Genomic DNA, 57,671 nt, shown 5'->3' with positions numbered 1-57,671 from the left:
TCCATGTCGCGCTGGAACGACCGGGTCCAGGCCTGGCTGTTCAGCGGGCAGAAACTGGCGCCGACCTTCAGCAAGGACAAGATCCGCAACCCGTTCCCGTTCAACGCCTATTACGCCGAGGACGACATCCCCGACCTGGACGTGGCGGACTGGAAGCTCGGCGTGTCAGGGCTGGTGCGCGACAAGGCGCCATGGACCCTCGATGGCCTGCGCAAACTGCCACAGCGCACCGACATCACGCGGCTGATCTGCGTCGAAGGCTGGAGCGCGATAGGGCAGTGGGGCGGGGTGCCGTTGCGCACCTTCCTTGAGCATGTCGGGGCGGACACCACGGCGAAATTCGTCGGCTTCAAATGTGCCGATCGCTACTACTCAAGCCTGGACATGCCCACCGCGCTGCACCCGCAGACGCTGCTGGCACTGGATTTCGGCGAAGTGGCGCTGCCACCGTCCTACGGCTATCCGCTGCGCATTCGCGTGCCGACCAAGCTGGGCTTCAAGAACCCCAAGCACATCGTCGAGATCTTCGTGACCAATGATTACCCGGGCGGGTATTGGGAGGATCAAGGGTATAACTGGTTTAGCGGGATTTAAGCCGCTGGAGGGAGATGTTGATGATCGTTCCCACGCTCCGCGTGGTAACGCCGCCCGGGACGCTCTGCGTCTCTTGCCGGGATGACGCAGAGCGTCATGGGAGACATGCCCACGCAGAGCGTGGGCACGATCAATATCACAAACGCGGCAGGACTCAGTTCAGACCGAGTTTGCCACGCATCTGCGACAGGTCTTCAGCCAGGGTGTTGACCGGGCCGGCCAAGGCCTTGCGGTCGGCTTCCTTGACCTTGTCGTAGGTCTCGTAGCCGCCGTCCTTGGTCTTGTACTTGGCCAGGATCTTGTCCACGGTGGCGAAGTTCTTGTCGACCTTGGCGACGAACGCAGCGTCAGACTTCTGCAGTTGTGGCTTGAACAGGTCGACGATTTTCTTCGAGCCGTCAACGTTGCCCTGGAAGTCATACAGGTCAGTGTGGCTGTAACGGTCTTCTTCACCGGACAGCTTGGTGGCAGCGACTTCTTCCATCAGCGCGGCAGCACCGCCCACCACTTTCTCAGGCGGGAAGGTCATGTCGGCGATGCGCGATTGCAGCTCTTTGACGTCAGCCAGCAGCTTGTCGGCGAACACAGCCTGATCCTTGGTGGTGTTCTGCGAGAACAGGGCGTGCTCCAGACGGTGGAAACCGGTGAAGTCGTCAGCCTTCACACCGTTTTCGTGGTCGTCTTCGCGGGAGTCGATCGAGGCGTCCAGGTCACTGAACAGCTCGGCGATCGGCTCGATGGACTCGTAGGAAACGCGAGTGGTCGGGAACAGCTTCTTGGCCGTTGCCAGATCGCCGTTCTTCACGGCGTCGGTGAATTTCTGGGTCTCTGCCACCAGTGTGTCGACGTGCTCCGACACGTAGATCTTGTAGTCCGAAACCGGCGTTACCAGATCCAGTGGCGCGGTAGCCGCGAACACCGATGGGGTCTGCAACAAGCCAAGGGTAACCAACAGCGCGAGAGGCGACTTTTTCATGGAGCTCTTCCTGTGAGGTAAGGGTTGTCAGGCAGTTTTTGTTTTTACAGCGGCGGCAGCGGCCAGCAATGACCGGCCAATGAAATCGTTGTTGTCCACGACGCCCGGCAGGGTGAAGAAATAACCGCCGCCGGTGGGCTTGAGGTATTCCTCCAGCGGCTCGCCGTTCAGCCGGGTCTGGACCGTGATGAAGCCTTTTTCCAGGTCCTGCTGGTAGCAGATGAACAACAGCCCCATGTCCAGCTGGCCGTTCTTGTTGACGCCGTTGGAATAGTTGAACGGACGACGCAGGATCAGGTTCTTCTGGGTGTCCGCGGTGCGCGGGTTGGCCAGGCGGATGTGCGAATCCAGACGGGTGATCTTGCCTTCCGGGTCCTTCTTGTAATCCGGGACGTCGGTTTCGCTCTTGCCATCCATCGGCGCGCCGGCGGCCTTGGTGCGGCCGAAGATCGACTCCTGCTCCTGCAGTGGCGTACGGTCCCAGCGCTCGACGAAGTTGCGAATGATCCGCACCGCCTGATAGCTGCCGTTGACCGCCCAGGCCGGCTCGTCGCTGCCCGGCTGAACCCAGACCAGTTCGTTCATGGTCTTCTGGTTGTTGGAGTCCGGGTTGGCCGAGCCATCACGGAAACCCAGGAAGTTGCGCGCGCTTTCCGGCTGCTGACCCGGCTTGAGCGGGGCCTGGGCCGGCACGGTGCCTTCCTGTTTCCAGCGCACCATGAGCAGGTCCGGCAGGTTCTTCACGATGTCGCGCAGGGCGTGGATGTTGCTGTCCGGCGCGTTGGAGCAGAACTGGATGCTAAGGTCGCCGTGGCAGCAGGCGGCTTCCAGTGCATCGTTGGGGAAGCCGACCATGCGTTGCAGGCGCTTGGGTTTGACCTGTTCCAGGCCGAAGCGCTCGTCGAACAGCGAGTCGCCTACCGACACGGTGATGGTCAGGTTGTCAGGCGTCACCACTGGGCCGAGGATGCCGGAATCCAGCGGCGGCAGCTTCGGATCGACCTGAGGCACCGGGCCGCCGGTCATCAGGAAGGCGATGCGGTCGTTGAGGGTGCGGAACATGCGCTCCAGGTCTTCGCGATCCTGGGCCAGCACGTCGAAGGAGACCATCATCCCGGCCACCGGGCGCGGGGTGACGATGCCGCTCTGGTGCACCCCGTGGAAATCGTTATGGTCCTGGGTCTTCTCGCTTTTCGGCGCTTCAGTCACTTGCGCAGGGGCAGGCTGTCCCGAGGTACTGCCGGCTAGTGCGTTGCCGCTCAGGCTGGCACCGGCAATGGCAGCGCCAGCAGCGCCCAGACCGAGCAGGACACGACGGCGTTCAGCGGAAATCGGCGCGTTGGATGAATCAAAATCTTTCATGTTGGAGGCTTACTTCGCTCTGGTTTCAGGGCCGGGCGGATGCGTCGAACACCCGCCCGGGGGCGCTTACAGGCCGGTGAGGCCCAGGGCCGGATCGATTCCATCGAGTGCATCGGCCAGTGCCTTGGCCTTGTCCGAAATCTGTTTCTTCTGCTCGCTGCTGACTTGGTCGTACGGCTTGTAGCCGTCGTCGGTCTTGAGCATGACCAGTTGATCGTCGAGGGCGGTGGTCGCGTCGTCGATCTTCTTGAGTACGTCGCCCGAGGTCTTGCTCAGCAGAGGGCGCAGCAGGTCGACGACCTTGCGCGTGCCTTCAAGGTTGGCGGCGAAACCTGTGACATCGACGTGGCTGTAGCGCTCTTCCTCGCCGTTGCTGCGGATCTCGGCCAGGCTTCTGATGTTGCGCACCACCATGCTCGCCAGTTGCTCGGGGGCGATGCTCTGGGCCAGCAGTTGTTCTTTCAGGGACGCGATGTCGCTTTGCAGTTTCTGCACGACAGGCGCCAGGCCATCGACCGACTTCTGCGAGAACAGGCCGAATTCGATGCGGTGGAAGCCGCCGAAGCCTGGGTCCTGCTCGCGTTTTTCGAAGTAGTCGGCGCGGGCGTTGATGGCGTTGTCCAGTTCGGCCAGACGCTGGGCAGCCGGGGCAATGCGCTGATAGGCAGCGCGGGCCGGGGCGTACGCCTGCTGGGCCTTGGTCAGGTCGCCGCTTTCGATGGCTTGCTGCAGGTCGGTCACGGCGCGGATCAGCGCGCTGCTGCGGGTGCTCAGGTAGACGCGGTATTCGGACAGCGGCCCGATGAACGCCACCATCGAAGGCCGGGCCTTGGCGGCCGCTTCGGATTCTGCGGTCGGGGTCACGTGCAGGGTGCCGCGCGGGTTGCTCAACAGGCCGCAGGTGATGGCGTAGTCACCCGGTTGCAGGTTGGCGTTGATGATCTGGCTCAGGCCCGGAACGATGTTCTCACGCTCCTCGACCACCAGCACGCCGTCGAGGATTTCCCATTCCACGGCACGCTCGGAGGCGTTGACGATACGGAACGCATTCTTGCCTGCCGGTACGGTGATTTCGTTCGGCTCGCAGTTCTTGGCGTGGATGGTGACCACGGTTTCGTTGCCGCTGTTGGCCACGCGCTTTTTGTGCGCGGCCTGGGATGCGAAATAGAACATGGCGCCTGCCGCGATCATCAGCAGTACCGAGCCTGCGACGGCGAACTGCAGGGCGCGAGGTGGCTTGGCTTTCTTGGGCGGAAGGCCGTTGGGACTGGAGGTCATGGTTGCCCTTATTTGTTCGAAACTGAAGTGGAGTGGCCGTGTTCATGGGCAGGCCGGGTGGGCAGACTCACCACCTTGGCCTGCGGCTTGAAGAACAGGACCAGTGCGAAGACCAGATAGGCCAGGTAGGCCACCAGCACGCTGACGCTTGGCGCATCCTGATAACCGAACATGCCGGCCAGTACCGAGCCGGTCGGGCCGTCCATCGGCAGGATCGGGCTGATGTCGAAGACCACTTCCTGGAAGTAGTTCCAGATCCCGGCTTCATGCAGCGAGCGCACCGAGTTGGCGAGGATGCCCGCCGCCACGATGAGGATGAACAGGCCGGTGTAGCGGAAGAACATGCTCAGGTTCAGGCGCATGCTGCCTTTGTAGATGGCGATGCCGATGGCCACGGCAATGATCAGGCCCAGCAACGCGCCCAGCGGGCCGGATGCGCCTTCGCTCTGCTGGAACACGGCCAGCAGGAAGAACACGGTTTCAAGGCTTTCGCGGGCCACGGCGAAGAACACCATGGCGATCAGGGCGTAGGTCTGGTTCCTGGAGCCGGCGAGGGCGGCGTCCAGGGACTGATGCAGGTCATGCTTGACCGACCGCGCGACCTTGCGCATCCATACAACCATGGAGCTGAGGATGACCACGGCAATCAGGCCGACCACACCTTCGAACAGTTCCTGTTGCTTCTGCGGGAATTCGGCGCTGACCATTTCCAGGCCGCCGCCGACGAACAGCGCCAGCGCTGCCGCGAGGAAGACCCCGATCCACACGGCCGGCATCCACTCGCCACGGCCGGTCTGTTTCAGGTAGCTGGCGATGATGCCAACGATAAGCGCGGCCTCAATCCCCTCGCGCAACATGATCAAGAATGGAACAAGCATTTATCACCGAAGTAAATCTGATAGGGTGTGCAGCGTGAACGCGTACTGGAGCCATTCGCATTCAGCCAATGTGTAACATAATGATACTCATTATTGAATGAGCATACTTGTTTTTTTGCTTTTTTCAGGATTTGTGCAGGTGTTCAGGTGGCGTTCAGCCAGGGGGCAGCTGCAAGCTTAAAGCCGCAAGCTTCAAGAGGGATTTGCGGTGTGGTCGCGCCTGTGGCTGATCGATGTTCTTGAGTAAACACCCGTAGCAGCACGGCTTGCCGGCGGGAGCGGTGGAACAGTTGAACAATTCTTGGCTGACACACCGCTCCCGCCGGCAAGCGGAGCGCCGCCCGGCCGGGCTGCTACGTAATTACCGCTGGCAGGGATTTCTTCAGCAGGTCGGCGAATCGTGTCGCTGCGGGACTCAGGCTGAAGCCGGTGCGGGTTATCAAGCCAATCTCCCGGTTCACCCCCGCATGCTCGATGCGCACCTGCACCAGGTCACCCCGGCCTTCGTCGGCGGATTCCGGGAGCAGCGTCATACCCAGCCCCTGTCGCACCAGGGCCATGACCGTGGACATGTAGTTCGCTTCCAGCCCCGGCGTCAGAATCAATCCCTCGTCGGCAAAGAGTTGTTCCACCCGTTCACGCACGCTGCTGTCGCGGCCGGTGAGGATGATCGGTTGCCCGGCCAGTTCAGCCAGAGCAATCGAACCGCGCTCGGCCAACGGATGGTCCAGCGGCACGAACAGGCTCAGCCGGTCCATCATCACCACCTCGAACTCCAGCCCGTGGCTCAGCCGGGCCCGCACCCCCAGGCCGAAATCCACTTCGCCTTCACGCACCAGCGCGTCGATGCGCTGGGCCACCACGTCCCGCAGTCGCACTTCGACGCCCGGAAACTGCTCGCGGAAGGTTTTGAGGATCGGCGGCAGAGCGCCTGAACACATCGAGGGCAGGGCGGCGATGGTCACCACGCCCCGGCGCAGGGCGGCCAGATCCCTTGAGCCGCTGACGATGTTGTCCAGATCAAGCAGTAGCTTCTCCATCGGCCCGCGATTGTTCTGCCCGGCAGCGGTCAGGCTGACATGGCGCGGGCTGCGTTCGAGCAGGGTGACGCCGAGCCAGTCTTCCAGTTGCTGGATCTGCACGGTCAGCGCCGAGGGCGAGAGGTTCAGCTCCACCGCCGCCTTGGCAAAGCTGCCGCTGTTGGCCACGGCCAGGAAGGCGCGGATGTGTTGGATGGAATTCTTCATAGTTTCAGTCTCTCGCCGCAGTTCGTAGCTGCACGGCTTGCCGGCGGGGGCGGTGGGTCAGTTGAAAAATTCTTGGCTGACACACCGCTCCCGCCGGCAAGCCGTGCTGCTACGGGTTGGTCTTATCGTTCTGAATTTACGAATGTGCGCCTGCGAACATTTCAATTTACAAATCTTACCCCCGTTTTGATACTCGATGAAAACAACAACAGCTCATTCCATGCACTGCGCAGAGGAATGACCAAGGATCCGTCCATGCCCGCCACGCTCGGTGTCATTACTATTCTTTGCTTGCTCGCCGCCGTCATGAGCAAGCGCCTCTCGCCCCTGGTTGCACTGATCGCCTTGCCGATCATTGCCGCATTGATCGGCGGTTTCGGCCTGCAAACCAGCGCCTTCATCATCACCGGTATCAAGAACGTCGCGCCCGTGGTCGGCATGTTCGTGTTCGCCATCCTGTTCTTCGGGGTGATGACCGACGCCGGGATGCTGGACCCGATCATCGACCGCATCCTGCGCACAGTCGGCACCCGGCCTACTCGCATTGTGGTGGGGACCGCGCTGCTGGCGTTGCTGGTGCACCTGGATGGCTCTGGTGCCGTGACCTTTCTAGTGACGATCCCGGCCATGCTGCCGCTGTACACCCGACTGGGCATCGACCGCAGGATTCTCGCCTGTGTCGCGGCGATGGCCGCAGGGGTGAACTTCCTGCCCTGGACCGGCCCGGTGCTGCGTTCCTCGGCGGCCCTGCATGTGCCGGTGGCGGACTTGTTCCAGCCGCTGATTCCGGTGCAGATTGTCGGCCTTGCCTTCGTATTTATCAGTGCCTGGCTGCTGGGCCGCCGTGAAGAAAAGCGCCTGGGCCTGGGCAAGGACGTGAACGTCGATGTCGTGCCCCAGCGCGTGCTGACCGAGCAGGAAGAAGTGCTGCGCCGTCCGCGTCTGTTCTGGCTCAACCTGCTGCTGACCATCGTGGTCATGGCAGTGATGATTGCCGGCTGGGTCGATCCGGTGGTGATGTTCATGGTCGGCACCGTGCTTGCGCTGTGCATCAACTACCCCAACGTCGACGCCCAGCGGGCGCGTATCGATGCCCATGCCAAGACCGCCCTGACCATGGCCAGCATTCTTCTGGCGGCGGGGGTGTTCACCGGCATCATGCAGGGCACCGGGATGCTCAAGGCCATGGCCGAGGTGGCGGTGGCGCAGATTCCGGCCGGGCACGGCAAGTTGATTCCGATGGTGGTGGGCTTCCTCTCCATGCCGCTGAGCCTGTTGTTCGATCCCGATTCGTTCTATTTCGGCGTGATGCCAGTGATTGCCGAGGTGGGCCGCACCCTGGGCATCGACCCGCTGCAAGTGGCCCAGGCGTCGCTGCTGGGCGTGCACACCACGGGCTTCCCGGTCAGCCCCCTGACGCCTGCGACCTTCCTGCTGGTGGGCCTGTGCAAGATCGAACTGGCGGACCATCAGCGTTTCACCATCCCGTTCCTGTTTGGCGCCTCGGTGCTGATGACCCTGACCGCACTGCTGCTGGGAGTGTTTTGAATGAAGACCCTACGTATTGGCTCCGGCGCCGGCTACTCGGGTGACCGCATCGAACCTGCGGTGGAGCTGGCCGAAAAGGGCGAGCTGGATTATCTGGTGTTCGAATGCCTGGCCGAACGCACCATCGCGCTGGCGCAACAGGCGCGGCTGGCGGACCCCGAGGCCGGTTTCGATCCGCTGTTGTCCGAGCGCATGCGCAGGGTACTGCCGTTCGTGGCCCGTGGGCGTGAAGCGGGGCAGCGCCGCTTGCGGGTCATCAGCAACATGGGCGCGGCCAACCCGCTGTCGGCCGCGCGTGAAGTGCGGCGCATTGCAGCCGAGTTGGGGCTGCACGGCCTGACCGTGGCCGCGCTGACCGGCGATGACGTGCTCGCGCAACTGCCTCCCGAACAGTTGCTCGACAACGGCGCCACGGTCGGTTCACTGGGCGAGCGGCTGATTTCCGCCAACGCTTATCTGGGCGCCGAGGGCATCGTCGAAGCGCTCAAGGCCGACGCCGATGTGGTGATCACAGGGCGCGTGGCGGACCCTTCATTGTTTCTCGCGCCACAGCTGTTCGAATTCGGCTGGGCTCATGACGACTGGACGCGGCTGGGGCGCGGCACCCTGATCGGACATCTGCTCGAATGCGCGGGGCAGATCACCGGCGGCTATTTTGCCGATCCGGGGGTGAAGGACGTGCCCGATCTGGCGCGGCTGGGCTTCCCGCTGGCGGAAGTGGACGCCGAGGGCAGGGCGGTCATCAGCAAGGTCGCAGGCTCTGGCGGGCGCATCGATACGGCGACCTGCACCGAGCAGATGATCTATGAGGTGCATGATCCCGAGGCGTACCTGACGCCTGATGTGACGGCTGATTTCTCCGGTGTGGCGTTCAGCGTCATCGCCGCCAATCAGGTGAGGGCGGACGGCGCCGATGGTCGGGCCCGCCCGCAGACGCTGAAGGTGTCGGTGGGTTACCTGGATGGCTGGATTGGCGAGGGGCAGATCTCCTATGGCGGCCCCGGCGCCTTGGCCCGCGCGCAGCTCGCCCGTGAGGTGGTGCTGGAACGTTTGAAGCTCACCGGTGTGGTGTGTGATGAAGTGCGCGCCGACCTGATGGGCGTCGATTCGCTGCACGGCGCCGAGTTGGGTGCACGCGCAGGTGGCGAGCCGTGGGAAGTGCGCTTGCGGGTGGCCGGTCGCTGCGCCGACAAGGCCCAGGCGGTGCGGATTGGCAACGAAGTGGAAACCCTCTACACCAACGGCCCCTATGGCGGCGGCGGGGCGACCAAAGGGGTGCGGCAGGTGGTGGCGGTGGCGTCGCTGCTGCTGCCCCGTGATGCGGTCACGCCGCAGGTTCATCTGGAGGATGCATCGTGAGTTCAGTCAAATTGCGCGAGCTGGCCCATTCCCGTACCGGTGACAAGGGCGATACCTCGAATATTTCGGTGGTTGCGTTCAGGGCCGAGGATTATCCACGGCTGGTCGAGCAACTGACCGCTGAGCGTGTGGCTGCACACTTTGCCCAGTTGCTGAATCCAGAGGCCGGGACGGTGCGTCGTTATGAACTGCCCAATGTGCAAGCGCTGAATTTCGTGCTGCCGGGGATTCTCAAGGGCGGGGTGACAAGATCCCTGGCGCTGGATGCCCATGGCAAGGCGCTGGGGGCTGCGTTGCTGGATATCGAGATCGAAGTCTGACCGAGATCAATCGGCATGACGCAGATCCATCGTGATGACACAGATCCACTGTAGGAGCGCGCTTGCCCGCGACGGCGGCGTGTCAGATATATCACCGGCCCAGGCACGCCCCTGTCGCGGGCAAGCGCGCTCCTACAGTGGTGATGCGTCAGTTGATGAAGGTGGAGCCGATGGACCGCCGTCGCGGGCGAGCGCCCCCGCAGGGTTCAGTGTCAGTCTCGGGATTGGCGATTCTGCAAAAACACCACATACCCCCGAAACCACGGGCTGCTCTGCAAATACTCCGGCGCCTGCCATTCCCCGCCCTGGATCAACCCGACCTTGAACGGCAGCCCCAGGCGGCTCATGCGGGGCAAGTAGGCGGCGTAGTCGGGGATGCTATGGCGGCCCTGATACGTCTGCACCACCACCTCGTCCACCACGCCCTGCAACTGGCCGATGGCCTGCGGGTCGGCGTTGCTGCTCCAGTCCATCAGCCCGGTGATGCTCAGCTTGTAGCGGGCGGGCAGGCGCTGGCGCAGGTCCTTGAGGAAGGTCACGTACTCTTGCAGGTAGCGAGTGCGGGCGTCGAAATCGATCTGCACGCCGGTCACCGCGTTGCCTGCCTGCTGCCAACGCGATACCTGCCCCAGCAACTGGCTGTAGACCGCCTCCGGCCAGCGCAGGGTGTGAGCGCGGTAGACGATCCACAGGTCTTGTTGCGGCAGGCGGCGCACGCCCATGCCCTGGGCGATGAATTCGACCCGCTGGCGGTCACGACGGGGCGCGAAGATCTGGCCCTGCAACACATACAGCGTGCGCGCCTGATCCAGCACCGGCTGCGAGGCGACGCCGCTCCACAGCCAGAACGCATCGTGGTCCCGCGCATCCACTGCCGCCCAGGCCGGGCTGCTGGCGAGCGTTGCCAGCAGCAGTGCGATCAGCCGCCTCTTCATTACCAGTAGTACTGCAGCGACTTGCTCCACGACGTGGCGGCGTAGGTGCTCTTCAACTGCTTGAACCAGCCTTTGCGCACCGACTGCGCCACGTCCTTGCCGCCGCAGCTGTTATAGCCCGAAGGCGCGTAGCAATTGATGGCGCGGTACAGCGCGTAGGCCTTGTCGTCGCGGGCCGCGGCGCTGTTGGCGATCACCGCCTGATAGCCGTCCAGACGCGAGAACACCGGTCCCTTGAACCCCGGCTCGCTGCTGGCCAGTTGCGGCGCGGCAGGGCGTTGGTCCAGCGGCATGCTGTCCAGGCCGTTGCGCAGGATGAATTCGCCCAGGCAGTTCAGGCCCTTGGGGTCCTTGCCGTTGGCCTGCAAGGCGGCAGCGGTTTCGCCGATGCTCGGGCAGGCGTAGCTGGACTCGGACTTGTCGCCGTTCCAGCGGAACAATTGCAGGCTCTGCCCGTCGCCGTAGACGTAGCCCAGGCTGGTGCCGAGCTTTTCTTCGGAAGCCTTGGCCGGCAACGCCTTGAGTGCTTCGGCGAAAGCTGCGTACTGGCCGTACAGCAGATTCTTGTACAGCAGCACGAACTGCGCGGTGGCTTTCTCGGTGGGGCTGATGCCTTGGGTAATCTGCCGGTGCAGCAGCTCGTTGCCGGCAACCTTGCCCAGCAGGATCAGACGCATTTGCGCCGACTGGATCGGCGAGTCGGCGGCGAAAACTTTGTCCAGTTGGCCGCTACGTTCGTAGTTCATCGCCAGGGCCAGTTCCAGTTGGTCACGTTGCAATGGCTGTTTGGCCTGCGGCAACAACTTCAGCCACAGGGCCTGGGCCGCCGGCAGTTCGTTGCTCGCTTCCAGCGCCAGGCCGCGCAGGGTCTGCTGGCTGAAGGCGAAGTAATCGAGGTTGTCGGGAATGTCCTTGGGCAACAGTTTCAGCGCTTCGGCCGGGTTCTTCTCGATATAGAACGCGAACACCGCCTGCAAGTAATCGAACATCGCTGGTTGCTCGGCAAACACAGCCCTGTGCGCCTGCAATTGTTCGCGGGTCATTTTCGAGGCGCCGTCCGGACGCATGAGCATCAGGTCGTGGGTCGCGGTCAGCAGCGGACTGTCGAGCTTGTCGGGCGCGGACATCAGCAGCTTGTTGTCCGCCTCCTGAATCAGCGCGTCCATCGAAGCGTTGCGCTGCTGGTCTTCGGCCTTGGTCAGTTGCCAGTCGTAGTCCCCGGCAAGTTTTTCGCTCTCGCCGGCCAGCCAGTGCACACGCCGCAGCAGGCCCTTGGCCGAAATCGCGTAGGTGCCTTTCGGGTACGCGGTCAGATATTGTTCGAAGGCTTGTGCGACCTTGGCGTAAGGCGCCGGGTCGATATCATCCTTGCGGGTGCCGTACTCGTCGAACGCATCCTGCTGGGCATCGTTCAGGCGGGTGCGGGCGATCATGTACAGCGCGGTTTCCTTGAGCCACGGCTGGGCGCTGTCGGCGAGGCTCGCGAAGCCGTTTTCGGCGTCGGCAAAATGACCGCTGTAGAAGTCCGAGGCGGCTTTGAGGTAGGTGAGAAACCCCAGGCCCTCGGCCGACTGGATGCCGGTGGGCAGCAGTGCTGCCAGTTTCTCGCCTTCCCAGGTGCAGGCGTCCAGCAGTTGCACCCGGCTGCGGGCCAGGCTCTGGCGTTCGGCGTCGGGCAGGGCGGCGCTGGCCTGCAACTGGCCGATGAACTGCGCGGCGCTGTCATCGCGGTTGCTGCGGCAGCGGCTGCCTTCGCCTTGCAGGAAGGCCTGGCCTGCGCTGTCGGTGGAGTCGCGCTTGATGCCGAGTTTCTCCAGCAGCTCGCCCAGCGCGGCTTTGCCTGACTCTTCGCTTTCGTCACCCTCGATCTGTGCGATGTCCAGCCGCGCCACGGCGAATGGCACCGGGCCGAAACCCTCGGCCAGCTCGTCTTCGCCCAAGGCATTGGGCTTGATCTCCAGCGCCTTGCGGTCGGCGAGCAGTAGTCGCAGGTTGACCCGGCTGTCGTTGCCGGGCGTGAGGAATGCCAGGTTGTTGCAGACATCCAGCGAGTCGCGCAGCAGCGACCAGTTGGGGTAGCAGGAGTCGTCACCGCTGGCCTGAGCCTGGCCGCAGAGGGTCGCACCGATGAGCAATGCAAGAGGAGTCAGGGAGCGGGTACGCATGAACAATCCTTGATTTCGCTACGCAGGAGGAGGGTGGAGCGGGGCGAATGATACAGCTTGTTTTCGAAAGCGGGATTGATGGCACTTTGATGGTGGCCAAGCTGTAGGAGCGCGCTTGCCCGCGACGACGGTGTGTCAGGCTCATCGGCGGTGACAGGCATACCGCCGTCGCGGGCAAGCGCGCTCCTACAGGTGTCAAAGTGTGCTGGGATTTTTTTTCACAAAACAGGTGAGGTAAATCCGCCTGGCATCCGTGTAGTGAGAATCAGATTCGTTTCCAGCGAACGCCATCACTACTCGACACCCAGGGTTTTCCGTTCATGACAGCCTCATCCGTTTCTCCCGCTTTTCGTCCCGCCTCCCTGTTGGGAGTCTGTTCGGCCACGGCGCTGCTGTGCTCGCTGGGCATGAGTTCCGTTGCGCAGGCTGCGGAAATGCAGCTGGACGCCGTCAACATCGACGCCAGTTCCCAGCGTGAAATCAGCGAGACCGAGCACAGCCGCACCAGTTATCAGGCGCGCAAGGCGTCGGTTGCCACCCGCACCGAAACGCCGCTGGTCGAAGTGCCGCAGACGGTGAACGTGGTCACCAACCGGGTCATCGAGGACCGCCAGCCCAACAGTCTGGACGAGGCGATCAACGCGGTCAGCGGGGTCAAGCAGGGTAACACCCTGGGCGGCACCCAGGATGCGATTCAGAAACGCGGCTTCGGCACCAACCGCGACAACTCGATCATGCGCGATGGCATGCAGTCGGTGCAGGCGCGCAACTTCACCCCGACCACCGAGCGCATCGAAGTGCTCAAGGGGCCGGCGTCGATGCTCTACGGCGTGCAGGACCCGGGTGGGGTCATCAATGTGGTGACCAAGAAGCCGCAACTGGAGGCCGCCCATTCCATCTCCGCGTTCGGCACCAGCTTCGGTGGCGGCGGCGAGCAGATCGACCTCACGGGCCCCGTCGGCACCAATGGCCTGGCCTATCGCGTCATCGCCGACAAGCAGAACTACGACTACTGGCGCAATTTCGGCAGCATCGACCAGTCGGTGATCGCACCGTCCCTGGCCTGGTACGGCGACGACACCACGGTCTCGGTGGCCTATGAGCACATGGAATATTCGGTGCCCTTCGACCGTGGCACGCAGATCAATACCAGGACCGGCAAGGTGCTGGACATCCCGCGCAATCGCCGTCTGGACGAGCCGTTCAACGTCACCACCGGGCGCTCTGACTCCCTAGACCTGCGCATGGACCACCGCCTCAACGACACCTGGACCCTGCGCACCGGCTACGCCTACAGCCGCAACTACTACAACGACTACCAATCGCGCTTCATCTCGGCCAACTACACTACCGGGGCCGTGACCCGCCGTGGCGATGCCACCCGTGATGCCGTGCAGTTCGCCCACACCGCCACCGTCAACATGCTCGGCAACCTGTACTGGGGCGATATTCGCCACGAGGTGCTGTTCGGTGCCGACTACATGAAGAACGACCGCGAGCTGGGCGACCTGTACCGCAGCGCCAACCGCACCGATTTCAACTACAACGCGCCGGTCTATGGCGTGACCCAGCAGCCGAGCACGGTCAGCGCGCCGAACAGCGACCAGACCGATCACCTGCGCACCCACGCGTTCTTCGTCCAGGACGCCATTCACCTCAACGATCAGTGGATCTTCCAGGCGGGCCTGCGCTACGACGCCTTCGACGAGATGACTGGCAAGGGCCGACCGTTCGTGGTCGGTGCCGATGTGAAGGACAGCAAGGTCGTGCCCCGTGTCGGGCTGGTGTACCTGATTCAGCCGGACTGGTCGGTGTACGGCAGCTACACCGAGTCGTTCCGCCCCAACACCTCGATTGCCTCGCCCATCGGTGATTTGCCGCCAGAGGAGGGCAAGGCCTATGAGATCGGTACCAAGTTCCAGAACGATGCAATCACCGCCACCGTAGCGCTGTTCAACATCAACAAGCAGAACGTGCAGACCAGCGAGCCCTGTGGCACCGAGACCTGCACCCGGGTGTCGGGCGAGGTGCGTTCGAGGGGGCTTGAGGCGGACATCACCGGGCAGATCAACGAGTTCTGGAGCCTGACCGGCAGCTACGCCTACACCGACACCAAGGTGCTGGAAGACCCGATTCTCAAGGGCCAGCCGCTCGACGGCGTGTCGAAACACACCGGCGCCCTGTACCTGACCCGCGACTTTGGCCATGTGGGCATTGGTGACCTGCGCGCCGGTGCCGGTGCGCGTTTCGCCAGTCGCTGGGGCGTGAACGACGGCGCCGGGAAGGAGTATTACCTGCCTTCGTCGAAAGTGGCCGATGCCTTTGTTTCCTACAAGATGAAGCTCGATGAACGCGATTTGACCCTGCAGTTGAACCTCAAGAACATGTTCGACGAGAAGTACTACACCTCGGCCAGCGGCTTGGGGTCGCCTGCCATCTCCATCGGCGAACCGCGCCAGTTGGTGGCGCGGGCGAAGCTTGAGTTCTGACGCAAAACGCGTTCGCGGGCAAGCCCGCTCCCACAGAGTTAGGGGTTATCTCATGACCATGGCCCGGCGCTAACACTGTGGGAGTGGGCTTGCCCACGAAGAGGTCGGTTCAGACGCTGGATATCTGCGTCCTTACCTGCGCTTTCGCGGGCAAGCCCGCTCCCACAGGTATCGGACGGCTCGCCATCATTGCTACTTCACACTCACCGGCAAATCCAGCTGCGCACACAGTCCGCCGCCTTCGCGGTTGGACAGGCTCAGCGAGCCGCCCAGGGCATGGGCCAGTTGCTGGGAAATCGCCAGGCCCAGGCCCGTGCCGCCGGTTTCGCGGTTGCGCGAGCTTTCCACGCGGTAGAAGGGCTTGAGCACTTCCGGCAGCTCCGCTTCGGCAATCCCCGGGCCGCGATCGAGTACCTGCACGGCGATGCCCTGATCGGCATTGACCTGCACCTTGATCTCGGCCGCACCGGCGAACTTCAAGGCATTATCGGTCAGATTCACCAGCACCCTGCGCAGGGCGTGGGGCCGAGTCTGGATCACCGCGCCGGTCTTGCCACACAGGTCTACCTGCTTGTTCATGTCCTGGTAGTCGAACATCAGGCTGTCGAGGAACGAGTCCAGGTCCACCCGGCGGCTGGCCTCGGTGGAGGTATCCATGCTGCGGGCATAGGCCACGCCTTCCTGCACCAGGTGCTGCATCTCGCTGAGGTCGCTCCACAGCTTCTCTTTCTCGACGCCTTCATCCATGAACTCGGCGCGCAGTTTCATGCGGGTGATCGGCGTTTGCAGGTCGTGGGAAATCGCCGCGAGCAACTGCATGCGCTCCTTCACGTAAGTGGCGATGCGCTGCTGCATGGTGTTGAACGCCACGGCGGCATAGGCCACTTCGGTGGGGCCGCTTTCGTCCAGGCGGATGCCCTCGCCGTTGGGGTCCAGGTTGTCCACGGCCTGTGAAAGCCTTGTCAGCGGGCGAATCGCCGTGCGCACCGCAAGCCAGGTGCAGATGCCCAGCACCACCAGTTGCGCGATCAACAGCAAGGGCAGCCACGGCGACAGCGGGCTGATTTCCGGGCGCACGTCGATGGTCAGCGGCGTGCCGTCCTTGAGGGTCAGGTGTGCCTGATAGTGCGGGCGCACATCGGGAATGTCGTTGAAGGTCAGGGTGTATTCGCGGCCCAGGGTGGCCTGCATCGAGGACACCGATTTCGAGGCCTCGGCCATGTTCATCGTGGTGCCCGTCTGGCCCTTGCCCAGCATGTAGCTGTAGGTCGGGTGGGCGAAGCGCGGCAGCCAGTCCTGGCGCTCGTCGGCGGGCAGGCGTTCGAGCACCGCGACGGTGGTGGTCAGGTCCTGTTCGAGGTTGCCGAGCATCAGGTTCATTGCGCTTTGATAGCGCTCGTAGAACTGCAGGCCGAAGGACATGCCGTGGGCCAGCGCAAGGCTTATCAGGAAGATCAGCGAAAGCCGCGACGCGAGGGTGCGTGGCCAGCCGAAGCGCAACTTCATACGGCGTCCCCGAGAATTTCCACGGCGTAGGTGAAGACGTAACCTTCGCTGCGCACCGTCTTGATGTAGGCAGGGTCCCGGGCGTCGTCCTGCAGGCGCTGGCGCAGGCGACTGACCAACAGGTCGATGGAGCGGTCGAACAGGTCGGCGTCGCGGCCTTGGGTCAGGTTCAGCAACTGGTCGCGGCTGAGCACGCGCTGCGGATGATCGAGGAAGGTGCGCAACAGGCGGTATTCCGCGCCGCTCAAGGTGACCACCGTGCCTTCGGCATCCAGCAGATGGCGGGCAGTGGTGTCCAGCTTCCATTTGCCGAAGGCCAGCAGGCGCCCGGCTTCGGTGACGATCAGGTTGGGCGGCAGCATGCGTGTGCGGCGCAGCACCGAGTTGATGCGCGCCAGCAGTTCGCGGGCGGCGAAAGGCTTGACCAGGTAATCGTCGGCGCCCATTTCAAGGCCGATGATGCGGTCGGTTTCGTCGCTGCGGGCGGTGAGCATCAGCACCGGGGTGGTCTTGTGCTTGCCGGTGCGCAGCTCGCGGCACAACTGCAGGCCGTCGTCGCCGGGCATCATGATGTCCAGCACGATCAGATCCACGGGCGTTGACTCCAGGAACGAGCGCATCTGCCTGCCGTCGGCCACCACTGTGGTGCGCAGGCCGTTCTTCTTCAGGTAGTTGCCCACCAGTTCGCGGATCTCGCGATCGTCATCGACGATCAGAATGTGATCTACGTGCTCCATTGCCTCGACTCCCCGTATTCATTGACGTGTGGCGCATCTTACCCAGCCGCGCACGGCTTGCGTGCCAGCTTTTGTATTGCACTGTATCTGGCACCGGGCCGCATACATCCGGATGCAAAAAGCGGATTTTTCAGCGGGAATGTATCGCTGTGTATCCAGGCAGCGCTATGACACTTAGTGATTACTTTCCGGCGTTTGGCGACACATCCGGGATACCTGCCGGGCGTTCAATGGGACCCATCGAGACAACGCACAGCGCCTCGAACCCATCACTGAATCAGCCCTTTGAAGACCCGGAGACGACCATGAACATGAAGACCCTCAGCATCGCCACTGTATTTGCCGCCCTGAGTTTCGGTGCCCTGTCGGCCCAGGCCCAGGACAGTGTTCAGGCGCACAATTTCATGTACGGCGAGCACCTGGACATCGCCCGTTCGCTGTCCACCGAAGTCGATGCCAGTCCTAACTGTGGTGTGGTCGGCAGCCATCTGAACTACGTCGATTCCCATGGCCAGAAGCAGACCCTGAACTACCTGACCGTGGCTCAGGGTTGCGCCAACGATAATTGATTCTGGTGGCGCATAAACTGTAGCAGCCCGGCCGGGCGGCGCTCCGCTTGCCGGCGGGGGCGTCCTTGAGATCGCTCCCGCCGGCAAGCGGTGCTGCTACGGGGCGGTGGGTCAGGACGCCGGCAAGCCGGACTGCTACGGGGTTATTCAGATCGGGGATCGGGACGTGGCGGCGCGTTTGGCCTATTATCCACGGCCTATGCGTATCCCTGGATAATCCTGCGCCAATGAGTTCCGATTTCGCGCCACCGCCGTCGCTGTTCCTGCCGCTGTCCGAAGACCCCCTCAAGGCCCTGATCGCGGGCGAGCCGCTGGACGACTTCCTGACCCAGGCCAGCCGTGCCCAGTTGGCGGCGCTCATGCTGTTGCTCAACTTCGAGGCCCTGGCCGCGCACGACACCCCCATCGAAAAACTGGAACGCATGCTCGACGACGTGATGCGCGCCGGGCAATCGATGGAGGAGGCCGGCGGCAGCCTCGCCGATCTGTTGCGCGGGCGCTTCAACGCCGAACAACTGGAAAAAGGCATGGCGCAACTGGAAGTGCTCGGCGTCAGCCTGCTCGAAGAACATGAGGTTCAGGATCAGGACTATCTGGACGCGGAAGGCCAGTGGGACTTTGGCTTTGGCAAGCGTCAGCAGCAAAAGCTCGAACCGCTGACCCGCGAGATCGTGCTGCCCACCGGTGATCTCTTACGCCTGACCGATCAGCAGAGCCGGATCTTCGACGAATTCCAGGTTTGCCGCGATGAGTCCTTTCATCTGCAGGCCTATGCCGGCGTGGGCAAGACCTACCTGCTGGCCAAGTTCTTCGAAATGCTCGATCCGCGCACCACCTTGCTCATGGCGACCTTTCCGGCCCAGGTCGTGGCCTTGCAGGCGCGCATCCGCCAAAGCCTGCCCACCGGCACCCTCAATGCCTACACCTTCGGTCACGTTGCCAATCAGTTGCTCAACCGCGACCTGACCTCCCGAGGCTGGCGCAGCAGCGACATGCAGCGCACTGGCGCAAGCTCGCTGGTGGATGACCGGCAAGTGGCCCAGTGGCTGAGCCTGCAAGCGGTGGGCAAGCTTGCGCCCCGTGACGTCGCGCGGGTCTGCCGCAGCACCTTGCACAGTTATTGCCTGTCAGCCTCGAAGGACATCGAAGCGCGTCATCTGCCTTCGCTGGGTTACGCGGCCAATCAGGCGGACATCGCCATGCTGCTGGAGTACACGCGCCTGTTGTGGCGTGAAACGGTTCGCCCGTCCGCGCCGCATATTCGCCTGCCGATTCGCAACAGCCAGCGCATCAAGTTCCTGTCGTTGACGGACGAAGTGATTCCCGAACACTTCACCCATATCATCGTCGACGAGAGCCATGAACTGACCGCGCCCATGGTGCAGATTCTCGACCGCAGTCCGCAGGCGGTCATCACCCTGGGCGACGAATTCCAGCAACTGGGCGGCAGGACCCCGCGCCACAGCGGTTTCATTCGCCAGCGCTTCATGACCCAGTCGATGCGTGCCGGGCGGCAGATGGCCGATGTCATCAACCCGCTGATCCAGTTGCACCCCAGCGGCATCAAGGAAGATTTCGTCGGGCGCGCGCCTTATCCGACGCGGATCATCGGGCACAGCGTCATGCCGATCCCGGAAAAACCCACGACGATTCTGGTGGCCAACGAATGGGGTCTGTTCGCCTGGTTCAAGCGCCTGACCGACGCCGGTGCGCGCCTGCAGATGCCGGCCAGCACCCTTGAACAACTGACCCTGTTCGTCAAAGGTCTGGACCAGCTGTACCGCGAGGACCTGCGCCCGCAACACCGGCTGATCTTCCGCTTCGCCTACTGGGATGCGCTGGCCACCGCGATGGGCGGCAGCCATGAGTTCAAGGCCGTTCACGAATGGCTGGGGCAGGGCAATCGCCTGGAGAACTTCGTCGAAACGGCGCAGCGCTGGTGCAGCGATCCGGCGGCGATCATCAAGCTGGCCAGGGTCGAAGACGTGAAGAACCAGGAGTTCGACACCGTGCTGCTGTCCCGTGACCTCATGCGCCCACCCCGTACGGGCTCGACCCACTCGATGGCCAGCGTCTGCTCGCTGCTCTACACCGCCAGCTCCCGCGCGCGTCACGAGTTGTTGTTGCCGGGGAACATGAGCGACTGGTTGCAGGATCTGGGTCGCCAATCCACCCCGTAGCAGTCCGGCGGTCGGCGCAAGGGCTCTTGTAGGAGCGCGCTTGCCCGCGAATACGTCGGACCAGGCGCCTCAACGGTGCCTGACCCACCGCCGTCGCGGGCAAGCGCGCTCCTACAGGTCCATGATCCCGGGATATCCACACGCCCCGTAGCAGCCGGGCTTGCCCGCGGGAGCGATCCTGCGGGCGCCGCGAACGTATTCGAGTGCTTGTCCCCTCAGGCTTTGCTAAATTCCCTTCCTTGCGTTCTCCCTGTCACCGGAACCTTTCATGCCGAAAAAACCAGGCAAGCCTGCAGGGCTCGCGTCGTCCACTGTGCCAAAGAAGGCCTCCAGCCTTACCTTGATCGATGTCTCGAAAGTCGCGGGTGTCTCGCCCATGACGGTGTCCCGGGCCTTGAACCGGCCTGATCTGGTGACCGAAGAAACCCGGGCCAAGGTGCGTGAGGCGGTGCGCCAGACCGGTTACGTGCCGAACATGATGGCCGGCAGCCTGGCGAGCAACAAAAGCCGCTTGGTGGCGATCTTCCTGCCAACCATCGCCAACTCGATCTTCGCCGACACCGTGCAGGCCCTGATGGACCGCCTGACCCAGGCCGGCTACCAGACCCTGCTGGGCCTGACCGGCTACGACCCCGATCAGGAAGAGAAACTGCTCGAAGCGGTGCTGGGCCGGCGTCCCGACGGGATCGTGCTGACCGGCACCCTGCACACCGAATCCAGCCGCGCGCGCCTGGCCCAGGCCGGCATCCCGGTGGTCGAGGCGTGGGACTTGAGCGAAGACCCCATCGACATGCTGGTGGGATTCTCCCATGAGAAGGTGGGTGAAGAAACCGCCCGCCATCTGCTGGGCAAAGGCTACAAGCGCTTCTCCATCGTCGCCATCGGTGACCCCCGCGGGCTGCGCCGCTTGAACAGCCTGACCGCCGAACTAAAGAAGCACGGCATCGACGATGTGCCGATGGAAGTCCTCGCGCCACCGGCCACCTTGCAGGTGGGCAGGGAAGGGCTGGCAGGGTTGCTGGATCGTGGCGTGAGCACCGATATCGTCGTGTGCAGTTCCGACACCGTCGCCCAGGGCGTACTGGCCGAGGCGGCAAGCCGTGGCCTGCGGGTGCCCGAGGATCTGGCGGTGATGGGCTTTGGTGACCTGAGCAGCGCCGCCCAGGTGTACCCGGCGCTCTCCACCGTGCGAGTCGATGGTAACCGTATCGGCCTGCAGGTGGCCCAGGCCTTGCTCGACCGCTTCCAGGACCACAGCCCAAGCGCCTCGCCTGTGCGGGTCGATACCGGTTTCACGCTGATCGACCGCGCCAGCACCTGATCCCCGATTTCGCTCTCAGCCGACAAAACGCGCTATTGAATGATTGCGCAATCAGTGTAAGATCCGGCCCATGGTGATTCTCTTTTCCGTGGGATCACCTTTTTTACCGGTTCGTATGATTGCGCAATCATAGTCTTCAAATTTCCCATGCTGCATACCGATCAGGGGGCGCGAATCCATGCTCGTACAACAAGAAAACAACCACAGCGGCGACAACGACCAGATCGCCTGGGTCCAGGTCTCGCTGGTATTCCTTCCGCTGGCCAACCCGATCAGCGACGCCAAGGTACTGACCGGGCGCCAGAAGCCCATGACCGAAATCGCCATTCTGGTGGCTGAAATCGAAACCAGAGACGGCCATCGCGGCCTGGGCTTCAGCTACTCCAAGCGCGCAGGCGGCCCGGGCCAGTTCGCCCACGCCAAGGAAATCGCCCCGGCGCTGATTGGCGAAAACCCCAGTGACATCGCCAAGTTGTGGACCAAGCTGTGCTGGGCAGGGGCTTCGGTCGGCCGCAGCGGCATGGCGACCCAGGCCATCGGCGCCTTCGATGTGGCGCTGTGGGATCTGAAGGCCAAGCGCGCCAACCTCTCGGTGGCGCGTCTGCTGGGCGCCCATCGCGATTCGGTGCGCTGCTACAACACCTCGGGCGGTTTCCTGCACACGCCGCTGGATCAACTGCTGCACAACACTGACATGTCCCGGGAGAAGGGCATCGGTGGCATCAAGCTGAAAGTGGGCCAGCCCGACTGCGCCATCGACCTGCACCGCGTGGCGACCGTGCGCAAGCACCTGGGTGATGACTTCCCGCTGATGGTCGACGCCAACCAGCAGTGGGACCGCCCGACCGCCCAGCGCATGTGCCGCCGCTTCGAAGAGTTCAACCTGATCTGGATCGAAGAGCCGCTGGACTGCTACGACGCCGAAGGCCACGCCGCGCTGGCCCAGCAGTTCGACACGCCGATTGCTACCGGTGAAATGCTCACCAGCGTGGCCGAGCACGCCGAGTTCATCAAGCTGCGCGGCGCCGATTTCCTGATGCCAGACGCCCCACGGGTTGGCGGTATCACCCCGTACCTGAAGGTCGCAGCCATGGCCGAGCAGGCCGGTGTGATGCTCGCGCCGCACTTCGCCATGGAGCTGCATGTGCACCTGGCGGCGGCGTACCCGACCGAGCCGTGGGTGGAGCACTTCGAGTGGATGGAGCCGCTGTTCAACGAACGCCTGGAAACCCGCGACGGCCGCATGCTGGTGCCGACCCGTCCGGGCCTGGGGCTGTCGCTCAGCGAGCAGGTCAAGGCCTGGACGGCACAGACCGTCGAGGTCGGTTCTCGCCCCTGACTGAACCCGGCAACAACCTTTGTGCATGACCGGGAGCGCCTCCTGTGGGGCGCTCTTGTGGCCGATCTATAACAACAAGATGAGGGCTTTCATGTGGAACATACCAACACCGCAAGTGCAGCCGCCCCGGCTGCCGCTGCTGCAACCGCTGTGCGCAGCAAGGTGCGTTTCGGCATTCTGGCGATGCTGTTCATCGTCACCGCAATCAACGTCGGCGACCGCGCCACGCTGTCGATCACAGGCTCCGCGCTGACCGAAGTGCTGGGCATCAACTCCGTCACCCTTGGCTATATGTTCTCGGCGTTCGCCTGGGCCTATGTGCTCGGGCAGTTGCCGGGCGGCTGGTTGCTCGATAAGTTCGGCTCGGTGCGGGTGTACGGGCTGTCGCTGTTTCTCTGGTCCACCATCACGGTGGCGCAAGGGATGATCGGCTTCTTCTCGGTGCCCGTGGCCATCGGCACGCTGTTCGTTCTGCGCTTCCTGCTGGGCTTGATCGAGGCCCCGGTGTACCCGGCCAACAGCCGCATCGTCGCGGCGTGGTTTCCGTTGCAGGAACGGGGGTTGGCCACGGTGATCTTCAACTCCTCGATGTACATGTCCGTGGTGCTGCTGGCGCCGGCGATGGGCTTCGTCGCTCATCGCTATGGCTGGGAGCACGTGTACTGGCTGATGGGCGGGCTTGGGATTGTGGTCAGCCTGGTGTGGTTCAAACTGGTCAAGCCGCCGACCGAACACCCCATGGTCAACAGTGCCGAACTTGCGCATCTGCGCGAGGGCGGGGCGCAGGTGGACATGGACAAACCCAAGGCGCGCGGCAGTTTCCAGCCGCGGTTCTCGGACCTCAAAGTGCTGCTGAAAAGCCCGATGATGTGGTCGATTTACCTGGGTAAATACTGCGACACCTCGCTGCAGTATTTCTTCCTGACCTGGTTTCCGGTGTACCTGGTCAAGGGCCGCGGGCTGAACATCATGGAGGCGGGTGCCATCGCCGCGATCCCCGGCATCTGCGGCCTGCTCGGCGCGCTGTGTGGCGGGGCGGTGTGCGATTTCCTGATCCGCAAGGGCTTCTCGCTGTCGGTGGCGCGCAAGATCCCGCTGGTGTGCGGCATGACCATGGGTGCCACGTTGGTGTTCTGCAACTTCACGGAATCGATGTGGGTGGTGACGGCGCTGATGTCTCTGGCGATCTTCGGCAAGGGCGTGGTGGCGGTGGACTGGACGCTGGTGTCGGACACCTCGCCCAAGGAAATCACCGGCATGGCCGGCGGCCTGTTCAACATGTTCGGTAACTTCTCGGGGATCTTCACCCCGATCGTGATCGGCTACATCGTGCAGTCCACCGGATCGTTCTCCGGGGCGATGTACGTGGTGGCGGCCCATGCGCTGGTCGGGGCGCTGGCGTTCCTGAGCATGGGCAGCCTGCGGCGGCTGGAGTTGCAGCGTAAGGTGACAGGGGCTTGAGGTCACCCTCTATCCGTAGCAGCACGGCTTGCCGGCGGGGGCGGTGTGTCAGGCACCATAGATGTGACTGATCCACCGCTCCCGCCGGCAAGCCGTGCTGCTACGGGGCGTTGTGGCGTGAGGTCAATCCTGCCGTGGGATATCCAGCTCGATCTCCATGCGCTGGCCTTCCTGCAGGATATGCTCGCGCATCAGCTCACTGGCACCGGCGCTGTCCTTGTTGCGGATGGCGCGCACCAGCGCTTCGGTTTCCTTGAGCCGTGCGGCCAGGTGTTCCGGGGTGTTGCGCAGGGTGGGCGCACATTGCTTGAGGGCCTGGCTGGTCTGCTGAACCATGTTGTGGAAGATCGGGTTGGACGTCAGGGCGAACAGCTGTTCATGGAAAGCGATGTAGGCATTGCTGCCTGATTCGCTGTCCTGGTCTTCCAGGGCATCGCGCATGTCCATCAGGGTCAGGCGCAGCTCGGCGATTTCCTTCTGGCTGATTGATTGCGCCAGCAGGCTGACGATGAAAGGCTCCAGCGTGTAGCGCAGTTGCATGACATCGGCCAGCGTCGCGTCGGCCACCCCGTTAGCGGCCATTGGCTGGGTGGTCTGGGCCAACGGCTCGTCCAGCACCACCACGCCTTTGCCCGGCATCGAGCGCACCAGCCCCAGCGTCTCCAGCACGATTACCGCTTCGCGCAGGCTTGGCCGGCTGATGCCCAGTTGTTCGGCCAGTTCGCGCTGGCCCGGCAGCATGTCGCCGGAGCGCCATTGCCCGCGGGCCAGTGCCGCCCGCAATTTTTCTACTACGCCGTTAACGACGGTCGATGAACTGATCATCCTGTTGTTCCTGATCGGTCAGTGAAGCGTCAGAGGGCGTCTTGTGGACGCCCGGTGCGGGCGCTTCAGAATTCCTGTTGGTGAAGGGGATTGGGCGTTTTCTTCGCTTGAAAGACAAAGCCCTGTTTACTGGCCAATACGTTGTTGGCGCGTTTCACGTCGATGTCTCGCTCCCAGCGCGCGATGGCCACCGTGGCCACGCAGTTGCCGATGAGGTTGGTCAGCGCCCGGCCGATGCCCATGAACCAGTCAACGGCCAGTACCAGCACCAGGCCCACCACCGGAATCGCCGGCACCGCGGTCAGGGTGGCGGCCAGGATCACCAGCGCCGACCCCGGAATCCCGTGGGCGCCTTTGGAGGTAATCAGCGACACCAGCAGGATCGTCAGCAGGTCGGTGAACGCCAGCGGCGTGCCGGTGGCATTGGCGATGAAGACGATGGCCAGGGTCAGGTAGATCGAGAAGCCGTCCAGGTTGAACGAATAACCGGTTGGAATCACCAGGCCCACGGTCGAGCTGCCGATGCCCATGTGCTCCAGTTTGCGCATGATCTGTGGCAGTACGGCGTCGGAGGAGGCGGTGCCCAGCACGATCAGCAATTCTTCGCGCAGGTACTTGAGGAACGGCAGGATTTTCAGCCCCGAAGCGCGCATCACGCCGCCCAGGATGATCAGCACGAACGCCGAGCAGGTGAGGTAGAACAGCGCCACCAGGCTGCCCAGATGCTGCAGCGACTGCACGCCGTATTTGCTGGTGGTGAACGCGATGGCGCCGAACACGCCAATGGGCGCCAGGCGCACGATCATGCCCATGATGCGAAACACCACGTGGCTCAATTCGTTGATGAGTCGCGAGATGCCGCTGGCTGACTCGCCCACCAGGTTCAGGGCGCTGCCGAACAGCACGGCGAACAGCAGCACTTGCAGGATGTTGTTGTCGGCAAAGGCGCCGATCACCGAGGTCGGGATCAGGTCCATGAGAAAGGTGGACGCGCCATGAATCTGCTTGGTGCGCTCGGTGAGGTCGCCCATGTCGGCCACGGAGAGCTGATCCAGGTGGATGTTGGCGCCGTTGCCCAGGCCCGTGCCGTAGGCAACGATCAGGCCGATCACCAGTGCGATGGTGGTCAGCACTTCGAAATACAGCACGGATTTGAGGCCGATGCGGCCGACCTTTTTCAGATCGCCTGCGCCGGAAATGCCGCTGACGACCACGCAGAACACGATCACCCCGATGAGCATCTTGATCAGCTTGATGAAGCCGTCGCCCAGGGGTTTGAGCTGCGAGGAGAATTCGGGGAGGGCCAGGCCGCAGATGATGCCGAACATCAATCCGATGACGACCTGAAGGAATATCGAGCGGGAGCACCATTTAAGCATGATGAGGATCTCTAGTCGGTGTCCTGACCGGGCGCGGATGCCTCTGGCCGGACTTAATTATTGTGGTCTTACCGGTATGTCCAATGCAGGGTCAGTCTAGGCCCGTGATTGGGGTTTTCACAAGAGGAGGGCATGAAAGATCTTACCGGTCTGACCAGTGGTTGTGCCGCGACGTCTGTGTAGGAGCGCGCTTGCCCGTGAATGCGGTGGATCAGATAAGTAGACGCCCAATGACACACCGCCATCGCGGGCAAGCGCGCTCCTACAGGGGAAATGCGGTGGGTCAGATGGACGCAACTGCCCCGCGCCACTGCTTGGGGCTCACCCCAAACCAGCGCTTGAACGCGCGGGAGAACGCGCTGGTTTCCGAATAGCCGAGCAGGGAGGCCAGTTGGGTGACGCTCATGTGGCCTTGCTTGAGGTGGGCGATGGCCGAGTCCTGGCGTATCTGGTCCACCAGTTGGGTGAAGCTCAGGCCCAGGTCGCGCAGCTTGCGTTGCAGGGCCCATTCGGACAGGCCCAGGTGATGGGCGATCTCGTCGAGCACCGGTTCGCCCAGGTGCAGGGTGGCGAGAATCGATTGTCGGGCGCGCTCCAGCAGAAGCGGCTCGCCCCCGGTATCGCCCAACTGGCGAATGGCGTCCTTTATCAGCATCAACAGGATCGGATCGCTGCCGGGCATCGCTTTGCCGATGATCTCGGACTTGGGCACCAGCAGCGAATTGCAGCCCTGACCGAACAGCACGTCAGCGTGAAAGGCGTCGCGGTGTTCCTGCCAGTCCTGCGGGCGGCCGTGCTCGAACGCCACCTGACGCGGCGCCCAGTCCGGGCCCAGCACATGACGCACCAGATTCAGCGCCATGCCCATGGTCAGTTCGGCATCCTGGCGCCGTTCGTTGATCGCGCCGTGGCGCACCTGATAGTCGAAGCGGTAACACTCGCCCTGATCCACCAGTTCGATCAGCGTGCTGTGCTGGTGGAAGGGGAAGGCCTGGGAAAAGTTGACCAGCGCATCTTCCAGCGTTGCCGAGCACAGGCCGATGTAGCCCAGCAGGCCCAGCGCCTGGGGCTGGAACTGCTGGCCGTAGCGCAGGCCGAAATTGTCGCAGCCGGTCTGGCGCGCCGCTTCTTCCAGCACCTTGCAGTAATTGGGCAGCGGCAGGCTCAGGGTCGGGTGCAGCAGTTGTTCGGGATCGATGCCGGAGCGGCCAAATACCCGATCCAGATCACCGCCATGTTGCACGATGAACCCGTCCAGTCCGTTGGCGGCAGCCGACAGCACGCCGCGATTGCTGGCGGCTGCGGAGTTCGGTGCACCCTGGGGAATGAGGTTCTGAAACATGGGAGTGAATGGCCTTCACGGTCTGTATGAATTTCATTCAAGCAAATGTCATACCTTGTTACTAAGTCGACGACCACTGTAGGAGCGCGCTTGCCCGCGACCGCGGTGTTCCTGCGGGTCATTTGTCCAGTGACACACCGCCGTCGCGGGCAAGCGCGCTCCTACAAACGGGCTGCGTGACGTCTGCGACTGCTACCCATCCACCCACCTCCCTGGGTAGTCAGGTGCCAAATCGCCCGGCATTTCTGACCCGCTATAAAGCACGGCGCCTGATTCGTGCGCTGCCATGGCGCACCCCGGCCAATCAGCCGAAAAACTTGACCGCACAGGACAACCCGCGCGCTTTGCGGTCAAGCCTTGGCCGGCAATCCGTGGCTATTCTCGCTGTCAGCAACATTCCGTCATCTGGCTTGCGGGGTAAACACACATGACTGTTACACAACTCAAACCGACCTTGGGAACCCTGCACCTGTGGGGGCTGGCCGTGGGCCTGGTGATTTCCGGCGAGTATTTTGGCTGGAGCTATGGCTGGGGCGCGGCGGGGACGCTGGGCTTTCTGGTCACCACGCTGATGGTGGCGGTGATGTACACCTGTTTCATCTTCAGTTACACCGAGCTGACCACTGCCATCCCACACGCCGGCGGTCCATTTGCCTACAGCCTGCGTGCATTCGGTCCTGCGGGCGGGATGATCGCGGGCCTCGCGACCCTGATCGAATTCGTCTTCGCGCCACCGGCGATTGCCATGGCCATTGGTGCCTACCTCAACGTGCAGTACCCGTCCCTTGATCCCAGGGTCGCGGCCATCGGCGCCTATTTCGTGTTCATGACCCTGAACATCCTCGGCGTCAGCATCGCCGCCACCTTCGAACTGGTGGTCACCGTGCTGGCCGTCGCCGAACTGCTGGTGTTCATGGGCGTGGTTGCGCCGGGCTTCAGCTTCAGCAATTTCGTACTGGGCGGCTGGGCCGGTTCCGACACCTTCAGCCTGCCAGCGATCAGCGGCATCTTCGCCGCGATCCCGTTCGCGATCTGGTTCTTCCTCGCCATCGAAGGCGCGGCCATGGCCGCCGAAGAAGCCAAGGACCCGAAACGCACCATCCCTCGCGCCTATATCGCCGGCATCCTGACCCTGGTGGTGCTGGCCATCGGCGTGATGATCTTCGCCGGCGGCGTCGGCGACTGGCGCGCGCTTTCCAACATCAACGACCCACTGCCCCAGGCGATGAAAACAGTGGTCGGCAATAACTCCAACTGGATGCACATGCTGGTGTGGATCGGCCTGTTCGGCCTGGTGGCCAGCTTCCACGGCATCATCCTGGGTTACTCGCGCCAGTTCTTCGCCCTGGCTCGGGCCGGGTTCCTGCCGTCGAGCCTGGCTAAACTGTCGCGCTTCCAGACCCCGCATCGCGCCATCCTCGCCGGGGGTGTGATCGGCATCGCCGCGATCCTCAGCGACGGTTTGGTCAACCTGCAAGGCATGACCCTGACCGCGGCGATGATTACCATGTCGGTGTTCGGGGCTATCGTGATGTACATCATCAGCATGCTCAGCCTGTTCAAGCTGCGTCGCAGCGAGCCGAACCTGGAACGCACCTTCCTTGCGCCGGGTTATCCGATCGTGCCGGGCATCGCGCTGGTGCTGGCGGTGGTCTGCCTGATCGCCATGGTCTGGTTCAACGCGGTAATCTGCGGCATCTTCATCTGTCTGATGGCGGTGGGTGCGCTGTTCTGCAAAGTGGTACGCGGTCGCGAGTCGGTTGCAGCGGTCGCCGGTTAAACGCGAGTTGACGAAGGACGGGTGTGTATGAGTTTTTCCCATAGCATCGGTGGCATGGTCTGGCGCTTCGACAGCCTGCGCGAACTCATGGCCAAGGCCAGCCCCGCACGCTCCGGCGACTTCCTCGCCGAGGTCGCTGCCGCAAGCGATGCCGAGCGCGCGGCGGCACAGATGACCCTGGCCGAAGTGCCGCTCAAGCGCTTCCTCAACGAGGCGCTGGTGCCTTACGAGCAGGACGAAGTCACCCGGCTGATCGTCGACAGCCATGACGCCGCCGCCTTTGCTGCGGTCAGCCACCTGACCGTCGGCGGCTTTCGTGACTGGCTGCTGGGCGATGACGCCACCGAAGACAGCCTGCGCGCCTTGGCGCCGGGGCTGACCCCGGAGATGGCGGCGGCGGTGTCCAAGATCATGCGCGTGCAGGACCTGGTGCTGGTGGCACAGAAGATTCGCGTGGTCACCCGCTTTCGCAACACGGTCGGCCTGCGCGGGCGCATGTCGACCCGCCTGCAGCCCAACCATCCCACCGATGACCCGGCCGGTATCGCCGCCAGCGTGCTCGACGGCCTGCTGTATGGCAACGGCGATGCCATGATCGGCATCAACCCGGCCACCGACAGCATCAGCGCCATCAGCGAACTGCTGAAGATGCTCGACGGTGTTATCAGTCATTACCAGATTCCGACCCAGTCCTGCGTGCTGACCCACGTCACCTCTTCGGTGGCGGCGATCGAGAAGGGGGTGCCGCTGGACCTGGTGTTCCAGTCCATCGCCGGGACCGAGGCGGCCAACAGCAGTTTTGGCATCAGCCTGGAAATCCTCCGTGAAGGTTACGAAGCGGGCCTGAGCCTCAATCGCGGCACGCTGGGCAACAACCTGATGTACTTCGAAACCGGGCAGGGCAGTGCGCTGTCGGCCAACGCTCACCATGGCGTCGATCAACAAACCTGCGAAGCCCGTGCCTATGCGGTGGCGCGGCATTTCAATCCGTTCCTGGTCAACACCGTGGTCGGTTTCATCGGCCCGGAGTATCTGTACAACGGCAAGCAGATCATCCGCGCAGGCCTTGAAGATCACTTCTGCGGCAAGCTGTTGGGCGTGCCCATGGGCTGCGACATCTGCTACACCAACCACGCCGAAGCCGACCAGGACGACATGGACGTGCTGTTGACCCTGCTGGGTACGGCGGGAATCAACTTCATCATGGGCATTCCGGGCTCGGACGATGTGATGCTCAATTACCAGACCACCTCGTTCCACGATGCGCTGTATGCGCGCAAGACCATCGGCCTGCGCCCGGCGCCGGAGTTCGAGGAGTGGCTCACGCGCATGGATATCCTGCGTCAGGACGACGGCGGCGTGCGCCTGGGGCAGGGCGTGCCGCCGCTGTTCCGCAAGGCGCTGGCGCAGTTGAAGTAGCCGTTGAAAGAAGGATTGGCCATGAACGATGACAACAACACGCCCGCCCAGCCTGACGCCTGGCGTCAGCTGCGCTCCCTGACCTCGGCGCGGATCGCCCTGGGCCACGCCGGCACCAGCTTGCCGACGGCGGCGCAACTGGACTTCCAGTTTGCCCACGCCCAGGCCCGGGACGCCGTGCACTTGCCGTTCGATCATGCTGCACTGAGTGAACAGCTCAAGGGCCGTGGGCGCGAGGTGCTGACCGTCCACAGCTCGGCGCCGGACCGCAACGTCTATCTGCAACGGCCCGATCTGGGGCGGCGTTTATCCGAGGAATCCGCTGCCCGTTTGCGTGAGTACGCACAGGGCCATGGCGAAGGGTTTGACCTGGCGGTGGTGGTGGCCGACGGGCTGTCGTCCCTTGCGGTGCAGCGTCACAGCCCGGCCATGCTGGAGCGGATCGACGAATTGGCGGCCGCCGAGGGCTGGAGCCTGGCGCCGGTGACGCTGGTTGAGCAGGGCCGGGTGGCGGTTGCCGATGAAGTGGGGCAACTGCTCAAGGCGCGGATGGTGGTGATCCTGATCGGCGAGCGGCCGGGGCTCAGCTCGCCGGACAGCCTGGGCCTGTATTTCACCTATGGGCCCAGAGTGGGCCTGAACGATGCGGCTCGCAACTGCATCTCCAACGTGCGGCTCGAAGGCATGAGCTACGCGATGGCCGCGCACAAGTTGCTGTACCTGATGCGCGAGGCCTGGCGCCGGCAGTTGTCGGGGGTCAACCTCAAGGACGAAGCCCAGGTGCCGGTGCTGGAAGCGGGTGAGACCGAGCGGCCGGGGAATTTCCTGATCGGCCCGTGAGCTGCGCGACTGATCGTGCCCACGCTCCGCGTGGGCATGCCGCCCAGGACGCTCTGCGTCCGGTGACGCGGAGCGTCACACGCTTCATTCCCACGCGGAGCGTGGGAACGATCAAACAGGTCAAGTGCGGGTCAGCGCTGCAACACCAATATCCGCGACAACAACTCATCCCGATCCACATAACACCCCTGAAAATGCCGGGCGCCGCTGGCCGGGTCGAAGGCGTCGCGGGCGTGGAGGGTGCGGCGGTTGTCGAAGCACCACAGTTGCCCGGCCTCAAGCCGCTGGCAGAACTGGAAACGCGGCTGGCGGGTCATCTCGATGAGGCGCCGATACGCCCGGTAGTACGGCTGCATCAATTCAGGCGGCATGTTGAACGGTCCGCGCAGGAAGTTGGCCATGCGCACCTCGGCCACTTCGCCGCGGGCATCCAGCGCGATCACCGGCGCCAGGCAGCGATAGTCGCTGTGGCGATCCTTGTTGCGAAACTCCACCGCCACCTCGCACAACAAGCGATACGCCTGCGGATCTTCCTCGTGCAAGGCCTGGGCAATGGCGAAACCATCGACGAAACGGCTGTCGCCACCGCTGGCGTCATTGACCAGGCAATGCAGGAACTGCAACCCCGGCTGCAACTCGCGGGTCGGCAAGTCGCTGTGCAGCGGCAGGTTGAAAGCGGTGTAGGCGTTGCTGTCGGCATCGGCCTTGGATTGCACGTTGAACAGCACGCCGAAGTTGCTCTCGCGGATGAACGAAATGCGCCTGGCCACCTGGCTCAACGAACCCGGCTCAGTGGGCACGCCGCGCAGTTGGGTCAGCCCGGTGTCGCGCACGGCCAGCAACCACTGGAGCAGGGCCCCGTCGTCTTCCATGACCGCCTGGTAATCGAACACCGGCAATTGAAAGCCTGCGACCCAGCGCTGTTTCTGCGGGCGGCTGGCCTCCCGCTCGGCGCGGGATTGTTCGTCATAGGCGTGGGCCCGCAGCCAGCCGGGGTCGAAGCGGCTGTGGTGGCCATCGTTCCAGCGCACGGACAATGCCCCGGATTCGTCGATTTCGGCGTGCTGCGCTGCGAGATTTTCCGCGACGTCAGCGATCTCGAATACCTGCTCGCGAGTCACGCTGTAGACGCACACCGGGCACGGGCAATTGTCCCGCAGCCACAGGTGGTGAAAGGGGCTGCGGCGCTGATCCGACCAGGTCACTTCGATCAGGTCCGGGTGCTGCTGCACGCTGAGCAAGGGGCTGATGAGCGGGTAGGTGCGGTAGTCGGCGATGGCGTTCATGGGTCAGGCTCCTGGGTTCACAGACAAGCGTTTGGGCAAGGGGCGGTGCGGGCTGGGCTCATGATGATTCGCACCGAATAGACGGCCCCGAACAGGATCAGCGCCAGGCCCAGGGCCTCGAAGGTGCTGGGGGCGCGGCCATGAAAAGCCAGGCCCAGGACGGTGGCGAAGAAGGACTCAAGGGCGATCAGTTGCCCCGACAGCACCATCGGCAGGCGGCGCGAAGCATGGTTCCAGGCCCAGGCGCCGATCACCGAAGACAGCAGGGCGATCAGCCCGGCGCAGGCGTAAAGCTTGAGCGCGGCGGGTGTGGCGAATCCTTGAATCGGCAGCAGCAACAGGTCCCGCGACCAGGCCAGCGGGGTCAGCAGCAGCGCGGCAAGACCCGCGCCGATCATCATCAGGCAGGTCCAGGCGCCGGTGGCCCCGGTGTGCAGACGCTCCACCGCCGTCTGGTTGACCACGCTGAACGACAACCACAACAGCACTGCGCCAAGGGAGAACCCGAGGCCGGTCCACAGGTGGGTGTGGGCGGCGGACGCATCGGTGAGGACTTGCAGGTTGATGAGCACCAGGCCAAGGCACAGCAAGCCCAGCGGCATCGCCAACTGGCTCCAGCGCAGCGCACGGTTCTGCGCGTTGCCCAGCAGCGCTTGCAGCACCGGCACGGCGCCGATGAAAGCGGCAATCATCAAGGGCCCGCCGTAGATCACGCCACCGGCGATGCAACTGCTGTAGGCCAGATAACCAAGCGCGCCGAGAGCCATACCGGTCAGCCACTGGCTCACCTGCAAACCGCGCAGTTGCCGACGGTACAGCGGCAGGACCAGGGCGCCGAGCAGCCCGGCCATGACGAAACGCACCAGCATGAAATCCGCGATGCCGTAGCCTTGCAGCACATAAGGCGCGATGAAGTTGCAGGCCCAGCACAGGGTGGCGATCACGGCGAAGGCGACGCCCTGGATGATGATCGAGCGGGGTGATGTCATGGAAGTACTCAGCGTCGTGGCGAGAATAACCCGTCGTAGCAGCACGGCTTGCCGGCGGGAGCGGTGTATCAGGCGCCGCATGTGTTGCCTGACACGCCGCCCCCGCCGGCAAGCGGAGCGCCGCCCGGCCGGGCTGCTACGGGTATTTGCGTTGGGCTTATCTTGCTTGCGCCGGTGGCTGTGCTACAAATGATGTCTTCGTTTCGATGCATTACCAAAGATTATGAATAAGCTCGGTAAATCTCTGCCGCCACTGGCCAGTCTCCTGCCCTTCGAGGCGGCTGCGCGGCTGTTGAGTTTTTCCCGTGCGGCCGAAGAACTGAACCTAACCCAGGCGGCGGTGAGTCGGCAGATTCGTGCGTTGGAGGAGGACCTTGGCCTGGCCTTGTTCCAGCGCCGCAACCGGGCGGTGTTCCTGACCGATGCCGGGCGCGAGTTAAGCGTTACGCTGAGTAATGCGTTGCGCGACGTCGCCAGCACCTCCGACCGCCTGCGTGGAACCGCTGGGCGCAACGAAGTGGTATTGCTGTGTCAGCCCTGCGAGGCGTTTCACTGGTTGATGCCACGGCTGTCGAATTTTCATCAGCAGTACCCCGAAATCGAACTGAAGATGGTCACCTGGGCCCAGCCGCTGACCGACTTTCAGGGTTACTTCGACGTGGCGATGCAAAGCAGCAACCGTGACCACGGCCTGCACCCGCTGCTGTTCAGCGCATCCGATGAAGTGTTCCCGGTGTGCAGCCCCACATATCTAAAAGGGCGCGAGGTGCCGATTGTGCTGGACCGGCTGGGCAGCCACACCTTGTTGCACCACGATGCGCAACCGGCCTATCAACTGGAGTGGGACACCTGGCTCGCCGAGTTTGACCACGAGCTTCCGCGCCAGGCGCGAGGGCTTTCCTTCGACAGCTATTCCCTGATGCTGCACGCGGCGGTGGAGGGCCATGGCCTGGCGATGGGCTGGCGACGAACCTCCCAACGGATGCTCGACAACGGCGTGCTGATCGCGCCCTTTACCCAGAGCGTTCATCTTGCGCAGGCGCTGTCGGTCTATCGCCGCCACGGACAGGCTCGCCGGGAGGAGGCGAACCTGCTGGTCGACTGGTTGCGGGTCGAGCTGGGGCTTGGGTAATCGCTGATGGCCTCAGTGGCCGGCGATGAGTAAGTCCAGGTTCTGCACCGCAGCCCCGGCCGCGCCCTTGCCCAGGTTGTCGAACACCGCCGCCAGCAGCACGTGCCCGGCGTTTTCGAAGACCATCAACCGCAGTTTGTCGGTGCCGTTCAGCACCCGCGGATCCAGGCCGGTCAAGGCGCCGGACTGCTCCATCGTCAGCACCTCGACGAACTCGCTGCCTGCGTAATGCTGCTCAAGGCATTGATGCAGCGTCGTCCCGCTCACGCCCGGTGGCAGCAGACGCAGTTGCAGCGCCACGGTCAGCACGATGCCCTGGCGAAACGAGCCATAGGCCGGGATGAACACCGGACGTTCGCTCAGGCCGCTGTACTGCTGGATCTCCGGCACGTGCTTGTGGGCCAGGCCCAGGCCGTAGATCTGAAAGGGTGTGGCCTGGGCCGCATCCGGCCCTTCGAATTCGTCGACACCTGCGCGGCCCTTGCCCGAATACCCGGACACCGCGTTGATGGTGATCGGGTAGTCCTTCGGCACCAGACCTGCGTCCAGCAGCGGGCGCAGCAGGCCGATGGCGCCGGTCGGGTAGCAACCGGGGTTGGTGATGCGCGTGGCGTTGGCGATGGCCTGTTTCTGCTGGGCCCCCATCTGCGCAAAACCGTACACCCAGTCAGGGTCGGTGCGGTGGGCGGAGCTGGCGTCGATTACCCGCACGTTGGGGTTTTCGATGCTGGCCACGGCGGCGCGGGCGGCGTCGTCGGGCAGGCACAGGATGGCGATGTCACAGGCGTTGATGGCAGCGGCGCGGCTGACCGGATTCTTGCGCTGCTCGGCGGGCAGCGTGACCAGTTTCAGGTCGGTGCGGCCTTGCAGCCGCTGGTGGATCTGCAGGCCGGTGGTGCCTTGGTCGCCGTCGATGAAAACCACTGGGAGGGTCATGGTGGGTGCTCGTTGGAAGTGATCGATAGCGATCATCTTCAGGCAGAGGTTAAGATAGGAAAAGTTGAATTTAATAACGATCAGATTCAGATTTACTGAATCTTGAGGATGCCCATGCGAGAGATCAGCCTGGACCGTTTGCGCACGCTGGTGGCGATTGCCGACCATGGCTCGTTCGCCGAGGCGGCGCGGGTGCTGAACCTGGCGCCGCCGACGGTCAGCCTGCACATCGCTGACCTTGAGGCGCGGGTGGGCGGCAGCCTGTTGTCGCGAAGCCGCGGGAGGGTGCAGCCGTCGGCCATCGGCGAGACGCTGATCGAACGCGCCCGGCGATTGTTGGCCGATGCCGAACAGGCGCTGGAGGATGTCGAACGTCAGGTTCAGGGGCTCGCGGGCAGGGTGCGGCTGGGTGCATCGACAGGTGTCATTGCGCAGCTGATTCCCCAGGCACTGGAAACGCTGGAGCAGCAGCACGCGGGGATCGACGTGCAGGTGGCCGTCCTGACCTCCCAGCAGACCCTGCAGAAACTGGCCGATGGCAGCCTGGACATCGGCGTGATCGCCTTGCCCCAGGCGCCGGTCAAGGGCTTGCAGATCCAGACCTGGCGCCGCGACCCTATCATGGCGTTCGTGCCGGCCCGCCGGGAATGCCCCGATCCGGTCACCCCGACCTGGCTCGCGGGGCAGCCGCTGATCCTCAACGACAGCACCACGCGGTTGTCCCGCCAGGTGGCGGAGTGGTTCGCCACCGAAGGGCCACAGCCGACGCCGCGCATCCAGCTCAATTACAACGACGCGATCAAAAGCCTGGTGGCGGCGGGGTATGGCGCCACGTTACTGCCCCACGAAGCGTCCACGCCGCTGCCCGACAGCCGGATCCTGATGCGAGCGCTGCAGCCGCCGTTGTGGCGGGAGCTGGGGATCGCCCATCGTGCGGGGGAAGTAGAGCGCTCGACGCGGCATGTGCTGGAGGTGTTGTGGGGGTTGGAGGCGTTGTAGGTTGGCTCTGGCTTTAGATGGCTACATGGATGCCTTTCAGGCCTGGTCGCGGGCAAGCGCGCTCCTACATTTGTTGAAACGTACCGCATTCTGGTGGACCGAGTGGTGAGCCTTGCAAAGCAATCAACTCGGTCCATCAGGCCATGGCACGTTGCAACAAATGTAGGAGCGCGCTTGCCCGCGACCAGGCCCGAAGGGCATCAATGACCGCGAAGTGCTCGCGGTCGGCTTGGAACATCTACCGCAGATCGTTGACGAACGGCATCAGCGGGCCATCGGTTGGGCGACGTCCGGTGGCGCCCACGGCGTTGAGCATGATTTCCTGATCCTTGGCCCGTGGTGTGCTGGACTGGGCATCCACCGGCCGGGTGACCACGTTGTTTTCATCGCCGACTTCACCCTGGGCGATGGTCAGTGAAGGGTGGTCGAACGGCGCCTGTTCCCAGGCCACGCGCGGGTCGGTCAAGCCTACTTCCATGAACCGCACCAGCGCATCGATCTCGCTCGGGGTCAGGTTGAGGTTGGTCATGTCCGGGTCCAGGTTGGACATGTTGTGCTGGTTCACGCTCGGATGGTCGAAGCCTGTGGTGTTGTTGGCGTCCTGGCCGCGACGGTCACCGCCACGGTTGTAGAACTCCACCACCTGCTTGAGCGTGGAACGGCTGCCGTTGTGGAAGTACGGGCCGGTCAGCGCGATGTTACGCAGGGTCGGGGTCTTGAACGCACCGTCCACCGAATCGCGGAAGTTGACGTTGGGCTTGAGCGTGGCGTCGCACGGAATGGCCGGGCTCAGCGGCGCCTCGAACTTGCACACGTCCACGTCGAACGGATCCGGCACATTCTGGCCCTGCAGGATGCTGTTGTACTGTCGGGTGAAGGACAGCGGGTTGCCCCACGGATCGCTGCCACCCACGGCCAGGTCTTCTTCGGTCGGGCGCACGCCGGTGTTGTAGAAACCGTTGTCGTACAGGGTGATGAGGTTGTCGGCCATCACCATCCGTTCGATGCGTTCCCGCGGCTCCAGGCGCAGGCGGGTGGCTGCGTTGGTCAGCTCGGGGCCGGCATGGCAGGCCACGCATTTGCCCTTGCCGGTGAACAGGTTCATGCCTTCGATCTGCTGCGCGTCCATGGCCTGGGTGTTGCCGGCCAGATAGGCATCGAGCGGCGTCTGGTCAGACACCAGCGTGGCTTCGTACATCTGGATCGCCAGGCCAAAGAACAGCGAGAAGTTGGCTTCGATCTGCGGATAATCCACGCCGCCCAGGGACACCGGTTGGGTGGCATTCCACAGTCGTGGATGGAACGCGGCCTTGATCATGTCGCGGTAGGTCGGACGACGCACTGCCATTGACGACAGCATCGAGTCGTTGGTGGCGATGCGCTGGTGGCTGAGGACCAGGGAGTCGAGCATGCGCCGGCCGATGTCGGCGAAGTTGCGTCCGCCGCAGGACATTTCCACGCCGTTGCCGGGAGGGCCCACGGCTTGCGAGGCTGCCGAGGCGTCGTTGAGGGCCAGGCGAACCTTGGTGGCGACGGGGTTGCGTTCGGTGGTCACGTAGATGCCGGCGTCCGGGTCGCGGTTGCCGAACGGCGAGAAGCCGTTGAACACGTTGTTCGCCCGGCCGTCCCAGAAGTTGCGCACGTTGAAGGCGGCGTTGATCACGCTCGGGGCATTGCGCCCCGTGGTGCGGCGCACGCTGACCTTGTTCACGGTGTACAGCGGGTCCATCTGTTGGGTGCAGCGGTCGAAACGCGGCTGACGCGGCCTTACGTAGCTGGCCTCGAACACGCCTGCCGAGCCCATCACATCGTCGGTGGAGTAGAGGATTGCCGAGTTGCGATCCAGCGGATCGGCCAGCACGTGGGTCGGGAAGTCGGTTTTCTTCATGGTGTAGTTCGGCCCGCCCTTGCCACCGGAAAGTGTGGTGTAGGAGGGCACGTCACCTGGAATGTTCGGCGCAATGAACGGCTTGTTGAACAGCGAGGCGACGTTGGGATTGGTATGGGCCGCGCCTGGGTTGAGCTGGTTGGTGATGCGGTGATCGACCCCTGCGTGGTAGTGGCAGGAGGCGCAGGCGGTGTAGCCGTCGCTGCCGAAATCCTGGTCCCAGAACATCGCCTTGCCCAGGCGAATGGCGGCATCGCGGTTGAGCACGAAGTCGCCCATCAGGTCGACCTTGCGCCCGCCCTCGGTGCCGGACGGGTCGGGCGGGGTGAGCCCGCGCATCGATTGCAGGGTAGGGATGTCCGCCGCCGGGCCCGGATCGACCACCGCCACCGGCGCCGCCGCGAAGACAGCAGGTGTAATCAGCAATCCGGCAATGAGGCCGCCGTTCAGACGCAAAGATCGAAAGCTAATCGGGTAATTCATGATCTGGGCACTCTCGATGAGTGATGGATGACAACTGTCGTTGTTGTTCTTGTAAAAACCGGGCGCAAAGAAACGGCGGTCAGCGTGAATGTCACGTCGACGATTAGTAGTTCGGCACGGTGCAAGTACTGTCTTTGAGGACAGAGGGCTGCTGAGGGTGACTGTAGCGCTGCCATAAAAAAATGGAAGATACATTTAGAAATATTTTTGAATAAAGTGATGGCCGGTAAGTGTTCGCTTCATGGCGTGTTAAATGCGGATCCAAGACCGGTACTGGTTAAAGCGTGTCCCCGAATGTTGGGGATTGCTTTGCCCGGATTTGGGGGTGCCCGGTGTTTGCGTATTGTTGCTAACCCTATGATTGAAACCATTTTATTATTGGAATTGGGATGGGGGATGGAGTTGGCAAACAAATTGCTCGCTATCCTGTCAGGTGGGCGTATTTCGTCCATGGATAGAGACGGATATATAAGCGGTCTGGCAGTTTAGTTGTCAGGTTTAATGGATGTGCGCCGCAGTTGTGAAGTAGCGCTTGTGTGAAGTCACACGGCGTTAGCTATGGCGTGTTTATATATTGAAGTGGGTCGTTACATTGCCACTCACGGTCGCATCGGACATTGGACGACTACCTGGTTAATCCCCTGCGTTGCAAAGAGCACGGTCAACGTCACAAATCACTGCTTTAATGATTGTTCGTTGCTGCGCCTGCGAACCTGATCGTTTGCTGACGCCGCCTGTCGACAATCGATGAGGAAGTGCACCGATGACCCGTCTCACCGCCAAGGATTTCTCCCCTGAGCTGCTCGAACTCTACGATTACTACGTCCACGGCAAGATCAACCGCCGGGAATTCCTCGACCGTGCCGCGCTGTTCACCCTGGGCGGCCTGACTGCCACGGCGATCCTCGCTTCGCTGAGCCCCAACTACGCCCTGGCCGAGCAGGTCGAGTTCACCGACCCGGACATCCTCGCCGAGTACATTTCCTACCCCTCGCCAAAAGGCCACGGCCAGGTGCGCGGCTATCTGGTGCGTCCGGCCAAGGCGAGCGGCAAGGTGCCGGCGGTGCTGGTGGTGCATGAGAACCGCGGCTTGAATCCCTATATCGAAGACGTCGCCCGGCGCCTGGCCAAGGCCGGCTTCGTGGCGCTGGCGCCGGACGGATTGTCTTCGGTGGGCGGCTACCCCGGCAACGATGAAAAGGGTCGCGAGTTGCAACAGAAGGTCGATCCAGAAAAACTGATGAACGATTTCTTCGCCGGCATCGAATGGCTGATGGCGCACAACGCCTCCACCGGCAAGGTCGGCATCACCGGCTTCTGCTATGGCGGCGGGGTGTCCAACGCGGCGGCCGTGGCCTACCCGGAGCTGGCCGCAGCGGTGCCGTTCTACGGACGCCAGCCGAAGGCCGAAGACGTCGCCCGGATCAAGGCGCCGCTGCTGCTGCATTACGCCGAACTCGACAAACCCATCACCGACGGCTGGCCGGCTTACGAGCAGGCGCTCAAGGCAGCGGGCAAGACCTATCAGGCCTACGTCTACCCCGGCGTGAATCACGGCTTTCACAACGATTCCACCCCGCGCTATGACGACGCAGCCGCTCGCCTGGCCTGGGACAGGACGCTGGAGTGGTTCAACAAGTATCTGGCTTGAGGTCTGCACCGGGCTTGCGCCATCACCCGATATCAAAGAAGCTCCCGGGTTTGCAGTGAACAGAAGACCGGATTTCAGGGAAGCGTTCGATGGTATTCAGGGTGATGGTGGTGGGCGGCTACGGCAATTTCGGCAGCATCATTTGCCGACATCTGGCCGTCATGCCCGGTGTGCACCTAGTGGTGGCCGGCCGTGATGACAGTAAGCTGCGCAGCAAGGTCCAGGCGTTGCAGGCACTGTCTGGCAGCGACTGCGAGGGGTGGTGCGGGGATGCCATGGGGCCGCAGCTGCCCTCGGCGTTGCGGACGCTGGCCATCGATCTGGTGATTCACACCGGGGGGCCGTTCCAGGGGCAGCCGTATTCGGTGGCGCTCAATTGCATTGAAGCCGGGGTGCATTACTGCGACCTGTCGGACTGCCGTGAATTCGTCTCCGGTATCAGCGTGCTCGATGGCCGCGCTCGCGAGGCAGGTATTGCGGTTCTCAGCGGTTGCAGTTCCGTGCCTTCGTTGTCAGCTGCCATCATCGACGAAAACCGTCAGCGTTTTCAGCGCATCGACACCATCGAGCACGGCATTTCTTCCTCGGCGAAAATGCCGGGGCTCTCCACCGTGCAGGGCGTGCTGGCCTGTGCAGGCAAGCCGATCCGCCAGTTCAGGAACGGCCAGCCGCACTACGTGCCCGGCTGGCAGGACCTGACCCTGCGCAGGATGCCCCGCCTGGGCACCCGCCTGTTGGCCAACGTCGATGCACCGGACATGGACATTTTCGTCGGGCGCTACGGCGCGCAGAACCTGTCGTTCAAGGCAGGCTCGGGGCTCAAGCTCGGCGGCCTGGCCAACTACCTCTTCGCCAGGGCCGCTGGTGCCGGGCTGATCAAGGATCGCTCGCGCTGGGCGGCACGCCTGCATCGGCTGGGCACGTATTTCGAGCGTTTCAGTGACCGCAAGAGCGCGATGTACATCGACGTCACGGGCATCGGCACCGATGGTCAGCCGCTGCGCATGACCGCGCAACTGACGGCAACCCGTGACAAGGGCCCGGAGATTCCCAGCTGCGCCGCCGTGGCACTGGCCAGCAAAATGTCCAAAGGTTATGTGCCGCAACCCGGCGCGCGTGCCTGTGTGGGAGAAATCACCGTCGAGCAATACATGACGGCGATCAACGAACCCGAAAACCTGGACCTGAGTGTGAGGTTTTTCCCTGACCGTTGAGCGGCATCGGATCGATGCGGGCGGTCATCCATGAACTGGAGTGTGTGAGTTTCGATGACGAGTGTGACGGGTACGAAGCGTGGTGCTGTTCAAGGGGTGGTCAAAGGGGTGGCTGCGGTGTCGCTGCTGCTGTTGGCCACCGGCGGTTTTTTTGCCTGGCAGCATTTCGCGCCGGTCAGCGCCGCCACCGGCTGGGACTATCGGGTGGCCCATGACGATGTGCCGAAGGCCGCAGGCCTGGCCATCGATGAGCAGGGCAACCTTCTGGTGACCGAGGAGTTGCGCAAGAAGCAGGGCGCGATGCGCCGTATCGCTCCGGATGGCCAGCGCTCGCTGGTGCTCGATGGCCTGACCAAGCCTGACGGCCTGACGGCGTTCATGGGCGGTATTGCCTTCAGCCAAGAGACCGGCGATGCCCCGGTGTCGCTGCTCAAGGATGGCAAGGTCACCACGCTGTTCATGGCCAATGACGGCCAGGGCCTCAAGGCCGACGGGCCGCTGCTGTACGCCATCGAGGACCGCAAGGGCGATGGCCGGCTGATGCGTTACGACGCCAGGACCCTGGCCCTTGAGGTGCTCAGGGACAACCTGAGCGAGTCCGAGTCCATCGAGATCTGCCCGGGCAACAAGATGCTCTACACGGTCAAGGAGCAGGGCGTGGTGCGCCAGTTGAGCGAGGACAAGACTGACCCCGTGTATCTGGATGGCCTGAAGGAGCCGACCTTCCTGCTATGCGACGAGCGCGGGCTGTGGATCGTCGAGGACCAGACCCACCAGGCGCGCCTGTGGCTGCTGGACAACAGCGGCAAGTTGCAGGCCGTGCTTTCAAACCTGCGTGCGCCACAGGCGTTGTTGCCGACAGGCCCCGGTCACTATCTGCTGGCCGAAGGCGGGCGTAACCGGGTATTGGCGCTATCGTTCACGGGAAACTAACTGCATCCCGATGCCGTATCACTTCTGGTGGTGCGGCAAGTTAGCCCGCGTGAGATTCCGTCTGTCATAAATATCCGATAGCGCGTGCAGAGCAATATAATCAGGACTAAAGTTGGATCCATGACGTCAATTTCTTGTTGTTGTCGTCGCAACTTTTGATGAGCAGCCCGTTGGGCGCTGGGATGACACTTGCGCCAGTTGAAAGTTCCACGCTTTGCACTTGAGTGTCAACTGGTGCACACTTCGTCACGTATCTGGAAGGCTCTGCAACGGAGCTTTTCCCCAGTAAAACTTTAGATTGACCTTCATTTTCGGCAAAAGTTTAGAAATGACATTAGTTGTTAAAATGGTTATAAAATCTTTTGCAATGTGATGTTTATCTGCTAATAATCCTTCCTGTTTCGGGCACTAAGGAATGTCCTGTCGTCACACTGAAGTGAAGATCGAATCAACTCTGCGATTACAGCCGTCCGACCATTACACCAACTTTCGAGCGACTTGAGCCCTTCCGGTACAAGTACGCTGCCGTGCGGCGCATGCAAATGCGCGGGAGAACTGTAAATGGCTCGAGCTCATCCAAGACTCAAAGTCCTGTCGATTTTCGGTACGCGTCCGGAAGCCATCAAGATGGCTCCACTGGTCAAGGCGCTGGCTGCGGAACCCGGAATCGACTCACACATCTGCATCACCGGGCAACACCAGACCATGCTCCAGCAGGTGCTGGACATGTTCGAACTCAAGGCCGATTACACCCTCGACGTCATGACCCCCGGGCAGACGCTCAACACCCTGACCGCCGCGCTTTACGCTGCCATCGATCCGGTGCTCGAACAGGTGCAGCCGGACAAGGTGCTGGTGCACGGCGATACCACCTCGGCGCTGGTCGCGGCCATGTCGGCGTTTCATCGGCGCATTCCCGTGGCGCACATCGAAGCCGGCCTGCGCACGGGCGATATCCACCAGCCGTGGCCGGAGGAGATGAACCGGCGCAACATCGACCTGATCTCCGATCACCTGTTCACGCCCACCGAAGCGTCGCGGCGCAACGTGCTGGGTGAGCGCTTGCAGGGCAAGTCGTTCGTCACCGGCAACACGGTGATCGACGCGCTGCAAATGACCGCAGAACGCATCGACCGCAATCGCCAGCTGCGCGTGGCGCTGGATCGCCAGTTCAACTTCCTGGTGCCCGGTCGCAAGGTGCTGCTGGTGACGGGGCATCGTCGGGAGAACTTCGGCGAAGGCTTCCTCGACATCTGCAAGGCGCTGCGCACCCTGGCCCGCCGCGATGACGTGCAGATCGTCTACCCGGTCCACCTCAATCCCAACGTGTTGGGGCCGGTCACCGAGCACCTCGGCGATCTGCCCAACGTGCACCTGATCAAGCCGCTGGACTACCTGTCGTTCGTGCGCCTGATGCAACTGGCCCATGTGATCCTCACGGACTCCGGTGGCGTGCAGGAAGAAGCGCCGTCCCTGGGCAAACCGGTGCTGGTGATGCGCGACGTCACCGAACGTCCTGAGGCCGTGACCGCAGGCACCGTACGCCTGGTGGGCACCGATCCCGACACCATCGTGCGCGGGGTGTGCGAGCTGTTCGACGACGATGCGTTGTGGCGCCGGACCTCTCAGGCCGCCAACCCTTACGGCGATGGCAAGGCCTGTTCACGCATCGTCGATGCGCTGATGGGCCGGCCGGTGGACGAGTTCGTCGTGGAGCCGCCGGCAAGGCGACCCGCACCGACCGAGGCGCAACGCCCGGCCGCGCCACTGCGTTCGGTCTCCCGCCTGCATTAGCGGCGGCTGCGAACGCCGGGCCCGTCACTTCGGTGGCAGGCCCTGCCGAACATCTTGTGGGAGCGGACTCATCCGCGAAGAGGCCGGTTGGTCATGCCGACTGATGCCTCCGATTGCCGCTCTCCCACACCACATTTGCTTTGACCGAGATCTGCCTGAATGAAGTCTTCCGTAACCGTTCCCACGGGGGCGTTGCACGTCCTCGCCTGCGGCATGAGCCTGCTGGCCGTCGCTCCAGCCTTTGCCGCCGAGAGCCCGTTGAGCCAGGCGATCAGTCGCCTGAATGCCGACACCCGTCAGCAGCGGGTCATCGAATTGAAGGACCTGGGTATCGACCGCCCGATCATCCTCAACGCCACCGACGCGCGCCGCGAACTGTACCTGCCGGTGCCGGCGGACGTGCCGCTGACCGATGCAACGCTGCACTTCGACGCCAGTTACCTCAATGGCGAATCAGGTCGCAACACACTGCTGCTGTCGCTGGACGGCTACCCCGTGCGGGCGCTGGGGCTGAACGAAGGCGAGGGCGATGCCAGCGCCACGCTGGGCGTCGACAAGGCGCCTCGCGACAGCGGTTCGGTGCGATTGGGGATTGCCTGGTCGTCGATCATTTCCCGCATTCAATGCGAAGACGAACGCGCCATCGGCAACGTGCTGCGCATCGCACCGGATACGCGCCTGAGCTACAGCTTCGATGCCAGCCAGTTGCAGGACGTGGGTGCGGCGTGGAATGCGCTGCCGGGCAAACCGGGGATTCTGCTGGCGCCAGGCAAGCTGTCCACGGCCAGCTACGACGCAGCCTGGCGCCTGGGCGTGGCGCTGGAACGCATCGGCAAGCAGGCGCGCATCGTGCAGTTCCCGCAGGTCAAGGACAGCATCGACCTCACCGGCGTGAGCATCCCGGCCGAGCTCAAACAGATTCCGGCCTTCGCCAGCCTCGACGGCAAGGGCCTGCACACTATCGACGATGCGGCGCAGATCGGCGCACTGCTGATGCTCGGCCAGACTCCCGCCTTCAATGCCGACCTTGCAGTCAGCGATCCGCAACTGCTCAAGGCGGTCAACGAGTCGCTGGATGCCTTGCAGTCCCAGGTACAAGGGCTCGATGCGGCGGCGGGCAGTGCGTTCAATCAATGGCGTGAGCGGCACGTCAACGGCGCGCTCGCCGCGACGGGCAGTGACAACGTGCGCCTGGCGATGCTGGGCGCGCACCCGCTGCTGATGATCAATCAGGACGCGGCGGGCAAGGCCATCGGCCTGTTCACTGCCGCCTGGAACAAACTCGCCCGCACGCGCCAGCTGACTGTGGGCGAAGAAGCCAACATGCCGCTCAGCGATGACGGCCGCGTGGCGTTGAGCCGTCTGGGCGGCAAGCCGGGCAGCGTCGACGTGCTGGCCAAGACCGACTGGAGCGCAAGCTTCCCCTTGGGCAGCGTGGCCTACGACGGGCGTATTCCGACCCACGCTGCGGTGGACGTTTCCGCAGCGCCCGGTGCATCCGGTACGCCGCCGATTGCCAGCCTGTTCCTCAACGATTACCTCATCGGCGCCATGCAGCTCGATGCCAATGGCCAGAAAGAGCGCATCGAAGCCCGCATTCCGCGCTACGCTCTGGCAGCGCAGAACACCTTGCGCGTGTCGTTCCAGCGTCAGCCGGTCAGCGACCTGTGCCGCGAAACCCCTCAGGCCTTCCCGGTGGCGGTGTTGCCGAGCAGCCATGTGACTCTGGAAAAGAGCGCGCTGGACGGCGACTTTTCGGGCATGGCCGCGCGTTTTGCCGCGGGCGCTCAGGTGCTGATTCCCCAAGGCTATCTGGAGCGTCCGGCGGGCAGCCTGCCACAGTTGATTCGCGTCGCCAGCGCCAGCGGTGTGTCGCCGTTGCGCGCCGACCTCAAGGTCAGCGACGACGCCAACACCGCGCTGTCGCCGGACACGTCATTCCTGGCCTTCGAAGTGCCGATCAAGGGCAGCGACGAATCGCTGCAGGTCGATGCCCAGGGCCATCTGCTGATCCATCACAAGGAGCAGACGCTGCTGGACCTCAAGTCGCTCAATCACCTGGCGGCGCTGCAGGTGGTCGAGTCCGGCAGCCAGCATGGCATGGTCTACCGCACCCTGGGCGGGCAGGCGCCGAACTTCGCACGGCCGGTGTTGCTGGAGCGCGGCAATGTCACCGTACTGGGGGACAACGGCCCGTTGACCACCTTCGACGCGAAAGACCCCACCGGCAGCCAGATGATCGATGACGATGAGCCCAAGGGCCTGGATGCCTGGCGCAAGCCCTCGGCGCTGTGGCTGATTCCGGCAGCCGTGATCGCTTTCCTCGTGTTGTTGCTGGCCGGCCGTCGCGCCCGTCGCAACCGTCAGTAACGGGAGCCGCGATGACCTCGCTTTATTGGCCGTACTGGCTGGCCCATTACTACAGCGCCCTTGAGGTCGCGACCATCGTGGTCGCGGCCATCATCCTGGTGTCGAGTCTGGATGACCTGTTCATCGACCTGTGGTACTGGGCCCGGCGCATCTATCGCAAGTTCACCGCCGAACGGCGCTACCGCCCGTTGACCGCCGAGCAACTGATTGCCCGCGACGAACAGCCGCTGGCGATCATGGTGCCGGCGTGGCTGGAATACGACGTCATCGCGCCGATGATCGAGAACATGGTCTCGACCCTGGACTACCAGAACTACGTGGTCTTCGTCGGCACCTACGTCAACGATCAGCGCACCATCGATGAAGTCGAGCGCATGCGCCGCCGCTACAAACAGTTGCATCGCGTGGAAGTGCCCCACGCCGGGCCGACCTGCAAGGCGGACTGTCTGAACTGGGTGATCCAGGCGATTTTCCTCTACGAGCAGACCCACGGCGTGCACTTCGCCGGGGTGGTGCTGCACGACAGCGAAGACGTGCTGCATCCGCTGGAAATGCGCCTGTTCAACTACCTACTGCCGCGCAAGGACATGATCCAGCTGCCGGTGGTGTCGCTGGAGCGCAACTGGTACGAGTGGGTCGCGGGTACCTACATGGACGAGTTCGCCGAATGGCACGGCAAGGACCTGGTGGTGCGCGAGAGCATGACCGACAGCGTGCCCTCGGCGGGCGTCGGCACCTGTTTTTCGCGCCGGGCGTTGCAGGTGCTGGCCGACGAAACCAGCAACCAGCCGTTCAACACCGACAGCCTTACCGAGGACTACGACGTCGGTGCCAGGCTGGCCCGCTACGGCATGAGCGCGATCTTCGTGCGCTTCCCGGTGCAGTACCGGGTGCTGCGCAAATCCTGGTTTCGCGAGCCCTACGAATCGACCCTGGAAATGCCGCTGTGCGTGCGCGAATTCTTCCCTGACACCTTCCGCACCGCGTTCCGCCAGAAGGCCCGCTGGACGCTCGGCATCGGCCTGCAAGGCTGGGAACAGATGGGCTGGAACGGCTCGCTGGCGAACCGTTACCTGCTGTTTCGGGATCGCAAGGGGATTGTCACCTCGTTCGTCAGCATCATCGCCTACCTGATCCTGGCGCAGTTGCTGGCGCTGATCGTGCTGCGCGCCAGCGGGCTGTGGAACACAAGTTTTCCCACGCCGTTCGACACCAATGGCCTGGTGGGCTTCCTGCTGGCGGCCAATGGCGTCGCCTTGCTCTGGCGCATGGCGCACCGTTGCTACTTCACCACCATCATCTACGGCTGGCAGCACGGGCTGTTGTCGATGCCGCGCATGGTGATCGGCAACTTCGTCAACTTCATGGCTGCGGCCAGGGCGTGGCGGCTGTTCCTGGTGGGCAAGGTGCTCAATCGCAAGCTGGTCTGGGACAAGACCATGCATGATTTCCCCTCCACCGACCTGGTCGCCCGTGCGCCGCGCAAGCTGGGCAGCGTGCTGCTGTCGTGGCAGGCGATCAACGACGAAAAACTGCAAAGCGCGCTCGACGAACAGCAGACCCGGCAGATGCCCCTGGGGCGCATCCTGCTCAGCCGTGGCTGGCTCGACGACGAAACCCTGGCCGAGGCCATCGCCTTCCAGAACGACTTGCCGCGGGTGTTCGACATCGCCGCCAAGGTGTCGGCGCAGTCGTCGCTGGCCGATGAATTCTGCCTGCGCTGGCGCGTGGTGCCACTGGCGCTGGACATCGACGGGCGCCCGGAAATCGCGGTCGCAAGCCCCTTGTCCGAAGACGGCCTGCAGCAGATCAGCGAACAGCTGGGCGTGGAACCGGTGCAGTTGATCGCCCGTGAAACCGAGATCGTCGAGCAGTTGCGCAAGCTGGACGCAGTCGCCGGCCAGCCGCTACCGGCCGCGACGCCACTGCTGGGCGAGCTGCTGATCGATCAGGGCCTGCTGGATCGCCCGACCTTCAACCGCGCCATGCTCGGCTACCGCCCGCACATGCACGGCCGCATCGGCGACTACCTGGTGGACATCGGCGTGCTGTCGCGCGAGACCATCGAGCAGGCCGTGGCCCGGCAACACCGCCATTCTTCACCTGACGCACCCACGGAGCAGCCCTCATGAGACTTCCGATTTTTCTGAGCCTGAGCGTCCTGCCTGCGTTGTGCCAGGCCCAGTTCAACTCGACCACGCAACCGCAGATCCTGCCGCTGGCCCTGACCGGCCCGGCCTACGAGATCGCCAACCAGGCCTACGCCGCCTACAACGACAAGGACTACGACCTGGCGATTGCCAAGGCCGAGGAAGCCCTGCGTCAGCGCAGCGACGTGGATCGCTTGCGCAAGCTGATCCAGCTGGCCGAGCGCGACAAGGATCGGCGCGATCACCCTGAGCGCTACCCCGGCAACAAAAAGGGTTTCCAGAATGGCGACCGCTCCCTGCGCGCCTACGCCAACGGCGACTACGACCGGGCCGAGGAGTACGCCCGCAGGGCCATCGCCGAATCGCCGAAGAACCCCGATTACCGCATGATGCTGATCGAGGCGCTGCAGCGTCAGCAGCATCTGGATGAGGCGGAGCAGGCAATCAGCGACGCCGTTGCGGTACTGGGTGAGTCGCCACAACTGAGCCGGCGTCTGCAAGCGGTTCACGAGCAGAGGGCGGTCAACATCGCCGCCGCCGGTTATGCGTCCCTGGCCCGTGGCGACAACGATGCTGCCGTCAGCTACGCTCGCGACGTGGTGCGCCAGTACCCTCAGGAAATCGCTTACCGCCGCCTTTTGGTCAGCGCCTTGATCGCCCAGGAGCAATACTCGGCGGCCCGTTCTGCGGCCACCGAAGCGCTGGCGCTCAAGGGCAACGATGCGACCCTGCTGGCTCAACGCGGCCAGATGCGCATGCGCCTGGGCGACAAGAGCGGCGCCCAGCAGGACTTCAGCCAGGCACTGGCGGTTGGTACGCTGCCATTGCGCGATCAGGCGTCGCTCTACGCGGCGCTCGGCCAGCCCAAGGAAGCTCTGGCACGCATGCAACAGGCCCGCGCCAAGGGCCAGCTCAAGCCCGGCGATGAGGTGCAGATCGCCTATTTCCTCAGCCAGGCCGGCGACGATAAAGGCGCGCTGGCGGAGTTCAAGCGTGTCGATCGCAGCACAGGGCTGACTCCCAAAGAGACACAGGACGCCGCCTACAGCGCCATGCGCGCGCCGGACGACGTGCAGGCCATCTCGTATTTCAAACGGGTGCTGGATTACCAGCAGACCGGCGACTTGCAGATGCCTGATCAGCAGGTGTTCGACACCCGCCGCGCCGTCTCGGACCTGTCCCGGATGTGGGGCGTGACCAACACCACGACCTACCGCGGCGCCAGTACCAGCAACGGTTTGAGCGGCGCGCCGAGCAGCAGCAATGACAGCTTGCAGAACAGCACCGAGGTGTTCTGGCGCCCCGAAGGCTATCGCAACGCGCGTTTCGTCGAGTTGTACGGGCGCGTCACCGATACCCTGTGGAACAAGGAGAGTGGCAACGACAAAGGTCTGGACGCTTTGCAGGGCGCGGTCGGGATCCGCATCAAGCCATTCACCGAATACAACGTGATGGCCGCGTTCGAGCGCACCTTCCCGTTGGCGGGCAGCAACGTCAGCGGCGACTGGCTGGTGCGCCTGGGCTACGGTTCGAGCATCGGCACCGACCTGCGGGTGGACAAGAAGAGCTGGTGGACCTCGCAGCTCTACGCCGAAGGCGGGCGTTACCTGCGCGACAAACGCAACTACTTCAACAGCGAGTGGCAACTGGGCCGCAGCATCCGCCTGGACAGCATCAGCCCAAGGCTGGTGATCTTTCCCCACGTGGTGGCGGCGGCCAACTACGACTCGAAGATGCACAGTCAGGTGGATGCCCTGGGGCGCAACCACACGTCCTCGGACAGCGCCGGCGGCGCCGGTGTGGGGATCGGCGTGAGGTACTGGTTCCGCGAAACGAAACACAAGGCGCCGCAGTCCTACATCGACTTCTCCGTGCAGTACCGCGAGAAGATTTTCGGCGACGACAGCGCCCAGGGCGTGTTCGCCCGCATGACCTACTCGTGGTGATGGCTTGGATGGATCTGTGATGTCACGGCTGCTGAAGACTTCCCTCGCCGCCCTGTTGATCGGCGCGCTGGGGTTGGCAATCGATGCGCTGTACGAGTTGGGGCAGGGCATGCGCCCCGACATCGCCGGCATCGTCTGGCAGCCGGACAATGCCACCGTGGACATTCAGGGCGAGTGGGACACACTTGGCGCCCACGAATTGCTGGTGCAGTGGACGGCGGTGGACGGCCAGTCATTCGTGGCCGGCTCCGGCCTGCCCGAGGTGCCGAAGTTGCCGGACTGGGCGCGGATTGCCAAAGAGCCTTGGGCGCAGGATGTAATCGTCGGGCTGGCCGGGTTTTTCAGTGAAAACCGCTCCCGGGACAACATCGAAGAATTGGCCACGCTGTCCGAGCGCATGGCCCAGGTCAAGACGCCGCTGAACGTCACCGGCTGGTATTTCCCGGCCGAAGTCGACCCCAGCTGGACCCGCGCCAAAGAGCTGCCCGCGCTGCTCGCCCGCTTGCCCAGGCCGCTGTGGATCAGCGTCTACGACGGCGCCAACATCGGCCCCGACGCCACCGCCGACTGGCTCAAGACCTGGCTGCCCGATGACATCGGGGTGTTCTTCCAGGACGGCGTCGGTGTGTATGCCCGCACCGCACCTGTGGCCAGAACCTACGCCGACGCCCTGCGCAAGACGCTGGGCAAGCAGCGGGTGAAGATCATCGTCGAAGCCTTCCGCCCACAAGTCGGCGGCGGCTTTCGCCCGGCCACGGTCGATGAACTCAAGCCACAGATCGCCGCGTATCGCGGCTATCCCCTGTACCTGTTCGACGGCCCGCATTATGTGACGCCTGAGGTGGTGCGGGGGTTGAGCAGGTAAAACCCTCCCGGTCAGGGGCGAGCCGCATCCGCCTGGTATTGCTCCAGAAAATCATCAGATGCAATCGCATCGGCCATCGCCCGCAAGAGCACCGCCGAATCGGCACCGAGCAGGCGTTCGACCCGCTCGTTGGTTTGTGCCCATAAGCCCATCGCTTCCAGCAACCGCGCCTTGCCGACCGGGGTCAGGGTGCAGCGTTTGGAGCGTGCGTCCATGGCATCCCGGGCCAGCTCGACCATGCCGTCGCGCAACAGCGGCTTCATGGCGTGGGTGACGGCAGACATCTGAATCGCCATTCGGCCCGCCAGCTCTTGCAAGGTGGGGCCGTACTGGCCGTCGCTTTGAAAGCATCGTTCGATTTCAGCCAGCAATCCCAGTTGGGCAGCCGTCATCGCCAGGGGTGCCAGCGCTTCGTCGTACAGATTGCCCAACCGGCGTGACGCACGGCGCAACGCGCTGTTGGTGCAGGCCAGTTCAGCGAGGGTCTTGAGTTCGAAGCGGGGCGTGTCTTGGGTTGTCTTGGTCATGGCGAGAGAATAATTGAGTGCTAAAGCATTGACAAGGCGTGGTCGTCTGTCGATATGATTGAGCACTCAACTAAATCCTTGTTGATGACCTTTTGAGGAGAGCTTCATGTCTGATTCCCGTTCCGGAAAAATAGCCGTCGTCACAGGCGCATCGTCAGGTATCGGCGCCGTCTACGCTGACCGTCTCGCCGCCCGAGGCTATGACCTGGTGCTGGTCGCACGCCGCGCCGATCGCCTGCAGGCCCTGGCCAGCAAACTGTCTGCGGAACATGGCCGGCACGTAGAGGTATTGGGTGCCGACCTGACCAACGAAGCCGATCTGGCGAGGGTCGAACAGCTGCTTGCGACCAACCCGGCGGTCGAGGTGCTGATCAATAACGCGGGGCTTGCGCGGTTGGCCAACTTCTCCGAAGCGTCCTATGAGGACACCCAGGCCCAGATCGCCCTGAACATCGTTGCATTGACCCGCCTGACACACGCCGTACTGCCAGCGTTCAAGCAGCGCAATGAAGGCGTCATCGTCAACGTCGCATCGGTCCTGGGCATTCACGCCTGGTCCGCAAGCTCCGTGTACAGCGGCACCAAGGGGTTCGTGGTCAACTTCACCCGCGGTCTGCAGGAAGAGCTGGCCGACACCGACATCCGCGTGCAGTTGCTGCTGCCGGCTTCGACCGCCACGGAAATCTGGGACAACTCAGGCATTCCTCTGGCCGCCTTGAACCAGGACAGTGTCATGAGCACCGAAAACCTGGTCGATGCGGCGCTTTCCGGGTTTGATCAAGGGGAGAAGATCACCTGGCCTTCGGTGGCCGACGCAAGCCTCTGGGACACCTACGATGCTGCCCGTGCCAAGCTGTTCGCCGCCACCCAGACCGGCAAACCCGCGCCGCGCTACAAGCTGTCTTGAGACGTTGAAGGCCACAGCGCATTTGCGCTGTTGATTCTGGCCGAAGGCCGTGGGAGCGTGGCTTGCCCGCGATCGGCTGCGCAGCAGTCGTAAAAACGGTGTCGAGCGTGTGCCTGGCACATACGGCGCACCGGGATGGCTGCCGCTGCGCGCCAGATCGTCGGCAAGCCGGACTACTACGCCTTCGGCAGAAGCACCACAGTTGTGAGCACCAAAATCGTTCGGACATGAACCACCAGTGTGCATTTTGCGAGGGCTGGTCGTTCTTACTGTCCCGAAAACACTAGTCATCACCCCGTGGCCCGGCTTTTGCTTTTGCAGGATTCAAACTTGGATACAAGATGGAATCCACCATGCAAAACGACCAACACCCGCAGTTCGGCTGGACCGTGAACGAATGGCTCGACGCTTATCGCAAGGGGGCGCTGACGCCTGATGTGTTGCTGGGTCTGCGAACGGCTTACCCCGAGCAGGATAACGCTTGGATTTCCCTGGTCAGCCCCGCGCAACTCGATGCGCAACTGGCTGAACTGGCCCGGCGGCTGGACGCTGCGCAAGGCGATCTGGCCGCGCTGCCGCTGTACGGCGTGCCCTTCGCGATCAAGGACAATATCGACGCCGCCGACTGGCCAACCACCGCCGCCTGCCCCGAATTCGCCTACACCGCCAGCCGCGATGCCACGGTCGTCTCGCGACTGCGCGCAGCCGGTGCGATCCTCATGGGCAAGACCAACCTCGATCAGTTCGCTACAGGGTTGGTCGGCACGCGCTCGCCTTATGGCGCGGTGCCCAACAGTTTCAATCCGGATTACGTCAGTGGCGGCTCCAGTTCAGGCTCCGCGTCGGTGGTCGCTCGCGGGCTGGTAGCGTTCTCGCTGGGCACCGATACGGCAGGCTCGGGCAGGGTGCCGGCAGGCTTCAACAACATCGTCGGGCTCAAGCCGACCAAGGGCCGTTTGCCCAATACCGGGCTGGTGCCGGCGTGTCGCAGCGTCGATTGCATCTCGGTGTTCGCGCTGACCGTCGAGGACGCCGAATGCGTGGCCGGGATCGCCGAAGGCTATGACGCCGAGGATGCCTATTCGCGCAAGAACCCGGCCAGTGCGCCGGTCGCGTTCAGTGCAGGGTTCAAGCTCGCGGTGCCGGACAGCCTCGAGTTTTTCGGCGACACGCAGAATCAGGCGGTGTACGAGCAGGCGCTGCTGACCTTGAGCAAGATGGGCGCCGAGATCAGCCGCATCGACTTCGCGCCGTTCAAGGCGCTGGCCGAGCAGTTGTATTACGGCCCGTGGGTGGCCGAACGTACCGTGGCGCTTGAGCCGATGCTTGCAAGCAACCCGGATGCGATCAACCCGGTGGTGCGCGGCATCGTCGAAAACGGCCTGGGTTACAGCGCCTGCGACGCCTACAAGGCGGAGTACCTGCGCGCCAGCTTGAGCCGCCAGATCAACGAGGCGCTGGCGGGTTTCGATGCGCTGGTGGTGCCGACCTCGGCAACCATTCGTACCCTCGCTGAAATGGCTGAGGAGCCGATTAAGTACAACTCGCAATTCGGCTTCTACACCAACTTCACTAACCTGGCCGACCTCTCGGCACTCGCCTTGCCAGCCGGGCTGCGGGCCGATGGGCTGCCTGCCGGCATCACCCTGATCGCCCCAGCCTGGCACGACACGGCGCTGGCGAGCTTTGGCAAACGCTGGCAGGCTCAGCAAAACCTGACGATGGGCGCCACCGGGCGAGCGCTGCCGGCAAGCAGGACTGTGACCGGTGCGACCAAAGGCAGCGTGCGTGTGGCTGTGGTCGGGGCTCACCTGACCGGCATGCCGTTGAATTTCCAGCTCACAAGCCGTGATGCGGTGCTGGTCGAACAGACCCTGACCGAGCGCGAGTATCGCCTCTATGCACTGCCCGGCACCGTGCCGCCCAAGCCGGGACTGGTCAGAGCACAGGGCGGGCAGTCGATCATCGTCGAGCTGTGGGATATTCCGCTGGCGCGCTTCGGTGAATTCGTCGCCGAGATTCCCGCGCCGTTGGGCATTGGCAATCTCACCCTGATCGATGGGCGCACGGTGAAGGGTTTTATCTGCGAGCCTTGGGCGCTCGCCGATGCGCAGGACATCACGGCGTTCGGCGGCTGGCGCGCTTACATCGGGAGTTTGAATAAAGCCTGATGTCCGAGGGTGTTTTGCCCGGGTGATGCGGCCGCCCTTGTGATCGCGACGCCGGCTTGCCGGCGTGGCAATGTTCAGAGCGCTGTGGCCACGTCAGGTGGGAACACTTTCATCATTCGAGAACAAGCATGCAAATCGCTCCATCGAAAAAAACCAGGGATCGCCCCGACAACATGGTCGAGGGGATCTATCGGCAGCTCAAGGACGACATCTTCGAGTTTCGCCTGATGCCAGGTGATCGTTTCAGCGAGAGCGAGGTGGCCGAGCGTGTGCAGGCCAGTCGCACGCCGGTGCGTCAGGCGCTGTACCGGCTCGAGCGCGAAGGCTACCTGCTGGTGCATTTTCGCAGCGGCTGGCAGGTGAGGGCGTTCGATTTCAAGTATTTCGAAGAGCTGTATGACGTGCGCATCGTGCTGGAAACGGCAGCGCTGGCACGGCTGGGGCAGATGGATCTTGAAGGCAACGCGCAGATCGCAATCCTGCGAGAGACCTGGCAGGTCTCAGAGAGCGAACGCTTGCAGGATGCCGCTCAGGTGTCGGCGTTGGACGAGCGCTTTCACTGTGCGCTGGTGGAGGCGGCGGGCAATGTGGAAATGGCGCGCATGCACCTGGAAATCACCGAGAAGATCCGCATCATCCGGCGTCTGGACTTCACTCAGGGGCCGCGGATCGAGGCGACTTACATCGAGCACGGGCAGATTCTTCAGGCACTGCTTGAGCGTCGTATCGAGCTGGCGCAGCAGTTGCTCAGAAGTCATATCGAGATCAGCAAGCAGGAGGTGCGCAAGATCACCTTGCACCGTTTGCATGTGGCGCGGGAACTGGCGGGAGGCTGAGACTTTTGCGCCCGTTCCGAAGGTCGGATCGGGCGCGGGGTTTCAGGGCGGGTTCAACCGTTCTGGTTGTGGCAGTTGTCGACGGCTTTGAGGTAGTCGAGCATCTGGGTCTTGCCGCTGCTGTCCTTGTAGGTGATGTGGCTGGTGACCAGGCCGCAGGTGGTGGTGTCTTGGGTGGCGGCTTCGGCGCGGGCGGCGAAGGTGCAGATGTTCAGAGCGGCGAACAGGCAGGCGGCGACGGTCAGTTTGGTGTTCATGTGTGTATCCTCAAGGTCGTGATGGGGTTTGCCGGGAGGCGCTGTGTGTGGCCTCGATGGAATGTATTTAACGCCGCCCGCGTATCCCGGATGTGTCGTGGCACAGTGGGTAAAGCAACGAAACGTATTGGGGGAGGGGGGCGATACACAGCGATACAAATCAGGTGGGGATGCGGCGCAGCAGCGCGCTCCTGCGTTTGCCCTGATCGTTCCCACGCTCCGCGTGGTAACGCAGTGTTTGACGCTCTGCGTCTTGGGGGACTTTGAGGTCGGGTGTATATCCGTTTCCGCGGTGGTTGGGGTTATGGGTTTCGCCCCTTACCGGCGACCTACTTTCTTTCGGGAAAGTAGGCAAACCATTTGCTCCTGGCTGGGGGTCCTCCTTCGTCGGACTTCCCTCGACTCCGGCGCCGTTCCGGGGGCACGCCGTGATGGGCCGTCCCTGGCCCGCACGGCTTTCGCGGCTTCCTGCCGCTCATCCCCCTGCA

General features: G+C 63.3%; 44 protein-coding genes (1 of these 44 running past the window's edge). 26 read left to right on the top strand and 18 right to left on the bottom strand.

Going from position 1 to position 57,671, the window contains the following annotated elements:
- A protein-coding gene (locus ACIPOO_RS00220) for a molybdopterin-dependent oxidoreductase (protein ID WP_274131983.1) crosses the window boundary here: on the top strand, positions 1-594 show its 3' portion. Its footprint begins 177 nt before the window's first position; the window shows 594 of its 771 coding nt (coding positions 178-771); its start codon lies off the left edge, out of view; it ends in the stop codon at positions 592-594.
- A 154-nt stretch (positions 595-748) separates the two neighbouring features.
- On the opposite strand, the gene efeO (ACIPOO_RS00215) is transcribed toward ACIPOO_RS00220, so the two are convergent.
- The 5 genes from efeO (ACIPOO_RS00215) to ACIPOO_RS00195 all read right to left on the bottom strand — a co-directional run bounded on the left by efeO (ACIPOO_RS00215) (position 749) and on the right by ACIPOO_RS00195 (position 6,335).
- The gene (gene efeO / locus ACIPOO_RS00215; RefSeq protein ID WP_400603556.1) at positions 749-1,570 is read right to left on the bottom strand and encodes an iron uptake system protein EfeO; all 822 of its coding nucleotides are present in this window, start codon (positions 1,568-1,570) and stop codon (positions 749-751) included.
- Positions 1,571-1,597: 27 nt separating this feature from the next.
- A complete protein-coding gene (gene efeB / locus ACIPOO_RS00210; RefSeq protein ID WP_400603554.1) occupies positions 1,598-2,932 on the bottom strand; it encodes an iron uptake transporter deferrochelatase/peroxidase subunit in 1,335 nt (444 codons plus the stop codon).
- Between the two features lie 66 nt (positions 2,933-2,998).
- Positions 2,999-4,210 carry an iron uptake system protein EfeO gene (gene efeO / locus ACIPOO_RS00205; protein WP_400603552.1) on the bottom strand — a complete coding sequence of 404 codons (1,212 nt, stop codon included), beginning with the start codon at positions 4,208-4,210 and terminating at the stop codon, positions 2,999-3,001.
- 8 nt (positions 4,211-4,218) lie between these two features.
- Positions 4,219-5,088, bottom strand: a complete 870-nt coding sequence (gene efeU / locus ACIPOO_RS00200) for an iron uptake transporter permease EfeU (RefSeq protein WP_274131988.1) — start codon at positions 5,086-5,088, stop codon at positions 4,219-4,221.
- Positions 5,089-5,441: 353 nt separating this feature from the next.
- Positions 5,442-6,335 carry a LysR family transcriptional regulator gene (locus tag ACIPOO_RS00195; RefSeq protein ID WP_400603549.1) on the bottom strand — a complete coding sequence of 298 codons (894 nt, stop codon included), beginning with the start codon at positions 6,333-6,335 and terminating at the stop codon, positions 5,442-5,444.
- Positions 6,336-6,590: 255 nt separating this feature from the next.
- Here ACIPOO_RS00195 and ACIPOO_RS00190 point away from each other — a divergent pair, with 255 nt between their 5' ends.
- From ACIPOO_RS00190 to ACIPOO_RS00180, 3 genes are read left to right on the top strand one after another with little or no spacing between them, the layout of a single operon-like run.
- Positions 6,591-7,883: a CitMHS family transporter gene (locus tag ACIPOO_RS00190; protein WP_400603547.1), complete on the top strand. Its 1,293-nt coding sequence runs from the start codon at positions 6,591-6,593 to the stop codon at positions 7,881-7,883.
- Entirely contained in the window at positions 7,884-9,242 is a 1,359-nt protein-coding gene (locus ACIPOO_RS00185; RefSeq protein ID WP_400603545.1) for an acyclic terpene utilization AtuA family protein, read from the top strand.
- The gene (locus ACIPOO_RS00180; protein ID WP_400603542.1) at positions 9,239-9,562 is read left to right on the top strand and encodes a hypothetical protein; all 324 of its coding nucleotides are present in this window, start codon (positions 9,239-9,241) and stop codon (positions 9,560-9,562) included. Before ACIPOO_RS00185 ends, ACIPOO_RS00180 begins: the two co-directional genes overlap by 4 nt.
- A gap of 212 nt (positions 9,563-9,774) precedes the next feature.
- Here ACIPOO_RS00180 and ACIPOO_RS00175 read toward each other — a convergent pair whose 3' ends face one another.
- Together ACIPOO_RS00175 and ACIPOO_RS00170 are read right to left on the bottom strand one after the other, a co-directional pair.
- A complete protein-coding gene (locus ACIPOO_RS00175) occupies positions 9,775-10,497 on the bottom strand; it encodes a DUF3142 domain-containing protein (RefSeq protein WP_400603540.1) in 723 nt (240 codons plus the stop codon).
- Positions 10,497-12,662 carry an outer membrane assembly lipoprotein YfiO gene (locus ACIPOO_RS00170; protein WP_400603538.1) on the bottom strand — a complete coding sequence of 722 codons (2,166 nt, stop codon included), beginning with the start codon at positions 12,660-12,662 and terminating at the stop codon, positions 10,497-10,499. Before ACIPOO_RS00170 ends, ACIPOO_RS00175 begins: the two co-directional genes overlap by 1 nt.
- Before the next feature lie 362 nt (positions 12,663-13,024).
- On the opposite strand from ACIPOO_RS00170, the gene ACIPOO_RS00165 reads away from it, so the two are divergent.
- Positions 13,025-15,151: a TonB-dependent siderophore receptor gene (locus ACIPOO_RS00165; RefSeq protein WP_400605133.1), complete on the top strand. Its 2,127-nt coding sequence runs from the start codon at positions 13,025-13,027 to the stop codon at positions 15,149-15,151.
- A 192-nt stretch (positions 15,152-15,343) separates the two neighbouring features.
- Here ACIPOO_RS00165 and ACIPOO_RS00160 read toward each other — a convergent pair whose 3' ends face one another.
- Both ACIPOO_RS00160 and ACIPOO_RS00155 read right to left on the bottom strand, forming a co-directional pair.
- A complete protein-coding gene (locus ACIPOO_RS00160; RefSeq protein ID WP_400603536.1) occupies positions 15,344-16,657 on the bottom strand; it encodes an ATP-binding protein in 1,314 nt (437 codons plus the stop codon).
- Positions 16,654-17,394 carry a response regulator gene (locus ACIPOO_RS00155; protein ID WP_400603534.1) on the bottom strand — a complete coding sequence of 247 codons (741 nt, stop codon included), beginning with the start codon at positions 17,392-17,394 and terminating at the stop codon, positions 16,654-16,656. The genes ACIPOO_RS00160 and ACIPOO_RS00155 overlap by 4 nt, the downstream gene beginning before the upstream one ends.
- Positions 17,395-17,699: 305 nt before the next feature.
- Between ACIPOO_RS00155 and ACIPOO_RS00150 the strand changes: the two genes are divergently transcribed.
- From ACIPOO_RS00150 to ACIPOO_RS00130, 5 genes are all read left to right on the top strand, one after another.
- Positions 17,700-17,963 carry a DUF2790 domain-containing protein gene (locus tag ACIPOO_RS00150; protein ID WP_400603532.1) on the top strand — a complete coding sequence of 88 codons (264 nt, stop codon included), beginning with the start codon at positions 17,700-17,702 and terminating at the stop codon, positions 17,961-17,963.
- Positions 17,964-18,190: 227 nt separating this feature from the next.
- Positions 18,191-20,143 (top strand): hypothetical protein, encoded by a 1,953-nt coding sequence (locus ACIPOO_RS00145; RefSeq protein WP_400603530.1) that lies wholly within the window; start codon positions 18,191-18,193, stop codon positions 20,141-20,143.
- 268 nt (positions 20,144-20,411) lie between these two features.
- Complete coding sequence (locus ACIPOO_RS00140) at positions 20,412-21,464, top strand: LacI family DNA-binding transcriptional regulator (RefSeq protein ID WP_400603528.1); 1,053 nt, start codon at positions 20,412-20,414, stop codon at positions 21,462-21,464.
- A gap of 178 nt (positions 21,465-21,642) precedes the next feature.
- On the top strand, positions 21,643-22,803 hold the full coding sequence (locus ACIPOO_RS00135) for a mandelate racemase/muconate lactonizing enzyme family protein (protein WP_400603526.1): 1,161 nt from the start codon (positions 21,643-21,645) through the stop codon (positions 22,801-22,803).
- A gap of 183 nt (positions 22,804-22,986) precedes the next feature.
- On the top strand, positions 22,987-24,264 hold the full coding sequence (locus ACIPOO_RS00130) for an MFS transporter (protein ID WP_400605131.1): 1,278 nt from the start codon (positions 22,987-22,989) through the stop codon (positions 24,262-24,264).
- A gap of 123 nt (positions 24,265-24,387) precedes the next feature.
- Here ACIPOO_RS00130 and ACIPOO_RS00125 read toward each other — a convergent pair whose 3' ends face one another.
- From ACIPOO_RS00125 to ACIPOO_RS00115, 3 genes are all read right to left on the bottom strand, one after another.
- Positions 24,388-25,089, bottom strand: a complete 702-nt coding sequence (locus ACIPOO_RS00125) for a FadR/GntR family transcriptional regulator (protein WP_400603524.1) — start codon at positions 25,087-25,089, stop codon at positions 24,388-24,390.
- Between the two features lie 65 nt (positions 25,090-25,154).
- Positions 25,155-26,468, bottom strand: a complete 1,314-nt coding sequence (locus ACIPOO_RS00120) for a C4-dicarboxylate transporter DctA (protein WP_400603522.1) — start codon at positions 26,466-26,468, stop codon at positions 25,155-25,157.
- A gap of 283 nt (positions 26,469-26,751) precedes the next feature.
- Positions 26,752-27,810, bottom strand: a complete 1,059-nt coding sequence (locus ACIPOO_RS00115) for an AraC family transcriptional regulator (protein ID WP_400603520.1) — start codon at positions 27,808-27,810, stop codon at positions 26,752-26,754.
- A 427-nt stretch (positions 27,811-28,237) separates the two neighbouring features.
- Between ACIPOO_RS00115 and eat the strand changes: the two genes are divergently transcribed.
- Genes eat through eutC form a run of 3 tightly spaced genes read left to right on the top strand, consistent with a single transcriptional unit; the run spans position 28,238 to position 31,849 of the window.
- Positions 28,238-29,590, top strand: coding sequence for an ethanolamine permease (eat, locus tag ACIPOO_RS00110; RefSeq protein ID WP_274130268.1), 1,353 nt, complete (start codon positions 28,238-28,240; stop codon positions 29,588-29,590).
- Between the two features lie 27 nt (positions 29,591-29,617).
- On the top strand, positions 29,618-31,009 hold the full coding sequence (locus ACIPOO_RS00105) for an ethanolamine ammonia-lyase subunit EutB (protein ID WP_400603517.1): 1,392 nt from the start codon (positions 29,618-29,620) through the stop codon (positions 31,007-31,009).
- A 21-nt stretch (positions 31,010-31,030) separates the two neighbouring features.
- Positions 31,031-31,849 (top strand): ethanolamine ammonia-lyase subunit EutC, encoded by an 819-nt coding sequence (gene eutC / locus ACIPOO_RS00100; RefSeq protein WP_400603515.1) that lies wholly within the window; start codon positions 31,031-31,033, stop codon positions 31,847-31,849.
- Positions 31,850-31,980: 131 nt separating this feature from the next.
- Here the strand turns inward: eutC and ACIPOO_RS00095 are convergent, their stop codons facing one another.
- Both ACIPOO_RS00095 and ACIPOO_RS00090 read right to left on the bottom strand, forming a co-directional pair.
- Positions 31,981-33,135, bottom strand: a complete 1,155-nt coding sequence (locus ACIPOO_RS00095; RefSeq protein ID WP_400603513.1) for a gamma-butyrobetaine dioxygenase — start codon at positions 33,133-33,135, stop codon at positions 31,981-31,983.
- 17 nt (positions 33,136-33,152) lie between these two features.
- Complete coding sequence (locus ACIPOO_RS00090; protein ID WP_400603511.1) at positions 33,153-34,124, bottom strand: DMT family transporter; 972 nt, start codon at positions 34,122-34,124, stop codon at positions 33,153-33,155.
- A 223-nt stretch (positions 34,125-34,347) separates the two neighbouring features.
- Here ACIPOO_RS00090 and ACIPOO_RS00085 point away from each other — a divergent pair, with 223 nt between their 5' ends.
- Positions 34,348-35,256, top strand: coding sequence for a LysR substrate-binding domain-containing protein (locus ACIPOO_RS00085; protein WP_400603509.1), 909 nt, complete (start codon positions 34,348-34,350; stop codon positions 35,254-35,256).
- Between the two features lie 12 nt (positions 35,257-35,268).
- Here the strand turns inward: ACIPOO_RS00085 and argC are convergent, their stop codons facing one another.
- On the bottom strand, positions 35,269-36,192 hold the full coding sequence (argC, locus tag ACIPOO_RS00080) for an N-acetyl-gamma-glutamyl-phosphate reductase (protein ID WP_400603507.1): 924 nt from the start codon (positions 36,190-36,192) through the stop codon (positions 35,269-35,271).
- Positions 36,193-36,306: 114 nt separating this feature from the next.
- On the opposite strand from argC, the gene ACIPOO_RS00075 reads away from it, so the two are divergent.
- Positions 36,307-37,191 carry a LysR family transcriptional regulator gene (locus ACIPOO_RS00075; protein WP_400603505.1) on the top strand — a complete coding sequence of 295 codons (885 nt, stop codon included), beginning with the start codon at positions 36,307-36,309 and terminating at the stop codon, positions 37,189-37,191.
- Between the two features lie 238 nt (positions 37,192-37,429).
- Here the strand turns inward: ACIPOO_RS00075 and ACIPOO_RS00070 are convergent, their stop codons facing one another.
- Positions 37,430-39,562 carry a cytochrome-c peroxidase gene (locus ACIPOO_RS00070; protein WP_274130259.1) on the bottom strand — a complete coding sequence of 711 codons (2,133 nt, stop codon included), beginning with the start codon at positions 39,560-39,562 and terminating at the stop codon, positions 37,430-37,432.
- Positions 39,563-40,325: 763 nt separating this feature from the next.
- Between ACIPOO_RS00070 and yghX the strand changes: the two genes are divergently transcribed.
- The 8 genes from yghX to ACIPOO_RS00030 all read left to right on the top strand — a co-directional run bounded on the left by yghX (position 40,326) and on the right by ACIPOO_RS00030 (position 52,485).
- Complete coding sequence (gene yghX, locus ACIPOO_RS00065) at positions 40,326-41,213, top strand: YghX family hydrolase (RefSeq protein ID WP_274130257.1); 888 nt, start codon at positions 40,326-40,328, stop codon at positions 41,211-41,213.
- A gap of 89 nt (positions 41,214-41,302) precedes the next feature.
- Positions 41,303-42,427 carry a saccharopine dehydrogenase NADP-binding domain-containing protein gene (locus ACIPOO_RS00060; RefSeq protein WP_400603502.1) on the top strand — a complete coding sequence of 375 codons (1,125 nt, stop codon included), beginning with the start codon at positions 41,303-41,305 and terminating at the stop codon, positions 42,425-42,427.
- A 54-nt stretch (positions 42,428-42,481) separates the two neighbouring features.
- Complete coding sequence (locus ACIPOO_RS00055; RefSeq protein ID WP_400603500.1) at positions 42,482-43,360, top strand: hypothetical protein; 879 nt, start codon at positions 42,482-42,484, stop codon at positions 43,358-43,360.
- A gap of 561 nt (positions 43,361-43,921) precedes the next feature.
- Positions 43,922-45,154, top strand: coding sequence for a non-hydrolyzing UDP-N-acetylglucosamine 2-epimerase (wecB, locus tag ACIPOO_RS00050; protein WP_274130251.1), 1,233 nt, complete (start codon positions 43,922-43,924; stop codon positions 45,152-45,154).
- A 159-nt stretch (positions 45,155-45,313) separates the two neighbouring features.
- Positions 45,314-47,524: a cellulose biosynthesis cyclic di-GMP-binding regulatory protein BcsB gene (locus tag ACIPOO_RS00045; protein ID WP_400603497.1), complete on the top strand. Its 2,211-nt coding sequence runs from the start codon at positions 45,314-45,316 to the stop codon at positions 47,522-47,524.
- 11 nt (positions 47,525-47,535) lie between these two features.
- Positions 47,536-49,656 carry a glycosyl transferase family protein gene (locus tag ACIPOO_RS00040; protein ID WP_400603495.1) on the top strand — a complete coding sequence of 707 codons (2,121 nt, stop codon included), beginning with the start codon at positions 47,536-47,538 and terminating at the stop codon, positions 49,654-49,656.
- Positions 49,653-51,620, top strand: coding sequence for a tetratricopeptide repeat protein (locus ACIPOO_RS00035; protein WP_400603493.1), 1,968 nt, complete (start codon positions 49,653-49,655; stop codon positions 51,618-51,620). Before ACIPOO_RS00040 ends, ACIPOO_RS00035 begins: the two co-directional genes overlap by 4 nt.
- Positions 51,621-51,639: 19 nt before the next feature.
- Complete coding sequence (locus tag ACIPOO_RS00030; RefSeq protein ID WP_400603491.1) at positions 51,640-52,485, top strand: hypothetical protein; 846 nt, start codon at positions 51,640-51,642, stop codon at positions 52,483-52,485.
- Positions 52,486-52,496: 11 nt separating this feature from the next.
- Here the strand turns inward: ACIPOO_RS00030 and ACIPOO_RS00025 are convergent, their stop codons facing one another.
- The gene (locus tag ACIPOO_RS00025; RefSeq protein ID WP_400603489.1) at positions 52,497-53,012 is read right to left on the bottom strand and encodes a MarR family winged helix-turn-helix transcriptional regulator; all 516 of its coding nucleotides are present in this window, start codon (positions 53,010-53,012) and stop codon (positions 52,497-52,499) included.
- 106 nt (positions 53,013-53,118) lie between these two features.
- On the opposite strand from ACIPOO_RS00025, the gene ACIPOO_RS00020 reads away from it, so the two are divergent.
- From ACIPOO_RS00020 to ACIPOO_RS00010, 3 genes are all read left to right on the top strand, one after another.
- Entirely contained in the window at positions 53,119-53,919 is an 801-nt protein-coding gene (locus tag ACIPOO_RS00020) for an SDR family NAD(P)-dependent oxidoreductase (RefSeq protein ID WP_400603487.1), read from the top strand.
- Positions 53,920-54,272: 353 nt separating this feature from the next.
- Positions 54,273-56,090 (top strand): allophanate hydrolase, encoded by a 1,818-nt coding sequence (gene atzF, locus ACIPOO_RS00015; protein ID WP_400603485.1) that lies wholly within the window; start codon positions 54,273-54,275, stop codon positions 56,088-56,090.
- Between the two features lie 128 nt (positions 56,091-56,218).
- Positions 56,219-56,926, top strand: a complete 708-nt coding sequence (locus ACIPOO_RS00010) for a GntR family transcriptional regulator (protein WP_400603483.1) — start codon at positions 56,219-56,221, stop codon at positions 56,924-56,926.
- A gap of 53 nt (positions 56,927-56,979) precedes the next feature.
- Here ACIPOO_RS00010 and ACIPOO_RS00005 read toward each other — a convergent pair whose 3' ends face one another.
- Positions 56,980-57,183, bottom strand: coding sequence for a DUF2790 domain-containing protein (locus tag ACIPOO_RS00005; RefSeq protein ID WP_274130239.1), 204 nt, complete (start codon positions 57,181-57,183; stop codon positions 56,980-56,982).
- Between the last annotated feature and the right edge of the window lie 488 nt (positions 57,184-57,671).

This window comes from Pseudomonas sp. NPDC090201 (genome assembly GCF_044746825.1).
In the GTDB taxonomy this organism is placed as follows: domain Bacteria; phylum Pseudomonadota; class Gammaproteobacteria; order Pseudomonadales; family Pseudomonadaceae; genus Aquipseudomonas; species Aquipseudomonas putida_AD.
Note: the sequence above shows the minus strand (reverse complement) of the source record. Positions and strands in the feature narration are given on the sequence as shown.

Bases quoted from the DNA above. Each gene is read 5' to 3' on its own strand.
- eutC (WP_400603515.1), top strand. From the start codon at position 31,031: ATGAACGATGACAACAACACGCCCGCCCAGCCTGACGCCTGGCGTCAG.
- ACIPOO_RS00005 (WP_274130239.1), bottom strand. From the start codon at position 57,183: ATGAACACCAAACTGACCGTCGCCGCCTGCCTGTTCGCCGCTCTGAAC.
- ACIPOO_RS00045 (WP_400603497.1), top strand. From the start codon at position 45,314: ATGAAGTCTTCCGTAACCGTTCCCACGGGGGCGTTGCACGTCCTCGCC.
- ACIPOO_RS00020 (WP_400603487.1), top strand. From the start codon at position 53,119: ATGTCTGATTCCCGTTCCGGAAAAATAGCCGTCGTCACAGGCGCATCG.
- ACIPOO_RS00125 (WP_400603524.1), bottom strand. From the start codon at position 25,089: ATGATCAGTTCATCGACCGTCGTTAACGGCGTAGTAGAAAAATTGCGG.
- ACIPOO_RS00145 (WP_400603530.1), top strand. From the start codon at position 18,191: ATGAGTTCCGATTTCGCGCCACCGCCGTCGCTGTTCCTGCCGCTGTCC.
- ACIPOO_RS00070 (WP_274130259.1), bottom strand. From the start codon at position 39,562: ATGAATTACCCGATTAGCTTTCGATCTTTGCGTCTGAACGGCGGCCTC.
- ACIPOO_RS00030 (WP_400603491.1), top strand. From the start codon at position 51,640: ATGTCACGGCTGCTGAAGACTTCCCTCGCCGCCCTGTTGATCGGCGCG.
- ACIPOO_RS00010 (WP_400603483.1), top strand. From the start codon at position 56,219: ATGCAAATCGCTCCATCGAAAAAAACCAGGGATCGCCCCGACAACATG.
- efeU (WP_274131988.1), bottom strand. From the start codon at position 5,088: ATGCTTGTTCCATTCTTGATCATGTTGCGCGAGGGGATTGAGGCCGCG.
- atzF (WP_400603485.1), top strand. From the start codon at position 54,273: ATGCAAAACGACCAACACCCGCAGTTCGGCTGGACCGTGAACGAATGG.
- argC (WP_400603507.1), bottom strand. From the start codon at position 36,192: ATGACCCTCCCAGTGGTTTTCATCGACGGCGACCAAGGCACCACCGGC.
- ACIPOO_RS00025 (WP_400603489.1), bottom strand. From the start codon at position 53,012: ATGACCAAGACAACCCAAGACACGCCCCGCTTCGAACTCAAGACCCTC.
- ACIPOO_RS00105 (WP_400603517.1), top strand. From the start codon at position 29,618: ATGAGTTTTTCCCATAGCATCGGTGGCATGGTCTGGCGCTTCGACAGC.
- ACIPOO_RS00135 (WP_400603526.1), top strand. From the start codon at position 21,643: ATGCTCGTACAACAAGAAAACAACCACAGCGGCGACAACGACCAGATC.
- ACIPOO_RS00090 (WP_400603511.1), bottom strand. From the start codon at position 34,124: ATGACATCACCCCGCTCGATCATCATCCAGGGCGTCGCCTTCGCCGTG.
- ACIPOO_RS00185 (WP_400603545.1), top strand. From the start codon at position 7,884: ATGAAGACCCTACGTATTGGCTCCGGCGCCGGCTACTCGGGTGACCGC.
- yghX (WP_274130257.1), top strand. From the start codon at position 40,326: ATGACCCGTCTCACCGCCAAGGATTTCTCCCCTGAGCTGCTCGAACTC.
- wecB (WP_274130251.1), top strand. From the start codon at position 43,922: ATGGCTCGAGCTCATCCAAGACTCAAAGTCCTGTCGATTTTCGGTACG.
- efeO (WP_400603552.1), bottom strand. From the start codon at position 4,210: ATGACCTCCAGTCCCAACGGCCTTCCGCCCAAGAAAGCCAAGCCACCT.
- eat (WP_274130268.1), top strand. From the start codon at position 28,238: ATGACTGTTACACAACTCAAACCGACCTTGGGAACCCTGCACCTGTGG.
- ACIPOO_RS00160 (WP_400603536.1), bottom strand. From the start codon at position 16,657: ATGAAGTTGCGCTTCGGCTGGCCACGCACCCTCGCGTCGCGGCTTTCG.
- ACIPOO_RS00055 (WP_400603500.1), top strand. From the start codon at position 42,482: ATGACGAGTGTGACGGGTACGAAGCGTGGTGCTGTTCAAGGGGTGGTC.
- ACIPOO_RS00140 (WP_400603528.1), top strand. From the start codon at position 20,412: ATGCCGAAAAAACCAGGCAAGCCTGCAGGGCTCGCGTCGTCCACTGTG.
- ACIPOO_RS00190 (WP_400603547.1), top strand. From the start codon at position 6,591: ATGCCCGCCACGCTCGGTGTCATTACTATTCTTTGCTTGCTCGCCGCC.
- ACIPOO_RS00060 (WP_400603502.1), top strand. From the start codon at position 41,303: ATGGTATTCAGGGTGATGGTGGTGGGCGGCTACGGCAATTTCGGCAGC.
- ACIPOO_RS00085 (WP_400603509.1), top strand. From the start codon at position 34,348: ATGAATAAGCTCGGTAAATCTCTGCCGCCACTGGCCAGTCTCCTGCCC.
- efeB (WP_400603554.1), bottom strand. From the start codon at position 2,932: ATGAAAGATTTTGATTCATCCAACGCGCCGATTTCCGCTGAACGCCGT.
- ACIPOO_RS00035 (WP_400603493.1), top strand. From the start codon at position 49,653: ATGAGACTTCCGATTTTTCTGAGCCTGAGCGTCCTGCCTGCGTTGTGC.
- ACIPOO_RS00075 (WP_400603505.1), top strand. From the start codon at position 36,307: ATGCGAGAGATCAGCCTGGACCGTTTGCGCACGCTGGTGGCGATTGCC.
- ACIPOO_RS00120 (WP_400603522.1), bottom strand. From the start codon at position 26,468: ATGCTTAAATGGTGCTCCCGCTCGATATTCCTTCAGGTCGTCATCGGA.
- ACIPOO_RS00115 (WP_400603520.1), bottom strand. From the start codon at position 27,810: ATGTTTCAGAACCTCATTCCCCAGGGTGCACCGAACTCCGCAGCCGCC.
- ACIPOO_RS00175 (WP_400603540.1), bottom strand. From the start codon at position 10,497: ATGAAGAGGCGGCTGATCGCACTGCTGCTGGCAACGCTCGCCAGCAGC.
- efeO (WP_400603556.1), bottom strand. From the start codon at position 1,570: ATGAAAAAGTCGCCTCTCGCGCTGTTGGTTACCCTTGGCTTGTTGCAG.
- ACIPOO_RS00155 (WP_400603534.1), bottom strand. From the start codon at position 17,394: ATGGAGCACGTAGATCACATTCTGATCGTCGATGACGATCGCGAGATC.
- ACIPOO_RS00095 (WP_400603513.1), bottom strand. From the start codon at position 33,135: ATGAACGCCATCGCCGACTACCGCACCTACCCGCTCATCAGCCCCTTG.
- ACIPOO_RS00040 (WP_400603495.1), top strand. From the start codon at position 47,536: ATGACCTCGCTTTATTGGCCGTACTGGCTGGCCCATTACTACAGCGCC.
- ACIPOO_RS00130 (WP_400605131.1), top strand. From the start codon at position 22,987: ATGCTGTTCATCGTCACCGCAATCAACGTCGGCGACCGCGCCACGCTG.
- ACIPOO_RS00150 (WP_400603532.1), top strand. From the start codon at position 17,700: ATGAACATGAAGACCCTCAGCATCGCCACTGTATTTGCCGCCCTGAGT.
- ACIPOO_RS00195 (WP_400603549.1), bottom strand. From the start codon at position 6,335: ATGAAGAATTCCATCCAACACATCCGCGCCTTCCTGGCCGTGGCCAAC.
- ACIPOO_RS00170 (WP_400603538.1), bottom strand. From the start codon at position 12,662: ATGCGTACCCGCTCCCTGACTCCTCTTGCATTGCTCATCGGTGCGACC.